53 protein-coding genes and 4 pseudogenes (1 of these 57 cut by a window edge) are annotated in these 56,809 nt (G+C 57.8%); 16 read left to right on the top strand and 41 right to left on the bottom strand.

The features are described 5' to 3' along the window. The 5 genes from JZX87_RS26285 to JZX87_RS26265 form a co-directional block, all read right to left on the bottom strand. Positions 1-1,006 carry the 5' portion of a low temperature requirement protein A gene (locus JZX87_RS26285; RefSeq protein WP_206828843.1) on the bottom strand. Its footprint begins 209 nt before the window's first position, so the window shows 1,006 of its 1,215 coding nt (coding positions 1-1,006); it begins with the start codon at positions 1,004-1,006; the stop codon falls past the left edge of the window. 14 nt (positions 1,007-1,020) lie between these two features. Further along, on the bottom strand, positions 1,021-1,284 hold the full coding sequence (locus JZX87_RS26280) for a hypothetical protein (protein ID WP_286195085.1): 264 nt from the start codon (positions 1,282-1,284) through the stop codon (positions 1,021-1,023). Positions 1,285-1,320: 36 nt separating this feature from the next. Beyond that, entirely contained in the window at positions 1,321-3,525 is a 2,205-nt protein-coding gene (locus tag JZX87_RS26275; RefSeq protein ID WP_206828841.1) for a mechanosensitive ion channel family protein, read from the bottom strand. 59 nt (positions 3,526-3,584) lie between these two features. Further along, positions 3,585-4,961 carry an aldehyde dehydrogenase family protein gene (locus JZX87_RS26270; protein WP_206828840.1) on the bottom strand — a complete coding sequence of 459 codons (1,377 nt, stop codon included), beginning with the start codon at positions 4,959-4,961 and terminating at the stop codon, positions 3,585-3,587. Between the two features lie 74 nt (positions 4,962-5,035). Beyond that, complete coding sequence (locus JZX87_RS26265; RefSeq protein WP_206828839.1) at positions 5,036-5,809, bottom strand: SDR family oxidoreductase; 774 nt, start codon at positions 5,807-5,809, stop codon at positions 5,036-5,038. Positions 5,810-5,954: 145 nt separating this feature from the next. Here JZX87_RS26265 and JZX87_RS26260 point away from each other — a divergent pair, with 145 nt between their 5' ends. Next, positions 5,955-6,854 carry a LysR family transcriptional regulator gene (locus JZX87_RS26260; protein WP_206828838.1) on the top strand — a complete coding sequence of 300 codons (900 nt, stop codon included), beginning with the start codon at positions 5,955-5,957 and terminating at the stop codon, positions 6,852-6,854. Positions 6,855-7,143: 289 nt separating this feature from the next. Next, on the top strand, positions 7,144-7,731 hold the full coding sequence (locus JZX87_RS26255; RefSeq protein ID WP_206828837.1) for a hypothetical protein: 588 nt from the start codon (positions 7,144-7,146) through the stop codon (positions 7,729-7,731). Positions 7,732-7,956: 225 nt separating this feature from the next. On the opposite strand, the pseudogene JZX87_RS26250 reads toward JZX87_RS26255, so the two are convergent. The 4 pseudogenes from JZX87_RS26250 to JZX87_RS26235 form a co-directional block, all read right to left on the bottom strand. Beyond that, a pseudogene (locus tag JZX87_RS26250) lies at positions 7,957-8,280 on the bottom strand (aldehyde dehydrogenase family protein); the annotation flags it as partial. A gap of 221 nt (positions 8,281-8,501) precedes the next feature. Continuing rightward, positions 8,502-11,740 (bottom strand): annotated as a pseudogene (locus JZX87_RS26245) (error-prone DNA polymerase). After that, positions 11,737-13,247, bottom strand: a pseudogene (locus tag JZX87_RS26240) (Y-family DNA polymerase). Before JZX87_RS26240 ends, JZX87_RS26245 begins: the two co-directional pseudogenes overlap by 4 nt. Beyond that, positions 13,168-13,945, bottom strand: a pseudogene (locus JZX87_RS26235) (ImuA family protein). The pseudogenes JZX87_RS26240 and JZX87_RS26235 overlap by 80 nt, the downstream one beginning before the upstream one ends. Before the next feature lie 262 nt (positions 13,946-14,207). Here JZX87_RS26235 and ligD point away from each other — a divergent pair. From ligD to JZX87_RS26215, 4 genes are all read left to right on the top strand, one after another. Beyond that, a complete protein-coding gene (ligD, locus tag JZX87_RS26230) occupies positions 14,208-15,260 on the top strand; it encodes a non-homologous end-joining DNA ligase (RefSeq protein WP_206828835.1) in 1,053 nt (350 codons plus the stop codon). Between the two features lie 58 nt (positions 15,261-15,318). After that, a complete protein-coding gene (locus tag JZX87_RS26225; protein WP_206828834.1) occupies positions 15,319-16,092 on the top strand; it encodes an SOS response-associated peptidase in 774 nt (257 codons plus the stop codon). Between the two features lie 414 nt (positions 16,093-16,506). Next, positions 16,507-16,752, top strand: coding sequence for a 30S ribosomal protein S21 (gene rpsU, locus JZX87_RS26220; RefSeq protein WP_206828833.1), 246 nt, complete (start codon positions 16,507-16,509; stop codon positions 16,750-16,752). Positions 16,753-16,802: 50 nt separating this feature from the next. Then, positions 16,803-17,792, top strand: a complete 990-nt coding sequence (locus JZX87_RS26215) for a tetratricopeptide repeat protein (RefSeq protein WP_206828832.1) — start codon at positions 16,803-16,805, stop codon at positions 17,790-17,792. Positions 17,793-17,867: 75 nt separating this feature from the next. On the opposite strand, the gene JZX87_RS26210 is transcribed toward JZX87_RS26215, so the two are convergent. The 12 genes from JZX87_RS26210 to JZX87_RS26155 all read right to left on the bottom strand — a co-directional run bounded on the left by JZX87_RS26210 (position 17,868) and on the right by JZX87_RS26155 (position 29,254). After that, positions 17,868-18,485 (bottom strand): outer membrane protein, encoded by a 618-nt coding sequence (locus JZX87_RS26210; RefSeq protein ID WP_206828831.1) that lies wholly within the window; start codon positions 18,483-18,485, stop codon positions 17,868-17,870. Positions 18,486-19,562: 1,077 nt separating this feature from the next. Continuing rightward, positions 19,563-20,282 (bottom strand): hypothetical protein, encoded by a 720-nt coding sequence (locus JZX87_RS26205; RefSeq protein ID WP_206828830.1) that lies wholly within the window; start codon positions 20,280-20,282, stop codon positions 19,563-19,565. A 110-nt stretch (positions 20,283-20,392) separates the two neighbouring features. After that, positions 20,393-20,761: a hypothetical protein gene (locus JZX87_RS26200; protein WP_206828829.1), complete on the bottom strand. Its 369-nt coding sequence runs from the start codon at positions 20,759-20,761 to the stop codon at positions 20,393-20,395. 134 nt (positions 20,762-20,895) lie between these two features. Continuing rightward, complete coding sequence (locus JZX87_RS26195) at positions 20,896-21,579, bottom strand: DUF3313 domain-containing protein (RefSeq protein WP_206828828.1); 684 nt, start codon at positions 21,577-21,579, stop codon at positions 20,896-20,898. A gap of 119 nt (positions 21,580-21,698) precedes the next feature. Then, positions 21,699-23,051 carry an ATP-binding protein gene (locus JZX87_RS26190; RefSeq protein ID WP_206828827.1) on the bottom strand — a complete coding sequence of 451 codons (1,353 nt, stop codon included), beginning with the start codon at positions 23,049-23,051 and terminating at the stop codon, positions 21,699-21,701. Continuing rightward, entirely contained in the window at positions 23,048-23,812 is a 765-nt protein-coding gene (locus tag JZX87_RS26185) for a response regulator (RefSeq protein ID WP_502711340.1), read from the bottom strand. The genes JZX87_RS26190 and JZX87_RS26185 overlap by 4 nt, the downstream gene beginning before the upstream one ends. Before the next feature lie 180 nt (positions 23,813-23,992). Beyond that, positions 23,993-24,229 (bottom strand): hypothetical protein, encoded by a 237-nt coding sequence (locus JZX87_RS26180; protein WP_206828825.1) that lies wholly within the window; start codon positions 24,227-24,229, stop codon positions 23,993-23,995. Positions 24,230-24,422: 193 nt separating this feature from the next. Beyond that, positions 24,423-24,941: a hypothetical protein gene (locus JZX87_RS26175; RefSeq protein WP_286195084.1), complete on the bottom strand. Its 519-nt coding sequence runs from the start codon at positions 24,939-24,941 to the stop codon at positions 24,423-24,425. A 382-nt stretch (positions 24,942-25,323) separates the two neighbouring features. Beyond that, entirely contained in the window at positions 25,324-26,052 is a 729-nt protein-coding gene (locus JZX87_RS26170) for an SDR family NAD(P)-dependent oxidoreductase (protein WP_206828824.1), read from the bottom strand. Positions 26,053-26,318: 266 nt separating this feature from the next. After that, positions 26,319-27,080: an NADPH-dependent F420 reductase gene (locus JZX87_RS26165; protein ID WP_206828823.1), complete on the bottom strand. Its 762-nt coding sequence runs from the start codon at positions 27,078-27,080 to the stop codon at positions 26,319-26,321. 266 nt (positions 27,081-27,346) lie between these two features. Beyond that, the gene (locus JZX87_RS26160; protein WP_206828822.1) at positions 27,347-28,519 is read right to left on the bottom strand and encodes an MFS transporter; all 1,173 of its coding nucleotides are present in this window, start codon (positions 28,517-28,519) and stop codon (positions 27,347-27,349) included. 81 nt (positions 28,520-28,600) lie between these two features. Next, positions 28,601-29,254 (bottom strand): SDR family NAD(P)-dependent oxidoreductase, encoded by a 654-nt coding sequence (locus JZX87_RS26155; protein ID WP_206828821.1) that lies wholly within the window; start codon positions 29,252-29,254, stop codon positions 28,601-28,603. A 103-nt stretch (positions 29,255-29,357) separates the two neighbouring features. Here JZX87_RS26155 and JZX87_RS26150 point away from each other — a divergent pair, with 103 nt between their 5' ends. Then, positions 29,358-30,260 (top strand): LysR family transcriptional regulator, encoded by a 903-nt coding sequence (locus JZX87_RS26150; RefSeq protein WP_206828820.1) that lies wholly within the window; start codon positions 29,358-29,360, stop codon positions 30,258-30,260. Between the two features lie 27 nt (positions 30,261-30,287). Here the strand turns inward: JZX87_RS26150 and JZX87_RS26145 are convergent, their stop codons facing one another. Then, positions 30,288-31,421 carry a Gfo/Idh/MocA family protein gene (locus JZX87_RS26145; protein WP_206828819.1) on the bottom strand — a complete coding sequence of 378 codons (1,134 nt, stop codon included), beginning with the start codon at positions 31,419-31,421 and terminating at the stop codon, positions 30,288-30,290. Positions 31,422-31,431: 10 nt separating this feature from the next. After that, positions 31,432-32,193 carry an NADPH-dependent F420 reductase gene (locus tag JZX87_RS26140; protein ID WP_206828818.1) on the bottom strand — a complete coding sequence of 254 codons (762 nt, stop codon included), beginning with the start codon at positions 32,191-32,193 and terminating at the stop codon, positions 31,432-31,434. A gap of 319 nt (positions 32,194-32,512) precedes the next feature. Here JZX87_RS26140 and JZX87_RS26135 point away from each other — a divergent pair, with 319 nt between their 5' ends. Continuing rightward, on the top strand, positions 32,513-32,830 hold the full coding sequence (locus tag JZX87_RS26135; protein WP_206828817.1) for an EthD family reductase: 318 nt from the start codon (positions 32,513-32,515) through the stop codon (positions 32,828-32,830). Between the two features lie 87 nt (positions 32,831-32,917). Here the strand turns inward: JZX87_RS26135 and JZX87_RS26130 are convergent, their stop codons facing one another. From JZX87_RS26130 to JZX87_RS26120, 3 genes are all read right to left on the bottom strand, one after another. Next, complete coding sequence (locus JZX87_RS26130; RefSeq protein WP_206828816.1) at positions 32,918-33,787, bottom strand: MBL fold metallo-hydrolase; 870 nt, start codon at positions 33,785-33,787, stop codon at positions 32,918-32,920. Between the two features lie 244 nt (positions 33,788-34,031). Beyond that, positions 34,032-35,210: an MFS transporter gene (locus tag JZX87_RS26125; RefSeq protein WP_286195083.1), complete on the bottom strand. Its 1,179-nt coding sequence runs from the start codon at positions 35,208-35,210 to the stop codon at positions 34,032-34,034. A gap of 148 nt (positions 35,211-35,358) precedes the next feature. After that, positions 35,359-36,414: an NAD(P)-dependent alcohol dehydrogenase gene (locus JZX87_RS26120; protein ID WP_206828815.1), complete on the bottom strand. Its 1,056-nt coding sequence runs from the start codon at positions 36,412-36,414 to the stop codon at positions 35,359-35,361. Between the two features lie 178 nt (positions 36,415-36,592). Between JZX87_RS26120 and JZX87_RS26115 the strand changes: the two genes are divergently transcribed. Next, positions 36,593-37,513, top strand: a complete 921-nt coding sequence (locus tag JZX87_RS26115; protein WP_206828814.1) for a LysR family transcriptional regulator — start codon at positions 36,593-36,595, stop codon at positions 37,511-37,513. An 84-nt stretch (positions 37,514-37,597) separates the two neighbouring features. Here the strand turns inward: JZX87_RS26115 and JZX87_RS26110 are convergent, their stop codons facing one another. The 3 genes from JZX87_RS26110 to JZX87_RS26100 are packed head-to-tail and all read right to left on the bottom strand — an operon-like array spanning position 37,598 to position 40,481. Next, positions 37,598-38,173, bottom strand: a complete 576-nt coding sequence (locus tag JZX87_RS26110; RefSeq protein ID WP_286195082.1) for a nuclear transport factor 2 family protein — start codon at positions 38,171-38,173, stop codon at positions 37,598-37,600. A 60-nt stretch (positions 38,174-38,233) separates the two neighbouring features. Further along, a complete protein-coding gene (locus tag JZX87_RS26105; protein ID WP_286195081.1) occupies positions 38,234-38,812 on the bottom strand; it encodes a flavodoxin in 579 nt (192 codons plus the stop codon). Between the two features lie 13 nt (positions 38,813-38,825). Next, positions 38,826-40,481: a carboxylesterase/lipase family protein gene (locus JZX87_RS26100; RefSeq protein WP_286195080.1), complete on the bottom strand. Its 1,656-nt coding sequence runs from the start codon at positions 40,479-40,481 to the stop codon at positions 38,826-38,828. Between the two features lie 102 nt (positions 40,482-40,583). Here JZX87_RS26100 and JZX87_RS26095 point away from each other — a divergent pair, with 102 nt between their 5' ends. Beyond that, the gene (locus JZX87_RS26095; RefSeq protein ID WP_206828812.1) at positions 40,584-41,474 is read left to right on the top strand and encodes a LysR family transcriptional regulator; all 891 of its coding nucleotides are present in this window, start codon (positions 40,584-40,586) and stop codon (positions 41,472-41,474) included. A 111-nt stretch (positions 41,475-41,585) separates the two neighbouring features. On the opposite strand, the gene JZX87_RS26090 is transcribed toward JZX87_RS26095, so the two are convergent. The 5 genes from JZX87_RS26090 to JZX87_RS26070 form a co-directional block, all read right to left on the bottom strand. Next, on the bottom strand, positions 41,586-42,368 hold the full coding sequence (locus JZX87_RS26090; RefSeq protein ID WP_206828811.1) for a GGDEF domain-containing protein: 783 nt from the start codon (positions 42,366-42,368) through the stop codon (positions 41,586-41,588). 818 nt (positions 42,369-43,186) lie between these two features. Then, on the bottom strand, positions 43,187-44,140 hold the full coding sequence (locus JZX87_RS26085; RefSeq protein WP_206828810.1) for an HD-GYP domain-containing protein: 954 nt from the start codon (positions 44,138-44,140) through the stop codon (positions 43,187-43,189). 309 nt (positions 44,141-44,449) lie between these two features. Further along, positions 44,450-44,821, bottom strand: coding sequence for a response regulator (locus JZX87_RS26080; RefSeq protein WP_206828809.1), 372 nt, complete (start codon positions 44,819-44,821; stop codon positions 44,450-44,452). A gap of 159 nt (positions 44,822-44,980) precedes the next feature. Then, the gene (locus JZX87_RS26075) at positions 44,981-46,024 is read right to left on the bottom strand and encodes a sensor histidine kinase (protein WP_206828808.1); all 1,044 of its coding nucleotides are present in this window, start codon (positions 46,022-46,024) and stop codon (positions 44,981-44,983) included. Continuing rightward, positions 46,021-47,463 (bottom strand): DUF7125 family protein, encoded by a 1,443-nt coding sequence (locus tag JZX87_RS26070; protein WP_206828807.1) that lies wholly within the window; start codon positions 47,461-47,463, stop codon positions 46,021-46,023. The genes JZX87_RS26075 and JZX87_RS26070 overlap by 4 nt, the downstream gene beginning before the upstream one ends. Positions 47,464-47,863: 400 nt before the next feature. On the opposite strand from JZX87_RS26070, the gene JZX87_RS26065 reads away from it, so the two are divergent. The 3 genes from JZX87_RS26065 (at position 47,864) to JZX87_RS26055 (ending at position 50,266) form a co-directional block, all read left to right on the top strand. Continuing rightward, positions 47,864-48,073 carry a cold-shock protein gene (locus tag JZX87_RS26065; RefSeq protein ID WP_027687039.1) on the top strand — a complete coding sequence of 70 codons (210 nt, stop codon included), beginning with the start codon at positions 47,864-47,866 and terminating at the stop codon, positions 48,071-48,073. Positions 48,074-48,222: 149 nt separating this feature from the next. Further along, on the top strand, positions 48,223-48,498 hold the full coding sequence (locus JZX87_RS26060) for a hypothetical protein (protein ID WP_206828806.1): 276 nt from the start codon (positions 48,223-48,225) through the stop codon (positions 48,496-48,498). A 307-nt stretch (positions 48,499-48,805) separates the two neighbouring features. After that, a complete protein-coding gene (locus JZX87_RS26055; protein ID WP_206828805.1) occupies positions 48,806-50,266 on the top strand; it encodes a sensor histidine kinase in 1,461 nt (486 codons plus the stop codon). A 19-nt stretch (positions 50,267-50,285) separates the two neighbouring features. Here the strand turns inward: JZX87_RS26055 and JZX87_RS26050 are convergent, their stop codons facing one another. Then, positions 50,286-50,657, bottom strand: a complete 372-nt coding sequence (locus JZX87_RS26050; protein WP_206828804.1) for a response regulator — start codon at positions 50,655-50,657, stop codon at positions 50,286-50,288. Next, a complete protein-coding gene (locus JZX87_RS26045; protein WP_353654263.1) occupies positions 50,650-51,000 on the bottom strand; it encodes a response regulator in 351 nt (116 codons plus the stop codon). The genes JZX87_RS26050 and JZX87_RS26045 overlap by 8 nt, the downstream gene beginning before the upstream one ends. A gap of 635 nt (positions 51,001-51,635) precedes the next feature. Between JZX87_RS26045 and JZX87_RS26040 the strand changes: the two genes are divergently transcribed. Further along, complete coding sequence (locus tag JZX87_RS26040; RefSeq protein ID WP_206828803.1) at positions 51,636-53,402, top strand: methyl-accepting chemotaxis protein; 1,767 nt, start codon at positions 51,636-51,638, stop codon at positions 53,400-53,402. A gap of 104 nt (positions 53,403-53,506) precedes the next feature. On the opposite strand, the gene JZX87_RS26035 is transcribed toward JZX87_RS26040, so the two are convergent. The 5 genes from JZX87_RS26035 to JZX87_RS26015 all read right to left on the bottom strand — a co-directional run bounded on the left by JZX87_RS26035 (position 53,507) and on the right by JZX87_RS26015 (position 55,660). Continuing rightward, positions 53,507-53,785: a hypothetical protein gene (locus JZX87_RS26035; protein ID WP_206828802.1), complete on the bottom strand. Its 279-nt coding sequence runs from the start codon at positions 53,783-53,785 to the stop codon at positions 53,507-53,509. A 9-nt stretch (positions 53,786-53,794) separates the two neighbouring features. After that, entirely contained in the window at positions 53,795-54,094 is a 300-nt protein-coding gene (locus JZX87_RS26030) for a DUF982 domain-containing protein (protein ID WP_153353338.1), read from the bottom strand. A gap of 76 nt (positions 54,095-54,170) precedes the next feature. Beyond that, positions 54,171-54,644, bottom strand: coding sequence for an Hsp20 family protein (locus tag JZX87_RS26025; protein ID WP_206828801.1), 474 nt, complete (start codon positions 54,642-54,644; stop codon positions 54,171-54,173). Positions 54,645-55,001: 357 nt separating this feature from the next. Next, a complete protein-coding gene (locus JZX87_RS26020; protein WP_153353336.1) occupies positions 55,002-55,292 on the bottom strand; it encodes a hypothetical protein in 291 nt (96 codons plus the stop codon). A gap of 95 nt (positions 55,293-55,387) precedes the next feature. Next, complete coding sequence (locus tag JZX87_RS26015) at positions 55,388-55,660, bottom strand: usg protein (protein WP_153353335.1); 273 nt, start codon at positions 55,658-55,660, stop codon at positions 55,388-55,390. 277 nt (positions 55,661-55,937) lie between these two features. Between JZX87_RS26015 and groES the strand changes: the two genes are divergently transcribed. Together groES and JZX87_RS26005 are read left to right on the top strand one after the other, a co-directional pair. Beyond that, a complete protein-coding gene (groES, locus tag JZX87_RS26010; RefSeq protein WP_153353334.1) occupies positions 55,938-56,252 on the top strand; it encodes a co-chaperone GroES in 315 nt (104 codons plus the stop codon). A gap of 48 nt (positions 56,253-56,300) precedes the next feature. Next, a partial coding sequence (locus JZX87_RS26005) for a TCP-1/cpn60 chaperonin family protein (protein ID WP_286195078.1) occupies positions 56,301-56,809 on the top strand: 509 nt, incomplete at its 3' end.

Below are 56,809 nucleotides of genomic sequence, written 5' to 3'. Positions count from 1 at the left end.
CGCTGCCGAGCAGATAGATCGCGGGGCCGCCCGACAGCATCAGCGCATAGGCAACTTTGAGCCCGTCGTGGGGATGGGCAAGCACCAGATCGTTGCCGACCGCGGTCGCAATAATCCCCGCGACGAGGATGGCGTGGACGTAGTGGAAATACGCACCGATGCGACCGGGATCGTCGGAATGCGTGATGGCGTCGGTCGCATCCTTGCTCGATGTGCCAAAGTAGAGCCACCACATCGCCAGCGTGCTGAGGAACGTTGCGAGCAACCCCGAAAGGATCGGTACGTCCCAGCTTTCTGCGCGTGCCATCGTGGCGCCGGTCGCCAGGAGCGTCTCGCCGAGTGCCACGATGCAGAACAGCTGGCAGCGTTCCGCGAGATGTGCGCCTTCGATCGTCCAGTCGCTCGTCTTCGAGCGTCCAAGGCCAGGCAGGGCAAAGCCGAACATTGGCGAGACATATTCGCAAAGCACGGCGATGGCCCAGAGCGCCATGCGCGCTTCATGTTCGACGAAGGCGCCGGCGATCCAGAAGATGGCGGCGATCGACACCCAGCCCAGCATGCGCCGATAGTTGGCCGCGAGTGGATGATCCGGGCCAAGCTCCCGGACGATATAGGCCGTGCGCCCGACCTGAATGGCGACATAGGCAAGTGCGAAGATCCAGCCTCGTTCGCCGAAGGCACCGGGGATCGCCGAGGCCATGAGAAGGCCAGCCAGCATGATGGCGAAGATCAGCCCTCTAATGCGGGGCGTCTCCGGGTCGAACCAGTTGGTGACCCAGCACGTATATTGCCAGCCGAGCCAGACCGCGAACCAGAGGATCAGCGTCTCGATGACGCCGGTGAGGTTCAGATTGGTCAGCAATTCGTGGCTGAGCTGCGTCACCGCGAAGACGTAGACGAGGTCGAAGAACAGCTCCTCAAAAGTGACGCGCGCATGATGACCGTCGCGGCGCCTCAGAAGCGGATGACTATGGGGAGCATTGCTGTTGCCGGACGTGTTGGTCATGCGTCTATCCATCCTCAGGAGCGTGAAATCTGCCAGATCACCAGAACCGCTGGGATCGCGGGTATGGCGAAGACGGCAAGGAGGATCGGCAACTCGTCGCGCACCGAGTAGCCAGCATAGCTGACACCAACCCAGAGATTGGCGATCGATACAACAAGCCAGACGGGAATGAAGAGTTTCGCCGCCATGGCAAGACCGGTGGCATCACCACCCCAGAGCTTTCCAAACAGCAGGAAAACGCCAAGCTGAACGACGCCTCCCGCGATAACCATCAGCATGTGCATTTCGTTTCCCCTATCCTTTGGTCGTCATCATCACGCAGGTGCATTCGCCGCCATTGTCTCCGGTGGACGCAATGGCATCGCCGCCGCTGCAGCATCGGCCGCTGTCCCTGTGCCAGAGCGGACGGTGACAGCATTGGAAGCAAGCGAGAGCCCTGCGACCTTGAAGGCTGAAAGCAAGCGCTTCATGCCCTCGCGCTTCAGGATACTCGGGTTGCCGGGCCGGGACGTGAATTTGAACCGAACGACCATCGATGTTTCCGTGACAGTCTGGATTCCCTGCATTTTCAGGGGCACCAGGAACTCGCTCCCGAATTCCGGATCTTCCAGCATGGCCAGCCCGACCTTCTTGGCAGTCTTGCGGATCAGTTCCGCATCGGCGTCCCGCTCGAAACGCAGCTCGAATTTGATCGTGCCCCAGTCACGGCTGTAATTGGTCACCGAACCGATCTGACCGAACGGGATCGTATGGACAGGACCGTTGTGATGGCGCAGTCGAATGGAGCGGAGCGAAATGTGCTCCACGGTACCCATGAGGCCACCGGTGTCGATGTACTCGCCAATTCGAAACGCATCGTCGGCAATGAAGAAGATACCGGACACCACATCCTTGACCAGGGTCTGCGAGCCGAAGGACAGCGCCAGCCCGAGAACACCGAAACCGGCAAGCAGCGGCGCGACGTTGATGCCGGTGGACGACAGCACCAGAAGTGCAGCTATCGCGAGGACCGCACCCAGCGTCAGATTGCGAATGACGGGCATGACCGTTGACATGCGGCTGGCCGGTTGCTTGTGCGCTTCGTCTTCCTCCTGTCCGGGAAGGGCAATGGCAGCAGTCGGTGCGATCGTATCGAAATACCGCCACAGGCCACTGCACAGCGTCCAGCTTACAACGACTGCGAGGCCGAGGCGTTCAAGCCAGACGAACCAACCGGTCACAACCGCCGTTTCGCCGGACATGAGCGGCTGCCAGAGAGCGACGATCAGATGCAAGCCGATGAGCCAGACAGCGCCTGAAACAGCGGTGCGAAGTCCCCACAGGAGGGTGGAATGTAGTCCGGCCTCACGGTTACGGGCAAAATGTCCGAGAAGCGACCATGAACCCAGTGCGATGACCGGAACTGCAATCAGAACGATCTGCGTTGTTCCCGCCGCAAAGCTCCACGCCGCGCTGTTGGGCGTTCCGGCAACCAGAAAACCCGCGAGCCAGATCAGCAGCGCCGAAATCGCGTAGAAGTCCGGCAGGATATATCCTGTTGCCCGCCGGACAGTACCCGCATTGGTTCCCATAAACGCGTTTTGGATGTCGCGCCGTCCGGCGATAAACCACCAGAGTTTCAGCACGGTCAGAACGGTCGTCCCGATCAGGAACCAGCCTTCGATAGCACCCTTGTCCAGGGCGCGTGCATCGGCAAGCCTGACAGTTTCGCCAACGAAAGAGCCGATGGCCCCATAGGCAATCAGCATCGCAAGATGCCAAAGCGGACGTGCAATTCCAATAAGCGGCGCGCCATCCGGAAGTGGTGCAAGAAAAATTCTTCCAAACGCGGCGTACAGCGCTGTCACGGTGGCGATCGTCACCAGACCCGCCGCGATCTGAAAGGACAATGTTTCCCCTTCCAGCAAAAGACGGAGACCAACATTGGCAACTGAGACCAGGATCCCCACGGACACCAGATCCAATGCAAAACGGCTGATGGTGACCTTCATTCGGCCGGGAAGCGCCAACCGGTCATCGCGCGGATGGAATTTGCCCGGAAAGATGCGCCGGAACGAAAAGGCACCGAGTGCGCCTGCCGCTATGGCGAGAATAGCAATCCCCACGACGGTAAAGCCATTTCGTCCTTCGCCAGCGAGCGCCTTTTCCGTATCTGAAAAAACGCCTGCGATCCCTGACAACCCATTGAGAGCCAGCGTCGCTCCCCGGACGAAAGCGCGCGAAACCCCAGCCAGAGGCCCCGCCTCCGGTTCCATATCGGCCGTCGAAACCGGGACGGCAGCCTCGGAAGCTTGAGCTTTCTTTGCATCTTGCCATTCGACAGCAACGGGTCGCCCGGTTTGCGCGGCAGCGCCGAGTAACCGGCCGATCTCCGCATCGCTCTGACCCTGCTGCAAAATAACCGTGATCGGCCGTTCCTGCGCGGACGCGCCCGTCACAGCAAACAGGAGCGCGATTATCCCGGCGCAGGCTACAAATACAGCCTTCCAGCGCGGATTTCGCCGTTGCGGGCGAAACATCCGTTGCCATTCACCGGATAAATACCCGCCCGGTGCAACAGGGCGTAGGCTTTCCTCCCTCATGAAAACACACTCAGCTTTTTGACGATGTTCTTGCCGGCATAAGGCGGGAAGACATCGAGCTCGAGATCGGGATTGCCGATCAGCATCGCCTTGGTGTTGCTGAGCGCGTCGAAGCCCGCCTTGCCGTAATATTTGCCCATGCCGCTATTGCCGACACCGCCGAACGGCAGGCTGTCGATCCAGCAATGCAGATTGGTCTGGTTGATGCAGCCACCGCCGAAGGACAGCGATCCGAGCACATAGTCGATGACCGCCTGATCCTTGCTGAAGATGTAGGCGGCGAGCGGTTTCGGCTTGCGCTTCATGATCGCGACGATCTGTTTCAGGTCGCTGTAGGGCATGACCGGCAGCACCGGGCCGAACACCTCCTGCTGCAGCGCCGGATCGTCCCAGGTCGAGGGATAGAGGAGCGTCGGCTCGACATAGCGCGCCTTGACGTCGAAGCGCCCGCCGTGGACGACCTTGTCAGGCAGGATGTAAGAGGCGACGCGCTCGGCATCGTGCTCGCTGATCATCCGCGCGAAGTCCGGACTCTGGCTCGGATCCTCGCCATACATCCTGACGATCGAGGCCTTGAGCTTGGCAATGAAGGCGTCAGCGACGCTCTCATGGACATAGACGTAGCCCGGCGCGATGCACCATTGGCCGGAGATCGCGTTGTGGCCCCAAGCGATGCGGTCAGCAGCGATGTCGAGATTGGCGGTTGCGTCGACGATAGTCGGGTTCTGCCCGCCGAGTTCGAGGATGACCGGCGTCAGGTTTTCCGCCGCCGCGCGCATCACCACCTTGCCGACCGCCGAGGAGCCGGTGAAGAAGATGAAGTCGAAAGGCAGTTGCAGCAGTTCGCCGATCTCCTCGCGTCCGCCGGTGACGACCGCGACGTTCTCAGGCTCGAAATACTGCGGGACCAGCGTGGCAAACAGCGCTGCTGTCGCCGGTGTCGTATTGGCGGGCTTGAGGATCACCGGGTTGCCGGCGGCGAGCGCTGCAATCGCCGGATCGAGCAGGAGCAGGATCGGCGCGTTGAACGGGCCGATCACCAGCGTCACGCCATAAGGCTCCGTGTAGATCACGCCGCGATTGCCGGTCGCTTCCAAACCCGCCGGGATGGGGATCGACTGCGGCGCCATCAGGTCGCGCAGGTTCTCGCGATAATATTTGATCACCCCGCTCGGCACGGTGATCTCGAAGAGCTGCTCGAAGGGCGGTTTGCCGAAATCCTGATAGAGCGCGGCGCACCAGGCATCCTTGTTGTCGGTGAGCATGCGCTCCATGCGGTCGAGCTGGTCGATCCGCCAGTCATGACTCTTGGTCGCGTCGCTCAGGAAATTCTCACGCTGGACATCGAACAGGGACTGGAATCGGTTGGTCATGGCAAGGCTCCCGGAGCGGCGAGGAACACTGAGAAGGGAAAGCGGCCGGGGACACTCCCCGGCCGCCCTTCACGTCACTTCGTCGTGTAGCCGCCGTTGACGAGGATGGTCTGGCCGGTCATCCACCAGCCGTCCGAGACGAGGAAGCGGATGAAGGGGACGATGTCCTCGATGTCGGTTAGCCCGGTCTTGGAGAAGTTCGACAGCGCCGCCGCGGTTCTGTGATAGGCGACCGCATCGGTGCCCTCGGCCGGGTAGAAGAACGGCGTATCCATGGGACCGGGGCCGATCGCAGTCACCGAGATACCGCGCTCGCCGAACTCCTTCGACGCCGCCCGCGTAAAATGCTCGACGGGAGCCTTAGTGCCGGCATAGGCCGCGTAGAATGGGGTAAAGGCACCCAGCAGCGACGTCACGACGTTACAGACCTTGCCGTTGTCGTTGAGGTGCTTGCCGGCCTCCTTGATGAAGAAGAAAGCTGATTTCGAGTTGACGGCTGACATCTCGTCATATTCGGCTTCCGAGATCTCGACTATCGGCTTCTTCAGCACCTTGCCGACCGTGTTGATGGCGATGTCGATGCCGCCCATCGCCGCCTTGGCGTCTGTGAACAGTTTTTCGTTCGCGCCGGCTGTGGTGAGGTCGGCCTGGAAGGCAAAGGCTTCCGCGCCGGCGGCCTTGATCGCAGCCACCGTTTCGTCGGCAGCCGGTTTTGTGGCGCTGGTGTTATAGTGAACAGCGACCGCCTTTGCACCCTGCGCGGCGAGATCGCGCGCGATCAGCCCGCCGAGGTTCTTTGCGCCACCGGCGATGAGAACGGTTTTTCCCTTGATGCTGTGATCGGTCATTTGTGTTGCTTCCTTCGGGCTTGCCTTGCGGTCACCTGCGCGACCGCTTCCTGAAATGCACAATATCGTCTATAGATTCGTCATAAAGTCATTCATTCTGACATCACCTGTCAGAGATTCCGACCAATCAAACAGACAAAAGCCCTTGGACCGTATCGATCTCTTCCGCGTATTTGCTCGCGTTGTCGAATGCGCTAGCTTCACCCGCGCCGCCGAAACGCTTGGGCTGCCACGTTCGTCCGTCTCGGCCGCTGTGATCGAACTCGAAGCGCGCGTTGGCGCCCGCCTGCTTCACCGCACCACCCGAAAGGTCTCTCCCACGCAAGACGGCGCCGCCTTTTATGAACGCTGCCTGCGGTTGATTGCCGATGTCGATGAGACGGAGGGGCTGTTCCGGCAGACGTCTGTCGGTCCAACGGGCAAACTGCGGATCGACGTGCCGGGCCGGATCGGTCGGCTGATCATCGCGCCTGCCTTGCCGGAGTTCCTGGATCGTTATCCCCAACTCGACATCGAACTTCGCGTCACCGACCGGGCCGTCAACCTCGTGGAGGACAGCATCGACTGCGTGCTGCGTGTCGGACCACTTGGCGACTCCGGCCTGATCGCCCGCAAGATCGGTGACCTGCCGCTGATCAATGTCGCCAGTCCCGGCTACCTCGCTCAATACGGCACGCCGAGCGCGCCGGACGATCTCGGGGAACACCTCGCCGTCAACTATGCGTCACCATCGACCGGCCGAGTCGAAGACTGGGAATGGATCGAGGATGGCGAGATGCGAACGCGGCCGATGCGCAGCCGAGTCACCGTCAACAGCGCCGAAGCCTATATTGCCTGCTGCCTCGCCGGCCTCGGGCTTATCCAGATCCCGGCTTACGACGTCAGGGGCCATATTGAGGCTAATGAGCTCGTCGAGGTAATGCCGCTACATCGGGCAGAGCCCATGCCGATGACGCTGCTCTATCCGAACCGTCAGCATCTTTCCCGGAGGCTTCAGGTTTTTGCCGATTGGCTTGAGCTGCTCTTGAAGCGGGAGCTCCTGTAATCAACGCAGGGTAGGAGCTGGTAGGAGCCGAACGGGCAGCACGGCAGGTGAGGTTCTCTCTTTGTGGAACGGGTGCAGCTTCGAGGTATACGAATTCGTCGCCACGGACTGGCTCGACTGGTTTAATCTTCGACGACTCATGAAGGCCGGCGGGGAACCGTTCCGGCAGCCGAAGCCGCGAGGACCTTGTGCCTGCTGGACGAACCAGACATGGCTGCGTAACTTAGACCGAGCTGTCTCCGGCAAAACGGCAGCTCATCAGGCATGCTCGATCGAAAAAAGGACAGAAATGGAAGCTCTGCCGACTCATGCTGAATATTTTGGGCATGTGCGCACGATTATTGGCATGGTACTCGGCCTGAGTCTTGCCAGGCTGGTCAACGGTATGACACGCTTCGTCCAGCACCCGGGGACTGTCAAGGTCTATCCCGTGCATCTTGGCTGGGTCATATTCCTCTTCATTACGATCGTGCATTTTTGGTGGTACGAGTTTCACCTGTCCCTGGTCTCCGTCTGGACCTTTCCGCTGTACGCCTTCTTGATTTTCTACACGATGGTGTTTGCAGCGCTCACTGCCCTGTTGTTTCCTGATCAGATGACTGACTACAACGGGTTCCAGGACTATTTCGAACAGCGGAAGCGCTGGTTCTTTGGGCTCATCGCTTTCGCCTCCCTACTCGATGTCGGGGATACACTGATCAAGGGAACCGACTACTTGCGATCGCTCGGCGTTGAATATCCGATCCACCAGGCGGCGTTCGTCCTTTTGTCCATCGCCGCAATGTTCATCACCTCCAGGCGGGTGCAGTTGGCTTTGGTACTTGCTGCAATTGTCTATCAAGTCAGCTGGATAGTCAGGCTTTACGATATTCTCTGAAAAATGAAGGCCACCGTCGGTCGCGCCGCTTCAAGTTTTCACTTGAAGGACTGAACGACTTGAAAGGTTCGAACCACCGGCGCGTTCACTGGAGATTGATGCTGTTCTATGGTGAAGGAGATTGCATGCAATAATTCAGCCAAAGCTTAGAAGCATATCGCTACAACACGTGATGGGATGGTCCGTTTTGAGGTCAGATTGCGCCTCAAAAACGGACCGAATGCATCAAAGGCCGCCCAGGCTCAGATACTTGATGTTGAGATAGTCCTTGATCCCATGGGATGAACCCTCACGGCCGATACCGCTGTCTTTTACCCCACCGAACGGGGCTTCCGGTGTCGTGATCACTCCGGCGTTGATACCGATCATGCCGCTCTCGATTGCGCGGGCAACGCGGAAAGTACGTGCCAGGTCACGCGTGAAGAAGTAGGCGGCGAGGCCAAACTCGGTAGCGTTAGCCGCGTCTATGCCCTCCTGTTCATCACTGAACCGGAATAGCGCTGCGACAGGGCCAAATGTCTCCTCATGGGCAACCAGCATGTCGGAGGTGGGCGATCTCCGCCTGGCCGGCATCATGGTCTTCGACGGCTCGTAAATCGCCGAACAGCGATGATAGCCTCGAAAACGTGACTGCATTGCACCTCTCACGATCACGGGTTCCTCAGGCTTAAGCCGAGATTCCGGAGGGGTATGACCTCCGGCTTGACCGAGAAAGAGCTCTTGCGCCTTGAAGGGATAAAAACCAACAACCCGCCTCTCGACAACTAAAGTCACTGAAAATTCCTACTTTTCACCTTCAACGTATCGATATGAAGATCCCGTACGAACAGATCGCGCGGGGTCACGACCGGCGTCGGCCGGTCCCGCGGATCCGGCCCGCCACCATGGGCAAACTCATCCCCCCTGCCCGCCGGCAGTTTGAATTCCGCGTCCCGATCGGCCAAGCCTGAAAGGTCAGCAGTGAGATCGAACAGTTGCCTCGCAATGAGATGAACGACCTCGCCTTCCCGCTGAATCTTGCCCTGAATTGCCATCATCGAAGATCCAAGCACAATCCTTCGGCTTTTCTCGAACAATTTCGGCCAGACGACGAGGTTGGCCGGCCCGGTCTCATCCTCGATGGTGATGAACATCACCCCCTTGGCCGATCCTGGCTTTTGGCGGACCAGAACCAGCCCGGCCGTATAGACCCATCGCCCGTCGCGTGCGTTCATCGCCTCAGCGCAGGTGATGATGTTGCGCGCAGCCAGATCCTTTCGGAGGAAGGCAATCGGATGCTGCCGGAGCGTCAGCCCCGTATGGCTATAATCCTCGATGACGTTATGCCCGTCGGTCATCTTGCCGCAGTGCCACCTCCGGCTCCTGCTGCTCGGCGATTGTCGCTGCCTCACGCTCGGCAGCAGCCGCAAACAAAGGTAAAGGTTCGTCGCGCAACTTCCCGCCGCTCGAGCTTCAGGGACGGCCGATAGGCATCGGCCTTGGCGAGCTGGACAAGTGCTTCGGTCGGCACCCCGGAGCGGCGCCACATATCATCAACGGACACGAAGTCGCTGTTCATGCGCGCCGCAACGATCCGCGCCGCATCGGCGATCGCCATTCCCTTCACCCGCCGAAAACCGAGGCGAACGGCATGCCGCTCGGTGTTGCCGATGCGCTCCAGCGTACAGTCCCAGCGGGATCGATTGATGCAGACCGGCCGGACTTCGACGCCATGGGCGCGGGCATCGCCGACAATCTGCGCCGGCGCGTAGAACCCCATCGGCTGCGAGTTGATCAGCGCAGCGCAGAACGCTTCAGGGTAATGGCATTTGATGAAGTTCGATGCATAGGCGATCAGCGCGAAGGATGCCGCATGGCTTTCCGGAAAGCCGTAGGATCCGAAACCCTCCAGCTGCGAAAACGTCTTCTCGGCAAATTCCGGCGTGTAGCCGTTCTTGACCATGCCGGAGACCAGCTTGTCCTTGAACTTGCTGACACCACCGGTGAACTTGAAGGTCGCCATCGATTTGCGCAGCTGGTCGGCTTCGCCGCCGGTAAAGCCGGCGCAGACCATCGCGACCCGCATGGCGCTTTCCTGAAACAATGGCACACCGAGCGTCTTGCCGAGCACCGCCTCCAGTTCGGGCGTCGGATAAACGACATCCTCCTTGCCCTCGCGCCGGCGCAGATAGGGATGCACCATGTCCCCCTGGATCGGTCCCGGCCGGACAATGGCAACCTGGACGACGAGATCATAAAACGTCCGCGGTTTCAGCCGCGGCAACATCGCCATCTGGGCGCGGCTTTCGATCTGGAAGGTGCCGAGCGTGTCGGCTCTGCGAATCATGGCATAGGTCGCCTGATCCTCCTGCTCGATCTTTGAAAGGTCGAGATCGCGGGCCTTGTGCTCGCGGATGAGATCGAACGCCTTGGCCATGCAGGTCAGCATGCCGAGCGCCAGGATATCGACCTTCATGAACTTCAATGCCTCGACGTCATCCTTGTCCCACTCGATGATCTGCCGGTCTTTCATCTTCGCCGGCTCGATCGGCACCAGGTCGTCGAGGCGGTCGTGCGTCAACACAAAGCCCCCCGGATGCTGGCCAAGATGACGCGGGGCGCCCATCAACTGCTGGGCAAGCTTCAGCGTCAGCACGAGACGGCGATCGTCGGGATTGAGATTGAGCTCGCGAATGTTGCGATCCGGCACTTCCTCGGACCAGGACCACATGCCCGATGACAGCGCCTTGATGACATCCTCCGGCAGCCCTAGTGCCTTGCCGACATCACGGATGGCGCCTTTGGCGCGATAGCGGGTGACGGTGGCGCAAAGCGCCGCCTTCTCTCGACCGTAGGTACGATAGATCCACTGGATGACCTCTTCGCGCCGCTCGTGTTCGAAATCTACATCGATGTCCGGCGGCTCATCGCGCTCCTGGCTGACAAACCGTTCGAACAGAAGATCGTTGGTCGAGGGATCGATGGAGGTAACGCCAAGAATGTAGCAGACAGCGCTGTTGGCAGCTGACCCCCGCCCCTGGCACAAGATCCCTTGAGACCGCGCATACCGCACGATCGAAAATACCGTCAGGAAGTAAGGCGCGTATTTCATCGTGCGGATGAGGTCGAGCTCATGGCGGACGGTTTTGAGCACGTCCGGCGGCAAGCCTTCGGGATAGCGAGACGGCACGCATTCCCAGACATAGTGTTCCAAAGACGCCTGGGCATCCTTGCCCGGGACGATCGCCTCCTCCGGATACTGATAGGTCAGCTCTTCAAGAGAAAATTTGCACCGGTGGACGATCTCCATGGTTCGCGCCAGAGCTTCCGGATAGCGCGGAAACAGGCGCTCCATCTCTTCTGGCGGCTTCAGGTACCGGTCCGCATGACGCTCGCGCTCGAAACCGACATCGTCGATGGTCTTGCGGGTCCGAATGCAAGTGACGATGTCCTGCAACTGCCGTTTGCCTGGCTCATGAAACAGCACGTCATTGGTGACGACCGTCCTCACCTTGAACCGCGTCGCCAGATTGGAAATCTCATAGAGACGCAACTGGTCATTTGGCCGCCGGCGCAGGCACAAAGACACATAGGCGCGGTCGGCAAAGACTTCGGCCATTTTCCTTAAGCGCACGGCACAGACATCGTCGCCAAGGTCTGGCACGAGGATGCCGATCATCCCTTCGGAATAGGTGACGACGTCATCCCAGTGCAGGATGCAGTTGTTCTTGCCGCCGCGCGACTTGCCGAGCGTGATCAGCCGGGTGAGCCGCGAATAGGCGGCCCGGTCGGTTGGATAGACGAGGATGGACATGCCGTCGGCGAGATCGAGACGACAGCCGACGACCAGACGCAGTCCCGTGCCACGGGACGCCTCCAGCGCACGGATGATGCCGGCCAGCGAATTTCAATCGACGACGCCGACGGCATCGATGCCGAGCGCTGCGGCGGTCTCGAATAGGTCTTGCGCCGAGCTTGCCCCGCGCAAGAAGGAAAAATGCGTCGTGACCTGCAGCTCGGCATATCTCATGCGAAAATCCCGTGGCAGAACCAGCGGTGACTGCCGGTTTCGGGATCGACGCCATCGCCCGACCGGAACACCCACAGCCGTTCGCCGCTCTCGTCCTCGATAACGAAGTAATCGCGCACCGCCTCCATTTCGCTGTCGCGCTGCCACCATTCACCAAAAATACGTTCTGGCCCGTCGGCACGCTTGACCTTGCGGCGCTTGCCACGCCAGGTGATCGAGGCGGGTGGATAGTCGGGCATCAGCGCGATCGCCGTGATCAGTTCCGGCCGCGGCAACAACCGCACGGGCCGACGCCAGTGGCCGACCCATGCGATCTCGACTGGATCGGCGGCGGGACTGATGCGCTGGACGGAACGCTCGGGGACGTCGGAGGCCAGAGGGGCAAGGCGATAGACCTTGTGGCCGCGATTTCCATAGATGTCGATCAACGGCGAAACGTCGGTAACCTCCTCCTCCACCAGCGAGGATGAGCGCTGTACATCTTCCAGCGGCTCGGCGATGACGGCGACCAGGGTCAGTTTCTCGATGCCAAAGCCCGGCTCGATCTTCTCCGTGCGATCCCGAAACAGCTTGGTCAGCCAGGCGACATCGCGGGCCGGCTTGACTGTGCCGGCGCGGATGGCCTGCCTTGTGCCATCGACCTTATCGATGATCAGGTCGGCGCGGCGCACGCCGAGACCTTGTTTCTGAAGTTCCTCTATCAGTTGGACGATCAGCCGCCCGACATATTTGTTGATGGTCTCAGCAGCCCCGATCGGCTCGGCGAAAGAACGGGCAACCTCGATCAACTCGGCGGTTCGGATAGGTTCGATTGGCTCGGACGCACGTCCAAACATCTGGTCTAGCCGGCGACCGATCTCGGGACCGAAGCGAAGATTCAAAGGCGCGCGTGGTGTGTTGGCCAGCTCGCCGATGGTCTGGAAACCGAGGGTCCGCAGATCACCAATGATCTTGGGGGGCAGACGTAGCAGCGAGATCGGCAGTTTCTCCACAGCACGCACAGTCTCGCCAATCGGCACGATGACGGTGTCGCGGCTGACGGCGCGGGCGCAGGCATGCGCCGCACCCCATGTGTCGGCGACGGCGACCGGGCCGTCAGCTTTCTTGCCAGGAACTGGTTGGCGATCTTGGTCACCATCGGCAGTTCACCACCCTGCAGGTGGTCGGCGCCTTCGGTATCCAGGACAATCCCGTCCACACCATCGACGGCAACGATCGGGGAATAGAGCGTCAGCGCCCATAGGGTGATCCGCTCCAGCGCCGCGGCGTCCGTCTTGAGGTCTGCGTCCACCAGCATCAAGCCGCGAAACAGCGCCTGCGCCTTCGCAGCCGGCATGCCGACGCGCACGCCTGCTTTCCTTGCCGCCGCATCGGCGGCCGACACCCAGCGTTTCGAGCCGCCTTTGGCGATCACGGCGATCGCCTGTTCAGGCGGAATGGACGGATCGTCCCGGCGAATGCGATCGGTCGGCAGATCCGGTAGATAAATCGAGACGACCCTTGTCATCGCATGCCCTCACGAGAAACTCAGCACACTCACCCGCTTTGACGCGCATCAACTCCACAAACCATCTTGGTCGCCCCACCCCCGGAACCGGCAAGCCCTCCGACGGCATGACGCTGACCCGCCACCGCGTGGTGGAGGCCGTCGGTTGCCCGAAATCATTGGCTTCCGTCTGCCGCCGCCAGCGGCGCACAGCCAGCGCCATCGTCCCGGTACGCTCGGCCGCCAGCTGCAGCCGGCGCGAGCCGACCATTGGCAGGCGGACAAGCTCGCCGACAACGGCGCCTAACCCTCCGAAAGACAACCCCTCCTCCATGTTGGCGAGCACATCCTCGTCCTTGTCGGACTCGACGAAGATCACTCGATCGGAATGGAGACCGACCTGCGCCAATGCCGGGAAAAACAGATCCGGCCGCGTCAGACACCAGACGATCGGTCCCTTGGTTCTGGCTGCTATGCCGGCTGCAAAGAGGGCCGCGGCTGCGCCATCGACCGTGCCTGATCCACCCCCGGCAAACTCGTGCAGGGCGCCGTGGGCAAGCCCACCGCCCGGCAGGGGCCGCATCCATTTCAGGCACGCCGAATGCCAGACAGCCGGCCTTCTTCACCGTGCTGGTTTCGAGCGATGCGATCCGCTCGCGCAGATCGGAGATCACATCTAAAACGCTCTCTGACCCCCTTGGGGCGCGGGCAGCAGTCATCGTTCACGGCTCCCTTCAGAAACGTGTTTCAGGCCGACATCATGTCGTGCAAAATGCGGATGTTCCGTTTCTGTTCCGATGCCTGCGAAGAGTCAAGCGGGGCTCAGGCTGGGAATATTATCCTGCACATTAGAAGTGCCGTGGATTCAGGGGGGTAGCGGTGAAAAATTTATTTTTTCCAGCTCTGCGCGTTTGGTCAAGCGGCGTGAATAGCGGGGACAAGTCCCGGATCGTCACAATCTCCTTAACGTTTTTTTGTTGAATGACGAAGCCTCCGAGACCCAGACCGCTCCTTCGTGATACCGACGCCCCGCTCCGCTCGCGGCCGCGCAAGAAGCGCAATCCGTCGGAACCACAGTTTCCATTCGATCCCATGCCCGACCGCGTCGAGCCGGCATTGGCGCAGCTCAAAGCAAAGCCGCCACAAGGATCCGAATGGTCCTGGGAGGTGAAATGGGACGGTTACCGCCTGGCTGTGCATATCGAGCCAAACAGTGTCCGCATCCTCACCCGTGGCGGCCATGACTGGACGCATCGCTTCCCGGCGATCGAGCAGGCAGCCCGAGCGCTTGGGCCGGCGACGATGATTATCGACGGCGAGGCCGTAGTCCTCGATGAAGAGGGCCGATCGGATTTCGGGCTGCTGCAGCAATCGCTCGGAGCATCGGGAAAAAGGGCTGGCAACCAGGCCTCCGATGCCATCCTCTATGCCTTCGACCTGCTTTATCTCGATGGCCATGATTTGCGCGGAGTCGAATATCGATCGCGCCGGCATTTGCTCGAAGACACGGTGAAGGATCAGGACGGCGCCATCCGGCCGTCGGAAACGCTTGAAGCCGATCCCATCGTCCTGCTGGACCATGCCTGCCGGCTTGGGCTGGAGGGAATTGTCGGCAAGCACCGCGACCAGCCATACCGCTCCGGCCGGACTGGCGATTGGGTAAAGGTGAAGTGCGTCGAGAGCGAAGCCTTCTTCATCGTCGGCTATGAGCCGTCGGCAGCGTCGCCGGCCGGCTTCGGTTCGCTGGTTCTGGGCGCCTACCGCGATGGTGAGATCGTCGCTGTCGGCAGCGTTGGGACTGGCTTTAGGGAAGCCGAGGCCATCAAGCTCCGCAAGATGCTCGAAAAGCTACGGTGGAAGCAGAAGCAGCCGCCAGTGCCCGATACCGAAAATGCCGACGTCGTCTGGGTGCATCCGACGCTGATCGCCGAGATCGAGTTCCGTGCCTGGACGGCCGACGGCAAGCTTCGCCACGCGGCCTACAAGGGGTTGCGTGAACGGCAGGACAATGCCGACGTGATTCAGCTCGACTAGCGGAGCGCCATCGATGCGCTAAACTGCCCTCCATGGTCGAGCGGAGGATTAGCCTGGAATGTGCAACCTTTATCGGATGGAAGACAAGGACTGGGTCTCGAAATGGGCTCAGGACGCCGAGAGCCTGATCAACCTGATGCCCGCCTATCAGATGAACCCGGACCAGATGGGACCGATCGTTCGCAACAGGGCCGACGGACGCAAGCAGCTCGTCCATGCGCGCTGGGGCCTACCCTCTCCGATCTTCGCACAGAAGAAGGCGGCCGAAGCCCGCGCCGAGAAACTCAAAGCAAAAGGCAAGCCGGTCGACCTGGACGAGCTGATCCGGATGGAGCCGGATCGCGGCGTCACCAATGTCCGCAAGCTCACCCTGCCCCACTGGAAACGCTGGTTCGGTGTCGAACATCGCTGCATTGTGCCGGTGACCAGCTTCGCCGAACCGGATCCTAAAAGCCAAGCACCGGGTGGCAAGGTTCCGAATGCGTGGTTTGCCCGCGACGAGCAAAAGTCGCTGATGTTCTTCGCCGGCATTCACGTGCCGCAATGGAAGAGCGTCCGGAAGGTGAAGGACGGCCTGACCACGGACGACCTCTATGGCTTCCTGACCACCGATCCAAACGGTCTGGTTGCCCCGATCCACGAGAAGGCGATGCCGGTCCTGCTGCTGACCCAAGAGGAGACAAAGGTTTGGATGGAGGCGCCGTGGGATGAGGCCAAGGATTTGGCCCGACCCTTGCCGGACGATGCTCTTCTTGTCTTGGGACGGGAGCCCTATGGATCTTCGATCGTCTCGAACAGCGGAGAGCCTGTAGAGCAAGGTCGCTTGCTATAACGCTGACCTGAAAGCTTGATTGGATGGACAAACGAAAGGCCTGCCGCGGGAGGAGGTGCGGCAGGCTTTTCGAAAAAGTTGAACAACGGCTGGGAGGAGGAGTGCCGCTGTTCCGTCAGGCGCCCCTTGGGAGGAGGAGTGGGTCGCCTGAAACACGAAGCTCTGCGGGAGGAGGTGCATCACTTCGTTGCGTAAACCAATACATCGAAAGGAATGCCTGCAAAATAGACAGATGCGCAGTGCAGCCATGTGCATGATGCAGGTCTGTCGCTCCGTCAACATGTGACAGACAAGTCCCTCATCGTCGCCGATTTCCAATGACGGCACATCCATGGCCGAAGCCGATCTTGCCAGCGCGCCCGATTTGAGATTATGGCTGCGTGCCAATAAAGTTACGGAACTTGGGGGCGTAGCGTGCAGATACTCGTTCGAGACAATAATGTCGATCAGGCGCTTCGAGCGCTCAAGAAAAAGCTGCAGCAAGAGGGCGTGTTTCGCGAAATGCGCTTGTGGGAACATTTCGAAAAGCGGTCGGAAAAGCGGGCACGCGAAAAGGCTGAGGGTATTCGCCGGGTCCGCAAGCTCGCTCAAAAGAAGCTGAACCGCGAACTTGGAATCACACCTGTGAAAAAGCCGCGTACCTCAGCGAGGGCGAAATAGCCTGAGGCTACCAAAGATCTCCGGGGGTTGTGACCATCGAAGGGGCGGAAATGCTGGAAATCCTGAACGACGGAGCAAGGTTTCAGCCTGTCAATGATGAGCGGGACGCCATTGATCGCCTCGATGATCTGCTCGATCGGAAAGATACCGGACAGCTCTCGTTGGCGCGCTGCGTCAAGGCACTCACAGAACTCTTTGCCATCTATCCGGATTTCATCGACGGACACGCGCATCTTGGTTTTGCTCTGCTTGAGCAGGGCAAAGCTTCACGCGCGCTCGAAGCATGCAATCGCGGATACGATCTCGCAACAGCGATGATCCCCTCCACTTACCGTGGCGTGATTGAATGGGGTTGGCTCGAGAACCGGCCGTTTCTACGCGCCGCTCAAGGAGTGGCGCTTTGCCACCAACAACTTGGGCAGCGTCAACAGACCATCGAAGTGATGCAGCGCATGCTCAAGTGGAACCCGAACGACAATCAGGGGATCCGCTTTCTGATCGCGTCAGAGTATCTGCGCGCCGGTGACGCCTCACGAGCATCCCGTATTCTGAAAAAGGAAGCGGATCACTTTCCGCCCTATCAATACGAGGCCGCGCTTATCGAAATCGCTGCCGGCCGCGTGGTACCAGCTGCAACGACGCTGCGACGTGCCTTTATCGCCAACGGCTACATCGCCGAGATTCTTTGCGGGATGACTGATCCCTTGCCGCTGGCGATCTGGCATGGCTCGAACCTGGCGGAGCCGGAGGTTGCGCGATCTTATGCCGAGCATTACGCGGATCTTTGGCACACGACCCCGTTAGCCCTTCCGTTCCTACGTTGGGTACACATGCATCCCAGAATAATGTCGGAACGCTCAGAAATCCTCGCCATTAAGGAAGCACTCCTGTGGGAGCGTGACGGCGAAGCGAGACGGAGTCTTCTCGACAGGGAGGACATGCTGTTGGATCAGATCGACGATCGGCTGTCGTTGGAAATCGTTGCCAAGCGGCAAGACGGCTACAATCGGCTCGTCGAACCTTGGGTGTACCAATCTTAAAAAGTTACGCGGAGTGTGTTCCCCCGCCTTGAACTGAACGGCATCCGAGACTGAAGAAAAGCGGTTGCCGCGCTTTCAGAATTTGTAGCTGGCGCCAATGAGGATTTTTTGTTGTGTAGCTCCGACCTCGCCGATGGTTGAGCCAAAGTCCTTGTTGCCGAAGTCGGTGTACCTGTACTCACCCCGAATAAGGATGTTGTCAGTCAGGGCGTGCTCAACGCCGCCGCCGGCAGTCCATCCAATCAGAATATCGTCTTCCTTGCCGGCGCCGAGAGAATCGACTTTGACGCCGGCCGCAGCAACACCCGCTGTCGCGAAGAACAAGGTTCGATCCAACGCATAGCCGACGCGACCGCGGCCGGACGCATCCCATTCGACATTTGCGTCACCGTTGTCTTCGACATTGTAATTAAAGTCATTCTCGATACCGAACACAAAGTTCCCGCGCTGGAAATTGTACCCCGCATGCGCGCCGACGGATCCACTGTCGAGGCCCACCTCGGAACCAAACAGTGTAGCCTGATTCCAGTTATACCCGCCCTGAGCGCCGAGGTAGAAGCCAGACCAATCATATGCGGAGGAAACCTGTTGCTCAGTCGGAGGCGATGGTTGTTCGTAAACGATGTCGGCCGCCATAACGGGGGCTGCGGTGGACAACGCGACCGCTGCGAAGGCGAGGAATCTGAATTGCATGTGAAGTCCCTTTGTTGATCTGCAAACCAGGATGCCGCACCGGCTCTATCCTGTTTATGCCAGCGACTATGGTGCAGGGACGTGTTGCAGAGTGTCTTTTCAGATTATGTTATGTTGCGAGGCGCATTTTCCGTCGATGGCCTCCATGAGGTAGTGCCCGGCATCACGATCTTTTCGCCGATTTTGCTGAAGGGCGAGCCTGGGCTTCATGGAGCAATCGTCTGAGGTGATCTACAGATACCCCGTCAGCGTGCATGATCTGGCGGATAAGCGGGTCATTGAGAACGTCAGTCATCGTCAATTCATGATCGCACACGGTCTTCTCCTTTGCGTCGATGACTTATCGCCGACCGAAATAACGAGGCGATGTCCGAAAGGAGCCGATAGCAAGGCGGGACGTTCGATTAGGTTACGGTTCTTGATGGAATGTCTTTGAAGGCAGAGACAAATTGCGTGAGCTTGTCTTGATGATCTTGACCAAGGTCTGTCTTAACATCCGTATCTCGACCCTCCTCCACTCAGGTACGTCAGTGCGAAATCCGGTGCCCGATTTAAACCTCTCATAAGCAGTCAGAAGACCGTGGAAGCTTCGCAAACGCATTGTTTACGGAGCACCCGAGCAGAACGTACTTTATTTAAATGGAGGCGCAGCACCGAGCCGGCGCGGTATACTGCCATCAGGCTGCTAACTGGATGCGCGAGCAGCGATTTGTTTAATCGTATCTGCAGAAAACGGAGGACGGCGCATTTCGACAAAAGCGTCGATGGTCGCGGGCCTCTCGATAGTACGCCTCGTCTGGGCGATTGATTTCTTCGCGGCGGGCCTGTTGCCGTTGCCATGTTTCCCGATCGCGATCGCGCTGCTCAGGCGTCTGATACCCATTGCGCCAGAAGCCAGGTTGACGGTCGTAAGGATAATCGTCACCGACGCAACCCGACAAGACTGGGATAGCGAGCACGCAAAGTACGGCTCCTATTTTCGATTTCACTAGGGGCATGTCTGTTCCTCAGGGGTTATTCGCCTTTAAAAATTCAAGGGAGTTGTGGTTTTGCGAAATCAGCCGAACGCAAATCGTATCAATCCCACTCCGACAGGCTGACCACCGCATCTCGACCCAGCTTTAGCGTTGTAAATGGCAAAGCTGCTGTTTGAACCAGCACATATCCGGCACCATTCAGTGCGGCGGTACCAAACTCCGCTGCACGATTTCCGTCTTCCGGCTCTGAGGTTCTTGTCTCGACTGTATTGGGAAGTGGGGGAGCTGTAGTGACGACTTTGCCTCCAAGCAGCGGATCCCGGCTTTCGCAACGAGGACTGCATCGATCGTAGCGGGTAACGTCGCCCGCTTGTCCGATGACGCCGACACTGTTTATCGCCTCGGTCCCCCCGGATTTTGCGGCTGCGTAGACCGGACGTTTCGTCGGAACCACAGTGAAGGCGGGAGAAACAGCTTCTGTTGCCGCTTCGCTGACCATCATGGTTGGAGGTGTGGTGTCGACGATGTCTCGCAGTGTCGACGAAGGGACCACTTTCTCCTGACCGACGGGATATGAGGCCACAGCATCTGTTGCAACCGGAGCATTTGTCGAAGGCAAATTGCCATAAGCGAACGCACAGACCGTTGCAAGCACAAGTCCGCCCGCCCCGATCGCAAGCAGGGCCGATGAACGGTACCTCGGCTTAGGGGACCGTATCTCGAGATCGTGGCGATGCTGCCATACACGCTCCACCCGGATCACACCACCATTGGGAGCCTCCTGCGGAGAAATGATATCGCCTTCAAGGTGATTGGACATGGAATGCCTCTCGTTTGGCGTTGATGATGATTGAGTTCGGTGCTGGGTGCGCCCATCGTTGATGACTGGAATGTCACCAGTCGCCCCGTTGAACCCCGAGTCTGTCGTTCTCAGTATTGGTCGTGGACGACACCCATGATATCGCCAGACCGCGATACGCTCACGAGCAGGTTGTCGCCGCCCCGGGTCGCCTTGACCAGATAACGCGGGCCGACGTCTTCAACGTTCCTGACCCTGTAGCCACGATCCTCAAGCAAGGTGATGACGTCATCAGGTCCAAAACTCGACTGTTGCCCGGACCAGCGGCCTTGCGCATCGTGCTGCCGGTTCCATTGATGCAGGAAGTTGGATTCGGTGCGCCCATCAACGGGATAAGAGTTTGACTGGTCATCATAGATAATCACCTGCGAATGGGCAGGCAGTGCGGCGATGGGACCAAAAGCTGCGACGGCACTCAAAGCGATGACATAACGTCTCATAGACTTCCTCCTTCGTTGAACGCCGTCCCGCGGCGTCGGCTGAGCCGGTTGGCCATCGTTGCACGGGCGCAACAATCCAAAGCCATTGACTGGGCGACATCATGCATCTGGCGTCTGTTGCCGTGTGTCGTTTGTTATTGCGTTATGTTGCGCTCATCTCGCGGGCGCAATTGTGCAAGGAGCGCATCGGCACCCTTGTCGATCGCGACCCGCGACGCTTTGAGAGCCCCGAAACTTGCACCTACATTCATCGCACTCGGATACTGTTTGGACACATAGGCCGACAACAGTGTGTTGTTCGTCGCATCGTAGATCTCGACAGCGTAGGCTACGGAACCGGTCATCGACCCTTCCTTGTCGCGAGCGGCCTGCACCGCATTGAACACCCCTCCCCCGACATCAAGATGCGAGAACGGACCAAGGACGGGTGTTGTGGTCTTTGCACCGGTGAGTGTCAGATGGACGCGCAACGTTCCCGGCGCTGGCGCACTGACGACGGAAAACCGTGTTCGCAGCTTCTGCGTGAACTGGGATTGCATATAGCTGGCCAGAGCCGTTTTGTCCTGCTCGCTGACTTTGATGAATTGGTTGTCGGGGCCCCGGTAGACCGTCACGGGATCGACGATCACCTTGTCGTACTGCTTCCAGTTCGTTCCGCTGTTGTAGCGGTAGGGAACACGACCGCTGCGGTCACTTGGGTCAGCCTTGAGGTGCTGCGCAGAGGCAAGTCCGGTATAGGCGGTTGGGTCTGCAGTGGTACAGCCGGCAAGGGTGGCGCTGAGGATGAGGCACACGCTGGCTTTCGAAAGTATCTTCAATGATTTTTGCTCCAGCCGGTTTAGTGCCGTGCGGCGAGTTCGACTGGATGAGCGATAGCTGATGGCGTCGTTGCTGTGTTTTCAAAAATGTTGGGAAATGTTCGCGCTGCGGGAACTCCTCAAACGTCAGGAAGTCGCGAGACAGAAGTAGCTTCAGTTTTCGGTAGTATCATCTCCACGACAAGCCCATTTGGCAAACGATCCTGCAATCTGAACAGGCCCTTGTGCCCTACTGTAACAATGCCTTGCGCGATTGAGAGACCGAGCCCGAAGCCTCCACTCTTCGCCCCGGTCTGTCGCGATTCGTCCGCCTTGAAGAATGGCTCGAGGACCTTCTGCTTTAGGTCATCGGGCAAGCCGGGTCCATCATCCGAAACTTTGATGATGACGGCCTGGCTGCTGTCTTCGAGTTCGATCTCGATAGAATTGGCGTACCGAGACGCGTTGTCGATCAGGTTGGAAATGGCGCGCGTCAGACCCTGCGGCATACATATGAACTTAAGCCTCCGCGGTCCGATGAAGCGGATACTGATACCGGTATCGGCAAAGTCATCGGAAATCGTTTGCAGCAAACTCGATAGATCCACCTTACGCGCCGGCTCGAACTTATTGTCGAGAAAGCTGAGGCTGGCATCGATCAGCGAGGACAGCATTGCGACATCAGCCAGCATCATTTCCTTCAATGCAGGTTCGTTCGAGCGATCAATACGCATGCGCAGTCGCGTAAGGGGTGTCCTGAGGTCATGGCTGATTGCCCGCAGGACCCTGGTCCGTTCTCGCAGCATCGTCTGTATCCGACCCTGCATGACATTGAGGGACGCTGCCAGGCTTCTGATCTCGGACGCCCCTTCGGCTTTGAATGGCTCCTCTGAATGATCGTCCATGCTGACGCGTTGCGCGGTATTCGCAAACCGGACAAGAGGCTCCGTTATCAACCAGCTGCCGAGCAAGGCAAGGAGGACAAGCGGAATGACGATCTTCAAAATGCCGCTTGCCATGGCCGGCGCAAGCCAGACGCTGGCGGGGAACTGAGGCATCGAAAATGCCAGCGCCCGGGCGCTGTCGAGCTTGACTATCAGTACGGACGGATCGCTGTTTCCGGAGAATGCAGCGCTGATCGCCGTTACGATCCCATCGTTGATCAGTCGCTTGACCTGATGCAGGATTTCCGGATTTGGCATGCCGTCCTTGTAGGAGATGGTCGCGCGCGAGGTCTCGACGCGTTGTGTCGAAACCCCCATCCGGTCGGCAAATTGTAATGCTTCCTCTTCGTCTGTCGAGGTCCTTGCCCGCGCGAACCGCTCCAGGATTGTCTCTATCCGACCCGCGAACAAGCCAATCTCAATGCCCTTATCGTGACGGCCGTAGATGAAAGGCTCCGTCGTAGCCGCAACTGCCGAAACGAGCACAACCAGGAGAATGGCGAGGAATACGAGTTGTTTGCGGATGGAGGCGCAGCGGAGCCCCTTCATGAAAGGCGCTCTACCTTGGAGGCAAACAGGTATCCGCCCAGCCGCACGGTTTTGATAAATGTCGGGTCTTTGAGATTGGGTTCGATCTTCTGCCGGACCCGGCTGATATGGGCATCGATGCTGCGCTCGATCGGGCCGGCCGAACCAGCATGTGTCATGGCCAGAAGCTGCTCGCGCGTGAGCACCTTGTTCGGATGACAACAAAACGCCCACAGTAAATCGAACTCTGCCGTGGTCATCGAAACCTGAGCACCTTCCGTATCGAACAATTCTCGGCTCCGCGGATCGATCCGCCATCCCGAGAACGTCATCGGCTCTAGTTCGGCGTCCGGTTCTTCATGATCGGAGGCTCTGCGCAGGATATTTTTAATGCGTGCCATCAACTCGCGTGAATTGAACGGTTTGGTGACGTAGTCGTCTGCCCCAAGTTCCAGGCCGAGAATCCGGTCGATATCCTCGCGAAGCGCCGTCAACATGAGAATTCGTGTTTTTCCCGAGGAACGCAACCGTCTGCAGATGCTAAAGCCGTCCTCTCCAGGCAGCATTCCATCCAGAAGGATGAGATCGAAGCTGTGACGGGCAAGGATCCTATCCATCTCGATCCCGTTTGCGACCGAGGCGGCTTCAAAGCCGCTGCTCTTGACCAGATCGACAAGCATGCTCGCGATATCGCCGTCGTCTTCAACAATCAGGATTTTTGGCTGCGTTGAGACGACCGTTTTAAGCGCAATATTTCCTGGCTGCTGCGGGGACATTGCCATAGCTTCAACTCTCGGCCGGTCACACCGGTCTTTTGTCATGACTGATACGCGGCCGCGCCGCACTTGGTTCTACCTCTATCGGATCTCGTGCAAAACTATATTCGGAAATGTTGCGAAATGTTGCGGCGTGTTGAGGTGCTCCTGGCAGATGCCGGAGGTAGCTGGTTCATAAACCGGCCATCAGCGAAATTGGGCATCGACGAGGACCGCCGCGATGTAGCACGCCCTCACCAACAGCAGCGAAAAGAATACCAAGGACACCGATGCGATAAGGTGATGTCTGGAATGCGAGCGCTTGGGTAACCGCGCCGCCAACCTAAGGCAGGTATACTTTGCGTACCGGGCGAGCGCGACGATGACAAAGAACGCCAGAATGACATATCCGCTCAGGGATGCTGCGCCGATCAACCAGAACATGAAAAAACAACCTCCCAAAAACCAGTGCTCCTCATTCGGAGCTGAGAGTCTCCAAATCGCGGCGACGCGGGAAACACACCTGAAGAGCGATTGCCCGCTCGGGAGTTCGGCTCCTTGACCATCAACGGACGTTTCATAGGGGGTAGATGACTTCGACTGAACTGGAAGTCTCGTTGCTGGACGCAGCGGCAAATCAGGATTGAGCATCCATCATTCCCTTGCGGCTATGCCCGATTTGCAGGGCTCTTGCAGCACGGACCCACCAACGGACTCTATTCCTTTGGTGGGTCCGTGCAGTGTTCGCACGAGCTACGCGGTCCGATCCCGAATCTGACGCAGCGCGGGACAGAAACTCAACCCTTTCGAGGAAGGATTTGCTGTCGGAGCGCTTCAAGTTGACCGGGCTTGTATCGTTCGAAATCTTGGCGTGAAAGAAGACTTCGAGATTGATCACCGGCAAGGCGCGAATATTGCGCAGCAAGTCGATGTCCAGACGGTTGGTGATGGCAAAAGCAAATTCATCGGAGCGAAGCGCGTCGAAAGCCTCCGGCACAGTCGAGACAGAGACGGGCTGAAATCCGTGTTCCAACAGCTTTACGGCGATGGTCGCTCCGAATGGCTCGGGCAGGAAGACAAGTATTTTCTTGGTGTTTGAGGTGCAGAGCATTTGAGCGCTTTCCTGATGGCGGGTGAAGAAGCCTAACCCATCCATTCGCAGCGCTGTGTTCGATTTTGTGTAATTTTATTCAGGCTTGGAAATTGTAGCAAAACCAAATGAGATTGAGTCCAACCGCATTCCTCATCGCTGTAGTTTGCTCCGCATGGAAAGGCTTGGGGTAACGCCTCCCCATGCGGTCCACGGACAGCATGCGCCAATCGAGACGTGCTGGGCCATGAATGAAATACCGACGCTTGCCGTCTAACTGCTCATCGCGAACACATGCCAGATCGACGTATGTCGTTGGATGCTGTTATGTGCAGAAATGTTGCAGCGTCGATTTTCTCAGCACGATTGGGGGGAGGTCCATCGTTGTGCACGCTTTCGCTTTCATCAGAAGCTGGACCGCGATAGTACAATGTTATGACGATCAAGATTACCAGGGACGAACACCGTCTTCGTTGAAAAAGCCACCATTCGGGCCATCTTCGCCAAGTGTAGCGAGATGAACAAGAACGGTTGCAGCCTGTTCGACACTGCGCGGACCAGACTTGTTGTTGAAGTCGGTCGCAGTGTAACCCGGATCGCCAGCGTTAACCTTCATCGCCGTGCCATCGGCCTCTTTTGCGAAGGCGACAACAGCGGCATTGAGCGCTGATTTGGACGAGCAGTAACCGATTTCCTTGATCTCGTAGAATGGATGGGTGCGGTCCGACATGATCGATAGGGAACCGACCGAACTACTGGTCATCACAATTCGCCCAGCGGGCGCGGCACGCAAGAGCGGCATGAAGGCTTGTGTTACTCTGATCGCGCCGAAGACATTGGTCTCGAAAACCGTTTTTATATTGTCGAGACTTTCGTCGCTTGGTTCTTTGTCGTGATCAATGATGATCCCGGCATTGTTGACGAGAACATCGAGATGACCCGAGTGCTCGCGGTAGCGGGCCGCCGCGGCTGCGACCGAAGAGGTGTCAGTAACGTCGATTGTAAGCGCCTGGGCGCCATGACCCATGTCACGCAATTCGGCCGCAGCGGCTTCGCCGCGCCCGGCGTCGCGACAACCGAGCCAGACCGAATAACCCAGTCCTGCAAGGCGCCGGGCCACTTCGAAACCGATACCCTTGTTGGCGCCGGTGATAATAGCATTCTTGGTATCTGCCATGAAAAGTCTCCATTTTTTTGGGGATGTCTGGAAGCCGCCGGTGACAGCTCGCGGACCGGCCAGGAAGTCCGTCCCACTGCCGGTAGCGTCGTTATCGATAAAAACGCGACATGCCATGAACCGTGCGGTGTCTTAAAGTTTTCTTGGTTTGGCAACGGCGACCATCAAAGGATGACGTCATCTATTGCTGAAAGGCCCGTAATAGGCCGCGCAATCGCTCTACGCGCGACCGCCCAATTTGGGCCGCCTTTGCCGCGCACGCAATCTCACGTGTCGGCATTCGCGAATACCGGCAACTTGCCGAACATCTTATCGTGACGGACTGCTTTAGCGATCAAATTTGCTGCTTCTTGCTTCGACACCGTGCGACCGGGCGCGGCGAGAAACGTGTCGAGGGTCACCTGCTTCGCAACATAGTTGGTTTCCGGCGTCATATATGGCTCGACATAGATTGGCATGGTCGGCTCACTGCGCCAGGCTTGCGCCAGATCGCCCATGTCAACGAAATCGTAGCCGATGCCGTCCAAAAAGGAGATCACCTGGGATTTTGCATCTGCATCGTTGCCTGCAACAGGCAATGCACTGCGATCGGCATCACCAGCCTCGCGCGCGCTGGTTAACAATCGGACGAAATCGACATTGTTGAGTGCCCGGACAACTGTTGAACGAGCAAAGTGACGCTGCACCAATTCGCTCGTCGAGACCGTGTCCGTGTGCACTTCCATCATATCGCCATCCCGCTCTGGATAATAGTTCAGCGTATCGATGAGGATTTTGCCCGCCAAAACGTCCGCGGGTATGGTTGCGAAGACCGCAAACGGGATGGCCAGGACGATCAAGTCTGCGGCGGCAGCCACCTCCGGCAAAGTGGCCGCGCGTGCCTGTGGTCCAAGCTCTTTGACAAGATCGACTAAAGAACTGGGCCCTCGTGAATTGCAAATGACGACGTCGTAACCGCCGGCAATTGCCAACCGAGCAGTCTGCCCGCCAATCATTCCACTGCCGACGATGCCAATTGTGTTCTTCATGATAAATCCTCATTCATGCTGCGGTTCGGGAAATATGAGTGTTGCGGAATTTAGGCACAATCTTGCTTGCGGCCATTTCAATGATGCAGAGAATGCATTTATCGCAATCGCTGTTTTTTGTGAGATGCGCCCGCGGCCGCCAAGGCTTTCGCGTCAAACCCACTGTCCCCAGCGGCTCAAAGGGCGGAACCGCCAGAAAACACTGCGCCACGACATGCGCTATCCGAAAGCAGCGATCATTGTTCTTCGGGAGCCCGATTTTAACGTTATCGAACCTGCATAACCGCCCAGTGTAAGACGAGCAGCGCTGGCATAGCTCCTCCCACGACACAAAGACCCAGCCAACCGGCATAAGAAAATGCCAGGCTTCCAAGCCCCGATCCGATCGACATTCCGATAAAGGCAGCCGTCACGAATATCGACGTGATGCGTGACTGTGCCGTGGTGTTGAGCTTGTAGAGCACCGACTGATGAACGACCTGCAGGCCCATGGCCGCGACGTCAAGAACGAGGATGCCTGCAATGAGAACCGGAACGTAGTGACCGCCGATAGCCATGAGCAGCCAGGAAGCCGCAAGCATGACGGCAAGACCGCCTGTAAGCGCACTTGTCCATCCACGGTCGGCAAGTCGGCCAGCATAACTTGCCGACAGGGCGCCTGCAGCACCGACCAGCCCGAACAGACCGACGGTTGCCGGAGAATAGTTGAACGGGTCTGACGTCAGGTGCAGTGTCAAGCCAGTCCACAATGCGCTGAAGCTCCCCATACCCAGCATACAGTAGACCGATCGCCGCCGGACTTCCGGTTCGTCGCGGATCATCGATGCGACTGATTTCAGCAGTCCGAGGTAATCGAGCGGCTTGTGTTTTCCGTCGGCGACCATCGTCTGCCGCAGGATGAACCAGAATATAGAGACGGCTACCGCGGCGAAGACGTACATCCAACGCCAGCCAACGAACTCGGCGACAACACCCGACACGGTTCGGGCAAGCAGGATACCTAAGAGCACACCGGTAATAACCAAACCCACGCGCTGACCGCGTACGTCTTCGGGTGACCCTGATGCTACGTAGGGAATGAGGACCATCGTTGCGCACGCTGTCGCTCCCATCAGAAGCTGGGCCGCGGCAAAGAAAAGAAAAGTTGGGCTGAGGGCGGTAGCTATCAACATCACGACGCAGCCTGCGAGCATGAAGGATGCGAGTTTGCGCCGGTCCATGCCATCGCCCAGCGGAACGATGAACAGGACACCCAGGCCATAGCCAAGCTGCGTGAGCGTCACGAGGTAGCCCGCATGGGCGGGATCAACGCCAAAGGACTGCGCTATCACCGCCAGCAGAGGCTGGGAGTAGTAGATGTTGGCAACCATGACAGCCGCCGCGAAGGCAAAGAGATAGACTTGGCGTGTTGTTACGGCCTGTGCTGACGTTGATGTCATGAATGGATACCTCTTACTCCGAAAAATGAGCGCAGACAGGAAGAACCCGTCTGCGCTTTCAATCTGTCAGCTGTTCGGCAATCAAGCCGGGTAGTTGACCTCTACCGCCCAACTGTCCTTCGGCTGGGCATGCAGGTTCCAGAAGGCTTCGGCGATAGCTGTCGCCTCAGCCGATCCGGCCGCGATCAGCGCGCCGACGGTGACTGTTGCGATATGCACGCCACGGTCCCGGAAATTGTCGAACGTCCCAAGGGTCAATGCCCGCATGCCGGCTTTGCCAATGCTGAGCGACAGGTAGTCAGGGTGAGGAGTCACGCCGAAAATGCCACCGGTGAGGAGAATAGATCCTTCGCCACGCTTGAGCATACCACGCGAGACGTCCTGCACGGCGACGAGTGCAGCACCGATATTGATCGTGAGGTCGGGAACGAAGGTTTCGGCCTGCTGGGTTTCGATCGTGGCGGAATGCATTGAGGCGGAATTAAAGTGCAAGACGTCGACCGAGCCGAATTCGCTTTCGGTTTCCTTGATGAGGGCACTGATGCTGGCAAGGTCGCCTGCATCTGCGGACTTAGCCGCCACAATATAGCCCTTGTCCTTCAGCTCGGCGACACGCTCGCCAAGTTTGGCAACGTCGCGAGAGGTCAGGACGACCCTGAAACCCTCTTTGGCAAAGCGCTCTGCGGTCGCGATGCCGATACCAGGACCGGAACCGATGCTCAGGAATGTTTTCATATCTAGTGCTCCTTTTCTTGCTGGAGACAGAAGTAAGCCTTTGCGAGCGATCCAACAATTGTGCTAAAGCTCAACTGACTAATGCGCAATTTGCAGGAATGAAATGCACGAAGGTTTTGACGATCTGGCGGCCTTTGTGGCTGTCGCGGAAACTGGCAGCTTTCGCGTCGCCGCTGGCCGGCTCGAACGCGACGCGTCGGTTATCTCGCGACGGCTGACGCAGCTGGAGCAGCGTCTGGGCGTACGTCTTCTCTTAAGGACCACGCGAAGCGTGACCCTCACCGAAGCCGGTAACTTTTACTTCCGGCGTATCCGGTCCGTGCTGGACGAGTTGGAGATAGCGACACGGGAGGTCGCCGGTTTTGCAGCAACTCCGAAAGGAATGTTGAAGATCTCCCTTCCGGTGACCTTAGGCCGGGATGTGATCGCACCGATGCTTCCAACCTTTCTGTCCAGATACCGGGAGATCCGCATCGATGCGCATTTTCTCGATCGCACCGTCGACATTGTCAGCGAGGGATTTGACCTCGTTATCCGCGTCGGGATCATTCGTGACAGCTCGCTGATGGCGCGAAAAATTGGAGCGTTCCGGAGCGTACTGGTGGCGTCCCCTGCGTATGTCGACGAGTTCGGAACACCCGGCACCCCGGAGGAACTGCGCGATCACGCCTGTCTTGGATTTACCAATCACCCGGACTGGCCGAACTGGGTTTTGGAGAAGGACCGCAAACGCGTCACGCTTCAGCCAGTAGGACCTTTGATCGCCAACAGTAGCGAGGCAGTTATGCTGGCGGCGACGCGTGGCACGGGCATCGCCTTGGCGCCCGACTGGATGAGCGCACCGCTTCTGGATGCAGGAACGCTTGTCCCGGTCCTGGCGGGGTGGAAGACCGTCCAAGAGATCGGCGTCTATGCCGTCATGCCACCCGGAGCGCTCGTGCCCGCCAAGACCCGTGTGTTTCTCGATCATATCGTCGAGGAAATGCGCGCCACCAAGTTCTGGTAAGATCACGAGATGGCGCGCAAGCTTGCGTCAGAAATCCTGTAGGACCTGATTGGGTGCATCCACAACCTGGCCACAGCCCACGCGCGACGAGGTTTCAATAGCGGCCAGGACCCGATGCAGATTGACCGCATCGTCAAACGTCGGGGCGGTATGCGTCCCGTTCCTTAGGTCAGCAGCCATTCTTTTATAAATTCTTGCTACATTACCCGGTACGTAATCGTCGAGACCCAGCCCATCGTCCGGCACCACAATCGGCTGAAGTGTCCGGTCTTCACCGCGTCCACCGGAAATCGTCAGAGGCAGGATCTGGGTATGACCTGTAGCAGCGGTCACCCGAAGATCCCCGTCCGATCCATGAATGTCCCAGACAAAACCATCCACGCCACGCGGCTCGCCGCCCTGATAATGAATAGAGACAGTTGCATCGTCGTACAGCCTGCCGGTCACAAGGATCTGGTCCGGTGCGTCCATCGGCACCATTTCGCCGGTCTCTGTAGCGAGAACCTGCTTGTAGCGCGTGTCAAGCAGAGCCGACACCTCGGTCAAGTCCCCTAGGACGTCACGAAGTACCGCCAGCGAATGAGCAAACGGAATGGTGAGAAGGGTAGCGCCATTGGCATTGTCCAGAAGATAGCCGTCGGTCTTGAGGTCATCGATCGTCGCCCCCCAGATCCGACCACGACCGGTCATGGTCGTAGACAGTATGTTTCCAACGAAGCCATCCTTGACCAATTGTCTCAAGTGCCGCATCGCAGGTGTCACCCGCGCCTGCGTGCCAGTCACAGCAAGAACACCCTTATCCGCAGCAAGTTTGGCCAAGGCCACCGCTTCATCCAGCGTGCGCCCGAGCGGCCATTCACAGTAGACGTGCTTGCCGGCGTTGACCGCCGCCAGCACGAGATCCCAGTGCGCCGGCACCTTGACAGTGACCGCCACGATGTCGATGTCTGGTGAAGCAACCATGTCCTCCATACTGGCAAAAGCGCGCGGGATGCTGCAAGCCGTTGCCGCCGCTTGTGCGCTGGCAAGGGTGGAATTGGCGACCCCCACGATTTCGAAGTCGTCTGCGAGGTGGCGAAGGGCAGGCAGATGTGCGAAGGCGGCCCAGCTGCGCTCTGGTTGGAGACCGACGATGCCAACCCGGAAGCGATGATGATCCATCAGATTTTCCTTATAGTCTGGAGCCGGCAAGGCCTGCCAGCGATCCGAACATACGGTCGTGGCGAACAGCTTTCGCAAGAAGTGCCTTGAGGTCATCGCGGCTCACCACATTGCCAGGGTTGGCGAGGAACCAACCCCGCTCCGTCGCCTGAGTTAGATCGGCGGGGATGTTACCGATATACGGCATAACGTAAGCAGGCATGGTCGGCTCGCTGCGCCAGCTTTCCGACAACGGCCCCATATCCACCACGTCATATCCAATGGCTTCGACAAAGCTGATGGTGGATCGCTTGGCATCGGCATCATCGCCTGCAACAGGCAGTGCGCTCCGGTCGGCTGCACCGGTTGGCCGCGCATTTGTCAGCAACCGGACCCAATCTACGTTGTTAATCGCACGAACAACGTGCGACCGGGCGAGATGGCGTTGGACGAGTTCGCTCGTGGAAATGACGTCGGTTTCAATCTCAGCCATCTCACCGTCGCACTCGGGATAATAGTTCATCGTGTCAATGACCGTCTTGCCGGCCAGTAACTCAGGCGAAAGATGCGTGTAGGCTGCAAAAGGTATCGCTGCGACGATAAGGTCGGCCGCTTGAATTGCCTCCTCTGCGGTCGCTGCGTGGGCGAGCGGACCCAGTTCGTTGACCAATTCCTGAAGAGTTTCCGGACCGCGTGTGTTGGCGATGACGGTGTTATATCCGGCTGCAACGCTAAGGCGAGCCGTCTGGCCGCCAATCATACCACTGCCGAGGATCGCAATGCGCTTATCCATAGTGATCGTCCTTTCCTTTAATAAGGTAAGTCACCATAGATAAATGCGAAGCCGGGGGTAATTTCAGAATATCGCATTTCATAGCTGCGCTGTTTGCATTAATGGTCCGGTGTGCAGATATCGGTGTCACCTCGGAAATCGGCAACCGAGCAGCTGGCCATCGGCGGGCACGATATAAATCCCAATTGAGGGAGGATCGCGCCGGATTGATGCAAACGACACATCGCAGTTCTGCTGAAAACGACAATTGTTCGATGAAGTGCGCCCGATCTACGCTGCAGCTCCGCGGTGACGCACCGTTTAGAAAAGGGATTTTGGAATGGAAAATTCACGGCCGAAGGTCAGCATTTTTGTGACCTATCAAGGAACGACCGAAACGCGGTTTGACAAAGAATATTACGTAGCAACCCATTTGCCGCTGGCGATCGAAGCTTGGGGAAAATACGGCCTGGACAGTGCCGAAGCATTCTTTCCGACGAACAACAAAGAAGGGACCATTGCGCTGGCGGAACTGAAATTTACTGATGAGAACGCGTTGCAGGCATCGTTTGGTTCGGTCGAAGCCCCGAGCGTAATGAGCGATGTTATCAATTTTACCGATGTTGCGCCGGTGATTTCACGAGCGGTCGCGCTTTGATTCAAAGACGGCGGTCGGAGGAAAGCGCGAACTGCTGCGCTTAACGACGGGTCATCGAGTGATCGCATCGTCGACATAACGCAGCGGCTACCACCGGTATCCGCTGCCCTCCTTTGCCAGTCGTCCGATCCCAGGATACGTGACATGCGCACCGGCAACGAGGTAACCTCGCTTTGCCGCATCCGCAAAAACCGTTTGGCGTTGTTTCATCGCCGCCATACGGTTTCCGTCGAAAATGACATTGATCTGCGGTGCGGGAAACTGCACTTCTTCGATGTGCATCAGGTCACCCCAAAAGAGCAGCTGCTCTCCGTTGCTTTCCAGCATATAGCCGCTGTGGCCCGGCGAGTGACCGGGCGTCGGCTCGCTTCGGATGCCCGGCATCAATTCCACGCTCCCCTCAAAGCGGGCGAGCTTCCCAACTTTTTCGTAGGGCTCGACCATGGCATTCACCCCTTCCCGCCGATCGACATGCACAGTCGCATTCGGAAAGATCCGTTCGTCGCCTGCAACCAGGCCTCCGGCGTGGTCATCGTGTAGATGGGTGATGAACACGTCTGTGATCTCCTCGGGGGAATAGCCCGCTGCCCTTAGGCTGGCTGGCAGCTTGTTCAACGTGGGGCCGTAGAACAGACCGCAGCCACCGTCGATGAGAACCGTTCGACCGGCATGCCTGATCAGGAAGATGTTGACGGACGTGTGTAGCGGCTTTGCCTGCATGTGCGCGTTGCCGAGGTGCCGGTCGATCTCAGCTCGCGGGGCGCCCGTCAACATGTCCGGCGTGAGGACCATCGTTCCGTCCGACAGCGCCGTCACCTCCGCGTCACCGACCATGACGCGGAGATAGCCAGCTTGAGGTTTACGCATCGACGAAGAAGACGTTTGGTCAGCCATTGCAGAAGACGTTTTAAGGAAACTGGCAAGCAGGATGACAGCTATGATGGTCGTCCGAATCATCTCGCGGTACCTTTCTCGCAATCAGACACAGTCTGCGATGTCGATCCGCCCGTATCAATCAGATGCTTCTGCAGGACATAATTGCAGATGATGCATTAGAGCAAAAACCGGGATGATGAAGGGTCGGGCGGGCGAAACCGTGATTATCACACTTCCCGGCAGGTGGGTGAGCTGGCCTAACACTGCCGGCTGAAACCTCTTGAACCTTTCGCTCCCGCATTGTGGGACTGCCACGCGGCACGCGTCAATTCGTGCGGAGCCTATGGGTAATCGCCGCTAGAACCGTGCTCATAACTGCAGCTGCAGCGCCAAAACCAAATGCCAACTCAGATCCAAAGTGATCGAGAAGCATCCCGCCGATGGTCGCACCTACGAACAATCCGAGCTGCATGGTAGCAACTATCAAACTACCACCTGCCTCGGCGTCATTCGGCAATGATACCGATAGCCATGCAAACCAGCCGACGGGACAGACCGTAGTCGAAAGGCCCCAGACGAAAAGCAGCGCACCCATGCCCCATACCGAAGCCCCGAAATAAATCATCGCCAATGCAAGCGCTGCCATCAAGAGTGGAACCGCGATGATGACCCCATAGATCGTACGTTTGAGAATGGGACTGACCAACAGCGACCCGGTAAGGCTACCGACACCCATGACCAGCAAAAGGGCGGAAAGCGTATTGGTGTCGACCTTTGTCACGCCCTCAAGAAAGGAGCGCAGATATGTAAAGACCGCAAATTGCCCGGCAAAAAGAAAAAGCGTGGCTGCGACGGCGAAACATACGCTCGGTTTCGCGAGGAGGTAAAACGCCATGCGTCCGGCATTCGGTTCAACCGGCAATTTTGGTAATTTGACCATCAACCAAACCAGGGCGACGATCGCTACGGGCACCAACGCGAACAATGCACCGCGCCAACCAACAACGCCGCCGAGAAAACTGCCTAATGGGGCGGCGACGGTCGTGCCAAAGGCGACCGCGCCCTGAAGGATTGCCAGTGCGCGAGGGACGACTTCGCCAGGGACGAGGCGCATGACGGTTGCCGTTGAAATCGACCAAAATCCACCGATACTGATTCCGAGCAAAGCGCGACCGACGAGAACGAGGCTGTAGTTAGGAGCGACAGCAACCAACGTGCAGGCAGCTACCATCAAAAATGTGAGCCCGCAGAGTAGCGTCTTGCGGTCGAGGGTACCGACGACCTTCGACAGGAACAGGCTGGTCAGCAGCGCAAGGATACCGGAGAACGACACAGCCTGACCGACCTGCCCCTCCGAAACCGACAGTCCCGACGCCATGGGGGAAATAAGGCTCATCGGCATGAACTCTGACGAAACCAGCACGAACGCTCCGAGCGTCATCGCAAATACCGGGTTCCAGGCAGCCTTTACGGGCGCACTTGTGAAAGTAGACGTCACGGCCATGCCGATCTCCGTTTTATTGAGGAATGTTTGAAGCAAAGCCTATTGAAGGCGAGAACCGTGCGATGGACGCCTTTTTATCCGTGATGGTGCGTCGCGTGTTGCGAAGACGCGAAAGGCGGAGACTGAAGCAAGATCGGCAGGCTTGAGGTCAGCTTTTCAGCGAGTCGAGATCTATGACGAAGCGATATTTGACATCGCTTTTCAGCATACGGCCATAGGCTTCGTTGACGTCCTGAATCTTGATGAGTTCGATGTCTGAAACAATGCCGTGCTCGCCGCAGAAATCGAGCATCTCTTGTGTTTCGGCGAGCCCGCCGATCAGCGAACTACCAAGGGAACGGCCGCGAAACACCATGGGCGCGGTGTTGAGACTATTGCTGAGCGGCCCAAGATAGCCAACGAGCACGATCGTGCCTTCTGGAGCGAGGGTTGCGATGTATGGGTTGAGGTCGTGATCGTAAGGTACCGTGTCGATGATCAAATCGAAGTTGCCAGCAACTGCCTTCATCTCCGCCTCGCTCTGGGAGATGACGATATGATCGGCACCCAGGCGCCGGGCATCATCTTCCTTGCCCTTCGAGCGGCTGAACAAGGTCACATCCGCGCCCATTGCCTTGGCAAGCTTGAGGGCCATATGGCCAAGGCCACCGAGACCAACCACAGCAACCTTCTTCCCCGGGCCAGCTTTCCACCGACGTAGCGGCGAGTAGGTTGTGATGCCAGCGCAAAGAAGCGGTGCGGCGCCAGCCAGGTCGAGCCCGTCAGGAATTCCAAGAACGAAATTCTCGGTGACGACAATCTTGGACGAATATCCGCCATATGTCGGCGTCCCGTCATGACGGTCCTTGCTTGCATAGGTCAGCGTGCTTCCGTTTTCGCAATACTGCTCGAGAAGGCTTTTGCACGATGAGCAGTGCTGGCAGGAATCGACGAGGCAGCCGACACCAACGGTATCGCCGACCTTGTACTTCGAAACGTCGGGACCGGTGCGCGTAACGCGACCGACAATCTCGTGACCCGGAACGATCGGATAGCTCTCGCCGCCCCAATCATTGCGGACGTGGTGAATATCGGAATGGCAAACGCCGCAGAAGAGCACATCCATTTCGACATCATCGGGCCGCAGGTCGCGACGTTCGAACGACCACGGCACAAGATCGGCGTCGAAAGAGTGGGCGGCATAGCCATGAACGAGAGTCGGCATCACAAAGCTCCTTTGACTAGGCGCGACCGCAGCTTTCGACGGACGATCGCGTTTAGTCGGTCCAAAATAAGCATTTGAGGAGTATGTGACTATCCGTGATTATTTGCTTTCAGTTAGCGATCAGGCTTATTAATAACGTCGGCCAAGCCCGTCCCATGTCGCATCAAACGGAACTGTCATGCCTATCGAAACTTCCCGCGAGACAATGCGTGATTTGGTCATGTTCGTAACAGTTGCGCGGGAGCTCAGCTTCACGCGCGCCGCAGCGCATCTTGGACTGTCTCAAACAGCCGTGAGCTACACCATAAAGGCGCTGGAGGAACGTTTAGGAGTCAGGCTGCTGACGCGCACAACCCGTAGCGTCAGCTTGACGGAGGCCGGTGAACGATTGCTCGAAACAACCGGCGCACATCTCGATGGGATCGACACGGCGTTAGCGGGTCTGAGCACTTTGCGAGATAAACCCGCAGGCATGGTGAGGATAGCCGCCTCAGATCATGCGGCCGACACCATTTTGAGACCCGTACTCGAACGCATCCTGCCTCACTATCCAGACGTATCTGCCGAGATCGTCATCGACAACGCGATGACCGACATCGCGGCCGAGCGTTGTGATGCGGGGATCCGGCTTGGCGAACATCTCGCAGATGGCATGGTCGCTGCCAAGGTCGGACCGGATATCCGTATGGCGGTCGTTGCCACCCCCGAGTATTTTTCCCGACGCGGCCACCCGACAGTGCCAGGAGACCTCACGGATCATAGCTGCCTGGCGCTTAGACTACAGACACACGGCGGCATTTACTCCTGGGAGTTCGAAAAGGACGACCAGATTGTAAACATCCGTCCCACGGGACAGATCGTCAGCAATCTTCCGGCGCAGATCGTAAGCTACTGTCTTTCGGGAATGGGCGTCGCCTGCATGCCGGAAAGCTACTTTGTCGAGTTTCTCGCGAATGGACGACTCGAGAGGGTTTTGGACGAGTGGTGTGCACCTTTTGGCGGATATCACATCTACTACCCCAGCCGCCGCCAGCAGACCCAAGCATTCAGCCTGATCCTGAGCGAAATGCGAAAAGCGTCCGCGGCAACGCATGAGTAGCGCCATCAACGGCCAGCTCATCACCGGAAGTGGCTGTTCGCGGTGCCTGCGGCTGTGCCGCCGTTCGCAGCGGTCTGACCAGAACTATTCAGCCAGTTCTTGTCGGTCGCGCCACGTAAAGTTCGAGGTCCGTTTTGCGATTAGCCATTTTCCATCGCGACGAACATATTCGTCGTGATAGGTCACGCCGCTGGTATTCCTGATCTTTTTTCCCGCGTCATCAGCAATCAGCACAACGAGGCAGTAAGCGGTTCCGGTCGCGGTATCGCCAGTCAGCTCCACCGTCTGCTGTCCGTTGATGTGATAGACCGTCTCGAAGTTGGCAAGGTAGCCTCCGAAGGCATCACCGATCTCCTTGCGGCCCTTGAACGATGAACCCGGCTGACCGTCGGATACGCTGGAAACTGTCGCGTCCTCGGTGAACAACAGAACCTGTGAGGAGACATCCTTGGTGTCGGCCAGATTGGAGAACGTGTCGACGAGGGTCTTTAAAGCTGCCCTGTCTTCAAGTGTCTGCAGTCTCTGTTCAGTGGTAAGAGTGGTCATCGTCTGTGCCTGTATTTGCAGAGGGAAGAGAAACAGCACCAGAGAAAATCCCGCCAGCAGATAGCGGCTCGGTGTCTTGCGTCGTGGCTGCCAGTGAGCAAGGGGTGCGGTCAAAGTGGTCTCCATCGATTTCATCGCCAACGTCCCTCATGCGGAAGTTCTCGGTGGGATGCGTCAGTCGGTTTGCGGCTCCGTGTCCAACCATGCCGATACGGATTCCAGGGTTCGTTTCTCCTGGTCGGCTTCAAGTGAGAACCCGGGACGCACGTTCGCCTTCCGTGCATGGGATTCGACGACGCTGATGCCGTTGCCCAAACCGTAGCCGCCATGGGTCACGAACGGGACCAGTCCCTTGCCGGCCAAGTCGTGCGCCATTAGAAATGATCGGATCACCGGCGGTGCCGTCATTCCCCAGATCGGGAACCCGAGAAAGATCGTATCATAGGACTGAATATCCGCCACGAACTGCATCAGCGGCGGCAGATACCCGGCTTTGGTTTCGGCCGCGGCCTGGTCGACGGTGGTCTGGTAGTCCTCAGGATAGGGCGTAGCTGTTTTGATCTCGAACAGGGTGGCACTAAGGGCGCGCCTGATCTGGTTGGCGATGACCCGCGTGTTGCCGGTCCGGGAGAAATAGGCCACCAACACCCGGGGCTCCGGCGCTGCGGACGCCGGCACCCGGGAAAGGGCGATGCCTGCTGCGGTCAGCGATATCGCCTTTAAGAGCGTGCGCTTCGGCATTTGACGATCCATGTTCGGCTCCTCATCAGGCATCATACTTGTAAAGGGCCGCTCGGTTGAACGGGTCGATCTTGAGATCGGCGACTTCACGCCGGGCCTCGCCACGCCAGTCGCTGGCCGCGATGCAGCGAGCATTGATCAGCATCGACGCCCGTGTGGTCGCGTCATAGGGCTTCCACTCCGGCATGCGATCGTTGTTGGGATCGCCGGTTCGCGCGAAGCTCACGAATGCCGACATCATGTTCATCGCCGTTTCCATGGCATGATCGCCCGACCCGGTCATCTCTCCGGCTTCGTTCACCGTGCCGAAGGCAAAAGGAATATCGACCGCATGCGGGGAGCCGAGCACGCCGCCGCCCCACGGGATCGTCCAGGTGAAATTGTACATGTAGACCGGGGCTTGGCCAGCCGCACCCGACTTCATTTCGGCTGCTGCGGTAAGCGGTCGGCGGAACTGTACATCGGATGCAACGGCCACCAGGACATCGGATGGCGTCATGTCAGGCGCATCCTTGCGATAGGCGGCCAGGATAGCGTCAATCTTGGTATCCTCGATCTTGAACACTGAGCGCATACGGCTCCGCATCTGTTCATCGGTGAGCTTGAAATTGCGCATGTCGTTCTGGAAAAACAGGCTGGCTTCTGTCTTGGTGCTGCCCAGCAGCAGCGGCACACCGGCGTGCATCGCCAGGCCCTCCGGCGTCATCGGCCGGGTGACGATGTGCTTGCCATCGATCACCGGCCGGGCACCCTCGAAGGAAGCGGCCACGGCACGATTACGGGCATCCAGCACGGTCTGCATAGGAATCTTTTGCGCAGCCACCAGGTTCTTGGGGTCAACGCCGAGCTCCTTGATGAACGCGTCGACGTAAGGCTCCATGTCCGCCGCAGGATCCACATTCAGGCCAGCGGCGCCGCTCATGCTGATGGCACGATGAAACAGTCCTTTCGCCTTCGGCATCGCCAAGAGGGTCATGATCTTGGAGCCGCCGCCAGACTGGCCAAAGACGGTTACGCTGCCCGGATCACCTCCGAATGCGGTGATGTTATCGCGCACCCATTCCAGGGCCGCGACGATATCGAGGTTGCCGGCATTGGCGGCATCGCCGAAGTTGACGGGATCGAGATGCGAAAGGTTGGTATAGCCGAAGGCGTTGAGGCGATGGTTGATCGTCACCACGACCACATCGCCATAGCGAGCCAGATTGCTGCCATCGAGACCGGCGCCACCGCCGCCGCCGTTGATGTAGCCGCCACCATGGATATAGAACATCACCGGGCGCTTGGCATCGGTTTTCAGGTCGGGCGTGAAAACGTTGAGGACGCAGCAATCCTCGCCGAGCGGTTCGTTCTGGTTATACCACTGGAAGATTTCGCCGCTCATGCCGGTGTTGATCTGCGGGCTGAGTGAGCCGTATCTGGTGGCATCGCGCTCACCGGTCCAGTCGGCGACAGGCTGCGGCGCCTTGAAGCGATTTGCACCCGCTGTGGAAGCGGCGTAAGGGACGCCTTTGAAGCTGACAGCGCCGTGGCCCTGGGCGCCGCGCAGGACGCCATTCCTGATCTTCACCGTAATCGGTTGTGCTGCCATTGCCGTAGTTCCTCGCAAAACCATTGGAGCAGCAATGCCGATGGCTGCCGTGGCAAGGAACTGGCGTCTGTTCGGGCGTCCGGCTGTCATCACGTCTCTCCAAGAAAATGAACATCAAGCTTTAAGATAAAGCCTCTTGCATCCATCGATAAGATGGGGAATTGCTCTAGGCCCTATTAGGAAAACTTATTGATGGTTTCCAAAAGCTATAATGATCTCGCCGTGTTCGTCGCCGTGGCGCGGGCGCAAAGCTTCACCAAAGCGGCCGTCCAGCTGGGAGTTTCACAGTCGGCGCTGAGCCAGACCGTCAAGAACCTCGAAACTCGGCTAGGCTTGCGACTGCTGGCACGGACATCACGAAACATCTCGGCTACGGAAGCTGGCGAGCGCCTGCTTGCATCCGTGGGATCGCTCTTTGACGACATCGACGCCGAACTTGAGGCCCTGACCCATTTGCGCGAGCGCCCGGCGGGCCGTATTGCCATCACCACCAGCCAGCATGCTGCCGACGCGGTGCTTTGGCCAGTATTGACCAAGTTCATTGCTGATTATCCTGACGTCACCGTTGAGGTCAGCGTGGATTCGACCTTGGTCGATCTGGTGGCCGAACGTTTCGATGCTGGTGTTCGGTTGGGCGAGCAGGTCGAAAAGGACATGATCGCCGTGCGCATCGGCCCTGACCTGCGCATGGCTGTGGTCGGCTCCCCGGCCTATTTCGCAAGCCACGGAGAACCGGAAGTTCCCGAAGACCTGACGCAGCACAAGTGCATCAACATCCGCATGCCGACATCGAAGGGCATCCATCCCTGGGAGTTCGAGAAAAACGGACGGAGCATGAATGTCAGGGTGACTGGACAGGTCATCGTCAACAGCTCGCTGCGGACCAACGCGGCGCTTGATGGACTTGGCCTGGCCTACATGCTCGAGGACTATGTGCAGCCTTACCTCGCCGACGGACGGCTGGTTCGGGTCCTCGCTGACTGGTGCCCGCCGTTTCCAGGGTACCATCTTTACTACCCAAGCCGGCGCCAGCATGCCCCCGCGTTCGCGCTCCTGTTGGAGGCATTGCGATATCGATCGTAATTCTTCGCCTTAAAAGGGCTTGAACCCTCGACCATTCAACTCATCCAACCGCTCGGCCCGGCATACAACGAGCGCATGTTCGTCAAGATGCAAACGCAATAGAAAGTAGTCTTAGGTTGCGCTCGAGGGCGCAAGACCTTCATTTGAGCCGATGCATACGCGGTTTCGACCCTGCTGTTTTGCGGCATAAAGCGCTGCGTCAGCCGCAGCCAGGATCATTTCGCGCGATATTCCTGGACCGACGGCGCAGGACACGAGGCCGATGCTCACACTCTGGGGTGGGGGACAGTTCCCCTTCCCGGCCATGCCTGCAAGTTGCGCAGCATGCCGCGCCCTTTCCGCGACGACAGATGCCCTCGATAAATCGGAATCCGGCAAGATCGCCACGAATTCTTCACCGCCGTATCGAGCAAGGATGCCGCTCTGCGAGATGACCTCGTTGAGCACCGTGGATAACACCTGCAAACACCGGTCACCTGCCTGATGTCCGTAGGTGTCGTTGAAGCGCTTGAAGTGATCGACATCGATCATCATCAAGGAGATCGACGTCTGGTGTCTGTGCGCGTTCATGAGCATCTCATCAAACGCCGCATCGAATTTACGCCTGTTCGCCAGTCCGGTCAGCGGATCCTCGAAAGCACTTTCAGCAAGTCTCTCGTTTGCAACGCGGAGGAGGTCGTTCTTGACGGTAAGTTGTTCAAGCAAACGCTCGTTCATCTCCTCCGCACGCAGTTGTCGCATTCGGTTGCCCACCATCTGGACGATAAATGAGGATAGAAAGCAGTAGTACAGGATGCATGCTGGGATAATGATGTAGTTTCCATCCAGATATGCAGCGATAGCCATCAGTCCCAGAACAAGAGCGATGTTGATGAATGCCGTTCCCGGCATCATGAACGCCCTTCCAGCCGCGCCTTGCACTATCGCGCATGCCACACCAACAGTAATCGTCTGGGTGGCAGCCGACGCCCCGTAAAGCAGCACTGCGCCGGAAACACCCCATCCGAGCCCGCACATGAGTGAGCCAAATACGAACAGGGATACCCATCGCTGGTGCACAGGGACGGTAGCATGCTTGCAGTAAAGGTATTCGAGAACGACCCGCAGAAACAGGCACGCTGCGGCCACGATCGTCGCCAGGACGCCCGCCCACACCGCTCCTGACCAAGCGGCGCTGAGGCCTGCGAGAGCGATGCCGCACGTTGCAACCACATGTGGCTTGCTACTATAAAGCTCCCGGAGTGTAGCCTCGACTTGCGCTGGCGAGGCTATCTCGGAGCCCGCCAAGATAAATGGATTTAACATTCCACGGAGGCGCATCGCATTTTTCCAGATCAGTCGATGCTTTACCTACAGCATCCGTAAGATCTTTATCAGTTCCTCGTAAAATATCCCTTTCATCCCGATTAGATTCCGAGTTACCGATTGCTCGCGTATCGGCATACGGATTACCTAAGCAATCCACCATCGAACATCGTGCGCCAAGCCATTTCCGTCATCGACGTTGGAGCCCTTGGAACCTTCGTCACTTCGGCTTGAACCAGTCCTAACCATTTTCCTTGCCGAGGATTGGCTGGCGCTATTCGCTTTTACGAGTAGCGCCAGCGCCTCAGCTTGTGCCAATAGCCAATGTCGAAGCCCCTCATTCCCAAACTAGGCAGGGCTCAAGCCCGGGCAAAATCCCGCATCAGCCGAGCATTTCGCGCACGTTCTTAATGGATTGTGCCATTGATCACCATCTTCGAGACGAAGGCTTTCATGAGATCCGGATCGAAATGGCCGGTGGAGCGCATCATCGTTTCGATGGCCTCCGCTTGTGACCAAGCCCGCTTGTACGGTCGGACCGAGGTCAGTGCGTCGTAGACGTCGCAGATTGCCGCAATGCGTGCAACGTGTGGAATTGCCGAGCCGGCCAGCCGATGCGGATAGCCGGTCCCATCGAATTTCTCATGGTGGTAAAGGCAAATATCGAGAACAGGCCGGGGCATGCCAGCGATACGTTTCGCCATCTCGTAGCCTCGTTCCGGATGAGTTCGAATGAGATCCATCTCTTCGACTGTCAGCTTTCCGGGTTTACGCAACAATGCGATTGGCAGCATCATTTTGCCGAGATCGTGAATCAGGCCGCCTAAACCGAGAACCCGCACCGCTTCCTCGCTTAGCCCGAGGTTTCGTCCGAAAGTGACCATGAGGGCACTGACCGCCAGCGAATGCAGGAATGTTCCCTCGTCCTTCTTCTTGAGTTTGGCCACAGCAATCATCGCGCCAGCATTGGTCATTGCTGCCAGCATGATCCTCTCGACAGCTTTGTCCGCCGCGTCCAGATAAAGCGCCCCCCGAAGGCGAGCCTCGACGAGAACATCGCTCACACTGCGTCGGGCATCCTGAATGGCTTCTTGTGCGTGCCAGATTTGCCGCCCGCTGAACTTTGAGGCAAGAGTAGACTCAAAATCGATCAGATCAAGCTGGACTTCGTTGTGATCGGAATCAACGTCCAACCCTTTCTGCGTATTTATAACGACACTGATCGCGTGACTGTTCATCATAAGGTCGACGTCGAAGGGAGACGCAACAGGCCCAAGATGCGGAAGCGAAAGAACCGCTCCCTCAAGCTCCTCAACATACATCCCGACGCGAACCTGATGCAGCCGTATCCTCTTCTTCATCCTTGCCCCCAAGGTTCCCTATCGAGATAGGAGCACAGTCATTCGAATATGTTACCAAACTCCGAATGCCGCAGTGCAACAAAAAGCGGGTATGTCACGCGGGCGTCAGTTGGAGCTTGTTTGCCAAGGGTGGTCTCGTCCGGTGGTCCCACATCAATGCAGAGACATTGCGTTCGGTGTCTCGGACCGTCCAACATGCCTTACTTATGGACTGGATGGACGCTGGCCCGGCGGTCAATCCCAGCGAACTCATCCGTGAACAGCTTCGAACGCTGCCCGGAAAATGTGGCTTGCTAGCGCGGTCGATACCTAGGCTGCGGCTAGCATTTCCCTCATGGTCGCGATGACGCGGCCGTGGTCGTACGGTTTGCTAAAAAACTTGCCCTCAACCGGTAAAAGCTCATCGCTCAATTGACGATGGCCAGAAGCCACGATGATCTTGACAGGCGGCCACCTGTCACGCACTGCAGCAGCCAGCTTCAGGCCGTCCATGCTGCCCGGCATATCGATATCGGTGAACATCAAGCGGATTTCCGGATGGGTGTTGAGAATGTCGATGGCGTCGTCTGCATTTGAGGCCTCGAGCACAATGAACCCCTCGTCCTCGAGCGACATAACCATATCCAATCTTACAAGCGCCTCGTCTTCAACGACAACGACAGTGATCCCCTTTTGCGTCATCCCTCAAACTCTCCGCAGTTGACGCTTCACATGTGTCTTTTCGACTATGCGAACCTGATGAACGCGCATGACGACAGATTGATCCGAGGAGAACTATTTTATCTTTCAGCAAGTTACAGCCGAAGGTTATTTCAATCCATGATTGAGGATATGCGCGATCTATTTTTGCGCCGACATGCGCGACAGAGACCCGCTCACTGACAAGCGAAAGCCGCCTGGAGCGAAGATGATTTCCGGAACCGTGCCGAATAACGATCCCAGCGCGGAGCGCACATAGCGCGTACCATAACCCTGCCGCGTCGGTTCTTGGACAGCCGGTCCCCCGACCTCCGTCCAGCTCAGAGAGAGTTCTGAACTGCCGTTTGCGGCAACAGACCACAAGAGGTCAACATGCCCGTCCGGATGCGAAAGCGCGCCATACTTTATGGCGTTCGTGATCAGCTCGTGCAGGCACAGCGCGATCGCTGTGCCTGCGTCCCGGCTAACAACGATATCCGGCCCGCTGACATTGATGCGACTAGCGCCGGCGCTATTGTAGGGAGAAACCGTCAGATCAATGGCGGCTGAAAGCGAAACCTCCGCGCCACCGGCCTCGAAGACAGCACTATGGACGTTGGACAGCGCCTGCAGCCGACCGGCAAAATCGCTTGCCAAGCCCTCAACGGACGTGGCGCCGCGCCGGGTCATCTGGAAGATCGACGTAACACTCGCCAGGATATTCTTGACCCGGTGATTGAGCTCTAGACGCAGTTCTCGCTCCCGCTCGATGGAATCCCGGACCTGGCGTTGGCGCAGCCGCACCAACAGGTTCGACTGAATGCCGTTTACAAGCTCCAATGGCGCGATCGGACGCGTGTAAAACAAAAGACGCGAGCCCGGCCATGAAGTCAGCAATTGGTTGCGGATCCGTTCAATCGGCGCTGTCCGCTCCAAAAGGATGATAATCGGGACTTCCGACCAGTCGGGCTGCTCCGCGAGATGCGTGGTAATTCGTACGATAACCTGTGGGTTGAGGGCCTCGTGGGTTATTACGATGATGCCTGGAGATAAAGCCAGATGCTCGACCAGATCTCCGTCCGCTTTGGCGGCCTTGACATCGATCTTCTGCTCTCGAAGGAAAGCTGCGACGTAATCTGCGTCCTTGCGAAACGGAGCAAGGACGAGCACCCAGTCCAGCTCGCTATCGACCGGGAAATCATTCATTTCGGGTCCGGGAGAGGATTGTAAGCGACGACGCTGACGCCTCCGCTTTCTATGATCAGCTCACGGATATTGAGATCGTGGGGACCGTGACGCTTCTTGACCACGGTGATGTTTCGGCGAAGGCGCCCTTCGTGCTCCATGATGCGCAGCAGGAGTACGGTATCACCAAGGAAACTCACATCCACATCGATGCCGACATTTTGGCCGATCAATCCATGCTGAGCAACAATCAGCATCGTCAGGACACCTGAGCGGGCGAGGTACTTAAGCAGCGACTGGATGTCGCGAACCGCCTTTTCGCGGTGCGGCAAGGAGTTCAGGTAGCCTGTCAGACTGTCGATGACCACGACCCGTGACTTGTTTTGCGTGACGGCGTCCTGAACAATCTGGCCGAACTCGCCAGGGGAGATTTCGTTGGGATTGAAATCTCGCAGGATGAGCTTGCCATCCTTGTGGAACTGCCTGAGTTCCATGCCCAAGCCTTCAGAACGACGGAAGAAGGTTTCCAACCGCTCCTCGAACAGGAAGAGCGCCACGCTCTCACCCCGTTCGAGAGCCGCAGTGGCATAGAGGGACGACATGGTCGATTTACCAGTACCTGACTGTCCAATGACCAGCGTCGTGGTCCCGGCCTCCTGGCCACCGCCGAACATCTCGTCGAGCTCGGCGACACCGGACTTGATCAACTGCGGCTTGGCCGTCTCTACGGCGGCGCTGGACATGATACGCGGAAAAACGACGACCCCCTGCCCCTCGCGGATCGCCATATCGTGATAACCATCAGCGATCGGCATGCCGCGCATCTTGGAGACTTCTATTCGGCGACGCACGCCACCATATTCCTCCAGCGACTTGTCGAACCGGATAACGCCGTGTGCCAGCCCCTCGACCTCCTCGCCGCTACGGTCATAGCCGGGGGTCTGGGTATCGAGCAACAGCGCGACGACGTTCCGCTTCGCAAGGAAAGATTTGAAGCCGATCAGTTCTCGGCGAAAGCGTGGACTATCACCTGTAATCAGCCGGATTTCGAGGAGGGAATCATAGACGAGGCGGCGAGGCTTGTGCTCCTCGATCGCGGCTTCTATGGCCTTTCGCGTCTCATCCAGCCGCAGATCCGCGGTCAGGAATATACTCTGGTCGTCTGCCTCGTTCACCGTGCCTGAGGTTGACAGCTCTTCGACCCGGATACCATCAAGCGTCCAGCCGTGCGACACCGCGATGGCCTCGAGCTCTGCAGCCGTTTGAGACAGCGTCACATAGATGCAGCTCTCCCCAGCCTCGACACCGGCGCGCAAAAACTGCAGTGCGGCCGTGGTCTTGCCCGATCCCGGCGCACCCTGAAGCATGTAAAGATTTGATGCAGGGAGGCCTCCGCGCAGGATTTCGTTCAATCCGGCGATTCCGGTGCTAACGACAGTGGATTTCTTCTGTGTGGGCATGTTCGTCTTCCGTAAAATGCGCGGCGCATATTGAAATCGATGGCGCCCATCATTCAGGGAAGAGCCACTTTGATCTTATATTTGCCTTTCAAAAAACTTCAATGTGGCCATGGCTTATGCAACATGCCCTTTGCATTTTGATGAAACCGGTCACGATCGGGGGATGTGGGTTTCGCAAGGATTGAAGGGAAGTCTTCACTGGTCAGTACAGTAGAAAACTAAACGTTGACGTCCCAATCTCAAATGCCTATAAGCTGAGCTATCGATTTTTTCTTGCCGAGCTTTGGTTACCACGCGACTGGCACCGCGTTTTGAACGAACCCTCCCTTTAAAACGATCGTTATCATCATCCGCAATGCTTTGCGTTGCGGTCGTCTCTATTGCTATGAAAGGGTTCATCATGACCACAGGCACAGTTAAATGGTTCAATTCCACCAAGGGCTTCGGCTTTATCCAGCCTGACAACGGCGGCGCTGACGCCTTCGTGCACATTTCTGCCGTCGAGCGCGCCGGAATGCGCGAAATCGTCGAAGGCCAGAAGATCGGTTTCGACCTCGAGCGCGACAACAAGTCGGGCAAGATGTCCGCCTGCAATCTGCAGGCTGTATAATCGGTAGCTGCTTTCCTTTGACCACGGATGTACTGGCACTGTCGAAAGCAACTACCAATCGAGGTCAGGCAGATTGCCTGGCCTTTTTTTGTGCCTGACGCCAAGGCACACGCCTGCGGCGAGACGGGCCAGACATCACGAGAGATCCGATGAGCGATAAAACCAGTGAACTTCAGGCGATCAACACCGCGTGGCAAATTGCGATCCAGGAAATTCTGAGAATGGTCGTTCGCGACCTCTACAGATCCGGCGACGAAGCTTCGTTTCACGCTCATATCAAGCGGATCGAAGAGGCTGCCGTCGACAGTATCTACACCGGGCTGATGTTGCGGGGAACTGACGAGTGGACCGAGGTTCTCGTCAAAGAGAAGGCGAGCAATTTCGTCACAAGCCTCCTGACATCGTTCACATACGATCGGGTCTAAAGCGTCGTAGCGCCCGCGAATAACCTCGGCGGCCTGTTTTTTCTGTCTGACAAGAATATTGCGCGTGCCACCGCCATTGTTTTCGGACGAGGGGTGTTGAGCGATGTGGTCCGCGAGCCGAGTGTTCTCCGTCTTACCCATGGCTTGAGCCTAATCCAATCCCCGATCTGTCACCCGGACGGTCTGTTGCGCTAACACCATGTAGCAAATAGGCTTTACGCTCGAAACTGCCGAAAATTTTCACCGCGATATGCGTTGACTTGCTGATCGGAAGCTCTCAAATAAATGGAGGGCGAGAGGGCTTTCAATGCACAATCACGATCCGGCCACCCCCGATCACGGTTCGATGGCTGACATTATTCGGAACTACGACTGGGCAAGCACCAGTCTCGGACCGATGTCGTCGTGGCCGCCCCAATTGAAGTGTGCGGTTGACATCGTAATTCCGTCGGGTGCGCAGATCGTGATGTTTTGCGGGGATGACTTCACCGCCATTTATAATGACGCCTACGCCCCATCGATCGGGAACAAGCACCCGAGAGCCTTAGGGAGGCCGGCGAAAGAAAACTGGGCTGAACTTTGGGACGACCTGGAACCGCTTTTGCTGAAAGTTCGGGAAGGCGGCGAAACAATCGTTGCCAGGGATAGGCCCTTTTATATCGAGCGGCATGGCGTACCGGAGACAGTCTACTTCGATATTTCCTATTCACCGGTTTCCGACGAACACGGTCAGGTGCTCGCCGTGCTTTGCATCGTCAATGAAACGACGGAACAGGTTGGCTACGAGGCAAAACTCAAACGCCTGGCGTCGATCATCGCCTCGTCGGACGATGCAATTCTCGGCATCGACCTCGCCATGACCGTTACAGAATGGAACAGTGGTGCTGAGAAGATCTATGGTTTTTCGGCCGACGAAATTGTCGGCCAGTCGGTCACCCTTCTCGTTCCAGATGACCGTATCGACGAGGAGGCTCGCATCATCGCCCGCATCAAGGCGGGAGAACGGGTGGAAACCCATGAGACCGTCAGGCGTCATCGCAGCGGACGGCTACTGGACGTGTCTTTGACTGTCTCACCAATCTATGACGCAGATGGTAGGATCGTCGGGGCTTCAAAGATCGCCCGCGATATCACAGCCAGAAAAGAAGCTGAGCGTGTTCAGGATCTCCTGATTGGCGAACTGAACCATCGTGTGAAGAACGTTCTTGCGACGGTGGCCGCGATCGCCCGTCAGACTTTTGCCGGCGTGCCGGGCATCGAACCAGCAAGGACAGCCTTTGACGCCCGCTTGCAAAGCCTGGCAAGAGCGCACGACCTGCTGACGAGAGGAAGATGGGAAGCCGCCAGCCTTCGCAAGGCGGTTGCCGAGGCGCTGTCTCCCTATCCGCCCGAACAGTTCGAGATCAGCGGGCCCGATATCGACGTCTCGCCCAAGGCTGTGGTCGCCCTTACGCTGATATTGCACGAGCTTGCCACGAATGCCGCAAAATACGGTGCCCTGGGAGTGAATTCCGGAAAAGTGACAGTGTCATGGGACATTTTGGCCAATAAAGCGCAACTCACTCTGTCGTGGAAAGAAACCGGGGGGCCACAAGTCAAACCGCCGAGCCGTAAAGGCTTCGGATCCCGGTTGATCGAAGCCCTGTCATCTGGTCATCTTCGGGGTCACGCGGATCTCAACTACGATGTTTTTGGCGTACACTGCAGGATCGCCGCACCGCTCGACACGGAATGGAGCGACCACGACCATATTCATGAGCGGATCTGACGAAACGGCAGCTGCACCGTCAGGATCGTCGCAATCGCCTGATGCGCTCGACAAGCTGCTGTGGATGGTACGGGTGGTCCAGCGGACCATCTTCACAAAGGTCGCCGGCGATCTTGGCGGTTCGCTCGGCCGAGTGTGTCACCACCACCTTGAGATCCGGTCGGATTTCCCTGGCTTTTGCAGAAAGCTGGAATCCGGACGCATCCCGCAAAGCCATGTCTGTCACCAAAATCTCGATATCTTGATGGGAGAGAGCAGTGATTGCCTCTGCGGCATCAGTCGCTTCAATGACCCGGTATCCGCAGTCTCTGAGATACTGACCAACGGTCGAGCGCTGTAGAGGATCGGCGTCGACGAGGAGGATCGTTTCGGATGCTGGTTCGTCAGTCATCGATGTTGCCCGCCAGCGGAGATAAAGCGCTTACGAGGTCCAAAACAGGTTTTTGCAGAAACAAGTCAAACAGATGCCGGTCATCATCGGTGGGTCGATGCTGGCCAGACATAACGGCAACCTTGATGTGACGATAGGACCGCTTCACCATCCTTGCCAGGTCCAGGCCTGTGTAGGCACCGGGCATATGAACATCGGTCAGCACCATTTCAAACTGTTGGTCGCGCGCCAGAACGGCAAGGGCATCGCCCGCCGTTCCCGTTTCTACGACCTCCCAGCCTTGCTCACGAAGCGTATCTGCGATGTCCAAGCGGATAAGGATTTCATCTTCGGCGATCAACACTCGTCGCCTTGATACCGCAGCTTGAGCGAGGTTCCATTTGTCTGCCGAAATCACTATCGCCCCTCTTACCCGCGAACGTTTTGCGGCTATACAATGCAATGCGCAAGGTCCGAAATTGTTCCCCTGCCGCTTTAATAGATCATCGCAAAGCAGCGACGTAAGATTTCAGAATTATAGTGCCCATCTACCGAATTTTATGGAGGGGCCCGAATTCACCTATGTCAAATACCAGCTCTTTGCCACGGCCTGCGCAGGTCTCTGCGTATCCCGAAAGTGGACGCTTGCACTGAGACGACCGCTACCTTCGACGGAGGCAGAATGCCGCCGAGCCAACGCGAAACCGGTCCGGCTCGACGGCAGAACTGCTGACCGGCACACAATATAGATCCGGGAAGGTGATAATGAGCGGGAATTCTTATCAAAGCGTTGAAAAGGTTTTCCGTGATCTGAACCCGGCGGCGCGGCCGACTGCCGAAGCGATGTTACAGCCGAGGTGAGCGTTGTAACTACGTCTTCGCTAAATTTTTAACCATTTATGTTCATGCTTTACAAGATCTAGCACCCTCCCCCGTGTTGTTCGGAAACGCGGGCACCGGAGAGGCGCGTGCAGTCACTGAACCTAGGGGGCGTACAGGATGTTCGGCAGTTCCAACATATCGCGGATGCAGACGAAGTCGCTGAAATCGATCACGGCCAACATCATGATTGCCGACGCGGGTCTCAACATCCGCTACATGAACGATGCGGTCATGGAGCTTCTTAAAGAGGCTGAGGCGGATCTCAAGAAAGAGCTGCCTCGCTTCGACTTTGCCAAGCTTGTCGGGAGCAACATCGACATCTTTCACAAGAACCCGTCTCACCAGCGCAACATGCTGGCTGCCCTGAAGACGCAGCACAGGGCAACGATCTGGGTGGGTCACCGCGCTTTTGACCTGATCGTGACGCCTCTGCTCGAAGGACAGAAGACAACCGGATTTGTCGTTGAATGGGCCAATGCAAAGGAAAGGCTGCAGAATCTGGACTTCGCAGGCCAGATGGTGGCGATCAGCCGTGTTCAGGGCATCATCGAGTTCACCACCGAAGGTGAGATCGTCACGGCCAACGACAACTTCCTCAAGGCGATCGATTATCGACTGGACGAGATCAAGGGCCGTAGCCACAGTATGCTGGTTGATCCAGATTACGCGAAATCTCCTGAGTACAAGCAATTCTGGGACGCGTTACGCCGAGGCGAATTTCAGGCAGCCGAATTCACCCGCTATGGCAAGAACGGCAAGGTGGTCGTCATCAATGCCTCGTACAATCCGATCCTGGACGCCAAGGGCAAGGTCACCAAAGTCGTGAAGTTCGCAACCGATGTGACCGAGCGGGTTCATGCCGTCAATACCATTGGTGAAGCACTGACCAAGATTGCCCAAGGAGATCTATCGTTCAACATCGACCAGCCGTTTGCGCCGGATTTCGAAGGACTTCGGCGCACGATGAACGAGGCGCTGAGCCAGATGCGCAATACGCTCGGCGCTGTGGCACACTCGACTGATCAGATTGACACGGGAACCCGCGAGATCAGCCAGAGCGCGGAGGATCTTTCCAGGCGAACGGAACAGCAGGCGGCGTCCCTTGAGGAAACCGCTGCGGCGCTTGATGAGATCACCGTCAATGTCAGCAATGCTGCCAAGCGCGCGGATGAGGCCCGTCATGCCGCGGCCACCGCAAGCGATAACGCGGAGCGCTCCGGCAAGGTGGTCGCCAATGCGGTTGGCGCGATGTCTCGCATCGAGAATTCATCGAACCAGATCTCGAACATCATCGGTGTCATCGATGAGATCGCTTTCCAAACGAACCTGCTCGCACTCAACGCAGGCGTTGAAGCGGCCCGCGCCGGCGAGGCCGGCAAGGGTTTTGCCGTCGTGGCACAGGAAGTGCGTGAGCTTGCGCAGCGATCCGCTCAAGCCGCAAAGGAAATCAAGGAGCTTATCCGCAACTCGAGTGACGAGGTCAGCACAGGCGTGAAGCTCGTCAGCGAGACTGGCGAGGCCTTGCGCACGATCCAGCAGAACATCGTCTCCGTGAATGAGCACATGGAAGCGATTACCAGTTCGGCAAAGGAACAGGCGACGGGCCTGTCCGAAGTCAATTCCGCCGTCAATCAAATGGATCAGGTGACGCAGCAGAACGCCGCGATGGTGGAAGAGACCAATGCCGCCAGCGCGACGCTCGCTCAGGAGACGGCGAAGCTGCGTGAGCTAATCCAGGGCTTCCAGCTTGGTGCCGATGCCCCAAGCCTCGCAACGCGCCAAATTGCGGTGGCAAATGCAAGCCATAGGCCCGTGGCATCGCCGGCCCGCCGGATGATGGCCAAGGTGGCGGCCGGATCATCGGGCGGCTGGGACGAGTTTTGAGTTCGAAGCGAAGGTGCGAACTCCGTCCGGTTTCGACGGATGATAGGCGGACGTGGGTTGGTCGAACATTCCAATGCCCGACCGGTCGATACCCACGCCACCCTCTATGACTGATATCGCCGATCGAGTTCGATAAGGGCTGACTGGATCTCGTTGATCTGGACAGCCTCTGGCGTTCCGGGCAATTGCCGAAGCGCCGGCTTCGACTCAACCACATAGAAATCGGAAGCCCAGGCGGCGAGGATCGTCCGTTTATCATCGATCGACAGGGATGGCGCTTTCACGACATCGATTGGCCGTCGAAGCTGCATTCCTCGCATCAGAACTGTCGGCCCCATTGCCACTGCAGTGCCGACCACCTGCTGCAACCTGATGTCTCTCATGAGACCACCTCACTGCACGTGGGGACCGCTGCCGCCCCGCATGCGAGAAGCCGGGATCGCGGGCGTATCAGGGGCAAGAATCTCATGCTTTTCCGCGAAGGCTGCGAACAGGCCGCGCGCGGTCTCCGCTTCGATTTCGCCGCGAAGCGCCGCCTGGCATGCTTTCAGGGCGATGGTGTGTACCTCGTCCCTGGACGAGGCCGGCCACTCGACAAGGTGCCGGTAGGCGTCCATGACGCTATGAACTTCCGCAGGGAAGCCCAGGCCGACGAGAATGGTGACAGGCTTTGCGAACATATCGGGTTTCATTGCTCTCTCCTTCCCAACCCGGAATGTTGACGGGCGCCGTAGCAGCGGCGCCCCGATTTAGCGGATTATGTAGATATCAAGCCGCCTTTTGCGCCTCGATCTGCGCTGGAGCGACCGAGGTCAAAGCGGGTGTGCTCTGGATCGTGATCTTGCGCGGCTTCAAGGCCTCAGGGATCTCACGGACAAGCTCGATCGACAGGAGACCGTTGTTCAGATCCGCTCCGTTCACGCGGACATGTTCGGCAAGTTCGAAGCGGTGTTCGAACGGACGCCCGGCAATGCCGCGATGCAGGTATCCATCCGTTGAGGTCTCCTGCTTCTTGCCGGTGACCGTCAGCAGATTGGACTGGAAACTGATATCGAGGTCGTCCTGGGCAAAGCCCGCCACCGCGATCGAGATCCGGTAGCTGTCATCGCCGGTCTTGACGATGTCATAGGGCGGCCAGTCGCTGATCGAGCGGGCGCGCTGGGCATTTTCCAAAAGATTGAACACCCGATCGAAGCCGACGCTCGAGCGGTAGAGAGGTGCGTAATCATAAGATGTTGCCATAGCCATATCCTCCTTGAAGCAACATGGATACGGGATGCTACACGTAGCGCTCCCGGCGATGCCAGCCCTTTATCAGCGGCTGGCGGCGATCGATTTGGTTTTGCCGAATTTCGGATTCAAGATCTGAGACAGAAAAAATTGCACCCTTTTCGACGCCGTACGACCGCTTCGGCATTCTATCCGCGCTGCAAGGTCAAAGTGGCGTTTTTACCGCTCGCTCGCTATTGGCGCCGTGAATGCATGATCTCCAGGTACCGATGAGAAGAGCCCTCCCATCTACGACATAGCGATCGCCTTGGGCCAGGCGCTCCATGATTGCTGCGAAGCATGGGAATTCAATCCGCCGGGGGCCTCGGTTTAATGGACGGACCGACTGAAGACACGATGGGGATAGGCAGCTTTGAATTGCGATATCATGGCGCAGGCCTGCTGCAGGACACGCTCGGCCGCCTCCGGATTATCACGTGCAAGTTCGTCTGCATTGACCCGTATTGCGTTTGCCATATTCGCAGACATCACGGCAAAGCGCCCTTCGCCATAGACGAGCGCCTCCTGTGAGGCGGTCTCAAGCCAGCGGGCGAAATCCACCATGATCTCCTCCCTTACCGGGACGCTCGCACTCTTGATGATTTTGATGTTCTCTTCCATTCGGGTCTCACTCCATACACACGTGGTCAAGCGACCGGGCTCATCAAGCCCCGATCGCCGGGTGAGCTAGGAAGTGGAAAAATAAAATTCAAGGTTCATTGCAGCTTGAATTCACCGTCGACGCGCCGCCATTCGTTGGGCCCGATCAGGCGCTGATGGCTGTAGCGAACCGAATGCAGCGGCCCATCCAGAGACGACTGCCAGAAATCGAGGAATTTGCGCATTTCTGGGAAATCTGGCGCAAGGTCGTAATCCTGCCAGACATAGCTCTGCAGGACGGTTTCGAAATCGGGAATACGATAGAGGATATGCGCTGTGGTAAGGCCATAACCGTTGAGCTGCCGCTCAAGATCCGACGAAAACTGCATGCTTCATCTCCTTTTCATGACAGGCAGAAGGATGACGCAAGTGTGCTGCGGCATCAATCTTTTTTCAACTCGCCACCTCGATTATCGTTCCTTTACAGCATGTTAGCAGCCATCACCCGAGAGTGCCAATTTTTCCTGTCCACCCTCTTGAAATCAGAAAATCTCGAAAATAAATGTTTCGCGCGAAACGCTCAAAGAGGCTTCGCACCCGTCCGGGCCGGTCATCCGGTTTCGGCGCGGGGGATCAACGTCATCTTGTTTGTCCATGGAGGAAAACATGTCGTTTAGACCGCTGCATGATCGCATTCTCGTACGCCGGGTCGACTCTGAGGAGAAGACCAAAGGCGGGATTATCATCCCTGATACCGCCAAGGAAAAGCCGCAGGAAGGCGAAGTCATCGCCGTCGGCTCCGGCACCCGGAACGAAGCTGGCCAGATCCAGGCGCTCGACGTCAAGGCCGGCAATCGCATCCTGTTTGGCAAATGGTCCGGCACCGAGATCAAGATCAACGGTGAAGACCTGCTGATCATGAAGGAAAGTGACGTCATGGGTATCATCGAAGCCCAGGCCGAACAGAAGCAGGCTGCCTAGGTACGCCCGCTCATCAGTCAAAAAGCTGCCTATTGAAGGAGTGAACAAATGGCTGCGAAAGAAGTCAAATTCAACACCGATGCCCGCGAACGCATGCTGCGTGGGGTCGACGTTCTGGCGAATGCCGTGAAAGTCACGCTTGGCCCGAAGGGCCGCAACGTCGTCATCGACAAGTCGTTCGGCGCGCCACGCATCACCAAGGACGGCGTTTCGGTTGCCAAGGAAATCGAACTGGAAGACAAGTTCGAAAACATGGGCGCGCAGATGCTGCGCGAAGTGGCATCGAAGACCAATGATCTCGCCGGCGACGGGACCACCACGGCAACTGTCCTCGCACAGGCCATCGTCAAGGAAGGCGCCAAGGCGGTTGCGTCGGGCATGAACCCGATGGACCTGAAGCGCGGCATCGATATCGCCGTGGATGCAGTCGTTAAAGAGCTGAAAGGCAACGCCCGCAAGATCACCAGTAATTCGGAGATTGCCCAGGTCGGTACCATCTCGGCCAATGGCGACGAGGAGATCGGCAAGTATCTGGCCGAAGCGATGGAGAAGGTCGG

The sequence above is a fragment of the Agrobacterium sp. Ap1 genome, assembly GCF_017313375.1.
In the GTDB taxonomy this organism is placed as follows: domain Bacteria; phylum Pseudomonadota; class Alphaproteobacteria; order Rhizobiales; family Rhizobiaceae; genus Neorhizobium; species Neorhizobium cellulosilyticum.
This window is presented reverse-complemented; position numbering and strand designations above follow the sequence as displayed.

Bases quoted from the DNA above. Each gene is read 5' to 3' on its own strand.
- JZX87_RS26280 (WP_286195085.1), bottom strand. From the start codon at position 1,284: ATGCTGATGGTTATCGCGGGAGGCGTCGTTCAGCTTGGCGTTTTCCTG.
- JZX87_RS26275 (WP_206828841.1), bottom strand. From the start codon at position 3,525: ATGTTTCGCCCGCAACGGCGAAATCCGCGCTGGAAGGCTGTATTTGTA.
- JZX87_RS26270 (WP_206828840.1), bottom strand. From the start codon at position 4,961: ATGACCAACCGATTCCAGTCCCTGTTCGATGTCCAGCGTGAGAATTTC.
- JZX87_RS26265 (WP_206828839.1), bottom strand. From the start codon at position 5,809: ATGACCGATCACAGCATCAAGGGAAAAACCGTTCTCATCGCCGGTGGC.
- JZX87_RS26255 (WP_206828837.1), top strand. From the start codon at position 7,144: ATGGAAGCTCTGCCGACTCATGCTGAATATTTTGGGCATGTGCGCACG.
- ligD (WP_206828835.1), top strand. From the start codon at position 14,208: ATGACGAAGCCTCCGAGACCCAGACCGCTCCTTCGTGATACCGACGCC.
- JZX87_RS26225 (WP_206828834.1), top strand. From the start codon at position 15,319: ATGTGCAACCTTTATCGGATGGAAGACAAGGACTGGGTCTCGAAATGG.
- JZX87_RS26215 (WP_206828832.1), top strand. From the start codon at position 16,803: ATGCTGGAAATCCTGAACGACGGAGCAAGGTTTCAGCCTGTCAATGAT.
- JZX87_RS26210 (WP_206828831.1), bottom strand. From the start codon at position 18,485: ATGCAATTCAGATTCCTCGCCTTCGCAGCGGTCGCGTTGTCCACCGCA.
- JZX87_RS26205 (WP_206828830.1), bottom strand. From the start codon at position 20,282: ATGTCCAATCACCTTGAAGGCGATATCATTTCTCCGCAGGAGGCTCCC.
- JZX87_RS26200 (WP_206828829.1), bottom strand. From the start codon at position 20,761: ATGAGACGTTATGTCATCGCTTTGAGTGCCGTCGCAGCTTTTGGTCCC.
- JZX87_RS26190 (WP_206828827.1), bottom strand. From the start codon at position 23,051: ATGAAGGGGCTCCGCTGCGCCTCCATCCGCAAACAACTCGTATTCCTC.
- JZX87_RS26185 (WP_502711340.1), bottom strand. From the start codon at position 23,812: ATGGCAATGTCCCCGCAGCAGCCAGGAAATATTGCGCTTAAAACGGTC.
- JZX87_RS26180 (WP_206828825.1), bottom strand. From the start codon at position 24,229: ATGTTCTGGTTGATCGGCGCAGCATCCCTGAGCGGATATGTCATTCTG.
- JZX87_RS26175 (WP_286195084.1), bottom strand. From the start codon at position 24,941: ATGGATGGGTTAGGCTTCTTCACCCGCCATCAGGAAAGCGCTCAAATG.
- JZX87_RS26170 (WP_206828824.1), bottom strand. From the start codon at position 26,052: ATGGCAGATACCAAGAATGCTATTATCACCGGCGCCAACAAGGGTATC.
- JZX87_RS26165 (WP_206828823.1), bottom strand. From the start codon at position 27,080: ATGAAGAACACAATTGGCATCGTCGGCAGTGGAATGATTGGCGGGCAG.
- JZX87_RS26160 (WP_206828822.1), bottom strand. From the start codon at position 28,519: ATGACATCAACGTCAGCACAGGCCGTAACAACACGCCAAGTCTATCTC.
- JZX87_RS26155 (WP_206828821.1), bottom strand. From the start codon at position 29,254: ATGAAAACATTCCTGAGCATCGGTTCCGGTCCTGGTATCGGCATCGCG.
- JZX87_RS26150 (WP_206828820.1), top strand. From the start codon at position 29,358: ATGCACGAAGGTTTTGACGATCTGGCGGCCTTTGTGGCTGTCGCGGAA.
- JZX87_RS26145 (WP_206828819.1), bottom strand. From the start codon at position 31,421: ATGGATCATCATCGCTTCCGGGTTGGCATCGTCGGTCTCCAACCAGAG.
- JZX87_RS26140 (WP_206828818.1), bottom strand. From the start codon at position 32,193: ATGGATAAGCGCATTGCGATCCTCGGCAGTGGTATGATTGGCGGCCAG.
- JZX87_RS26135 (WP_206828817.1), top strand. From the start codon at position 32,513: ATGGAAAATTCACGGCCGAAGGTCAGCATTTTTGTGACCTATCAAGGA.
- JZX87_RS26130 (WP_206828816.1), bottom strand. From the start codon at position 33,787: ATGATTCGGACGACCATCATAGCTGTCATCCTGCTTGCCAGTTTCCTT.
- JZX87_RS26125 (WP_286195083.1), bottom strand. From the start codon at position 35,210: ATGGCCGTGACGTCTACTTTCACAAGTGCGCCCGTAAAGGCTGCCTGG.
- JZX87_RS26120 (WP_206828815.1), bottom strand. From the start codon at position 36,414: ATGCCGACTCTCGTTCATGGCTATGCCGCCCACTCTTTCGACGCCGAT.
- JZX87_RS26115 (WP_206828814.1), top strand. From the start codon at position 36,593: ATGCCTATCGAAACTTCCCGCGAGACAATGCGTGATTTGGTCATGTTC.
- JZX87_RS26105 (WP_286195081.1), bottom strand. From the start codon at position 38,812: ATGGATCGTCAAATGCCGAAGCGCACGCTCTTAAAGGCGATATCGCTG.
- JZX87_RS26100 (WP_286195080.1), bottom strand. From the start codon at position 40,481: ATGACAGCCGGACGCCCGAACAGACGCCAGTTCCTTGCCACGGCAGCC.
- JZX87_RS26095 (WP_206828812.1), top strand. From the start codon at position 40,584: ATGGTTTCCAAAAGCTATAATGATCTCGCCGTGTTCGTCGCCGTGGCG.
- JZX87_RS26090 (WP_206828811.1), bottom strand. From the start codon at position 42,368: ATGATGCCGGGAACGGCATTCATCAACATCGCTCTTGTTCTGGGACTG.
- JZX87_RS26085 (WP_206828810.1), bottom strand. From the start codon at position 44,140: ATGAAGAAGAGGATACGGCTGCATCAGGTTCGCGTCGGGATGTATGTT.
- JZX87_RS26080 (WP_206828809.1), bottom strand. From the start codon at position 44,821: ATGACGCAAAAGGGGATCACTGTCGTTGTCGTTGAAGACGAGGCGCTT.
- JZX87_RS26075 (WP_206828808.1), bottom strand. From the start codon at position 46,024: ATGAATGATTTCCCGGTCGATAGCGAGCTGGACTGGGTGCTCGTCCTT.
- JZX87_RS26070 (WP_206828807.1), bottom strand. From the start codon at position 47,463: ATGCCCACACAGAAGAAATCCACTGTCGTTAGCACCGGAATCGCCGGA.
- JZX87_RS26065 (WP_027687039.1), top strand. From the start codon at position 47,864: ATGACCACAGGCACAGTTAAATGGTTCAATTCCACCAAGGGCTTCGGC.
- JZX87_RS26060 (WP_206828806.1), top strand. From the start codon at position 48,223: ATGAGCGATAAAACCAGTGAACTTCAGGCGATCAACACCGCGTGGCAA.
- JZX87_RS26055 (WP_206828805.1), top strand. From the start codon at position 48,806: ATGCACAATCACGATCCGGCCACCCCCGATCACGGTTCGATGGCTGAC.
- JZX87_RS26050 (WP_206828804.1), bottom strand. From the start codon at position 50,657: ATGACTGACGAACCAGCATCCGAAACGATCCTCCTCGTCGACGCCGAT.
- JZX87_RS26040 (WP_206828803.1), top strand. From the start codon at position 51,636: ATGTTCGGCAGTTCCAACATATCGCGGATGCAGACGAAGTCGCTGAAA.
- JZX87_RS26035 (WP_206828802.1), bottom strand. From the start codon at position 53,785: ATGAGAGACATCAGGTTGCAGCAGGTGGTCGGCACTGCAGTGGCAATG.
- JZX87_RS26030 (WP_153353338.1), bottom strand. From the start codon at position 54,094: ATGAAACCCGATATGTTCGCAAAGCCTGTCACCATTCTCGTCGGCCTG.
- JZX87_RS26025 (WP_206828801.1), bottom strand. From the start codon at position 54,644: ATGGCAACATCTTATGATTACGCACCTCTCTACCGCTCGAGCGTCGGC.
- JZX87_RS26020 (WP_153353336.1), bottom strand. From the start codon at position 55,292: ATGGAAGAGAACATCAAAATCATCAAGAGTGCGAGCGTCCCGGTAAGG.
- JZX87_RS26015 (WP_153353335.1), bottom strand. From the start codon at position 55,660: ATGCAGTTTTCGTCGGATCTTGAGCGGCAGCTCAACGGTTATGGCCTT.
- groES (WP_153353334.1), top strand. From the start codon at position 55,938: ATGTCGTTTAGACCGCTGCATGATCGCATTCTCGTACGCCGGGTCGAC.